Raw genomic sequence first — 57,671 nt, 5'->3', positions numbered from 1 at the left:
CCTGCATCGCGAAGTCCGCACCGAAGCGGATCACGCTCGCATCGGGCGCCAGTTGCAGGTCGCGCTCGACCTGAAAGCCGCGGAACTGGCCGGGAAACCGGACCGCGGTGCCTGCCAGCAGGTTGGCGGTATCGGCATCGGAGGTCTCGATCAGCTGCGCGTTGCGGAAGGCCTTGACCTTCGGCTGCCCGATCACGGTGATGAAGTCCAGGAAATTCAGCGGTGCGGGCAGACCGGGGAACATGAGTCCGTAGTGGACGGTGCGATGGCGCCCGCGCGGCGGATGGAACGGGGTGCTCGGGTCGAAGGGGGTGCCGCTCAGTGCGTGCGAGCCGGAGACGGTGCGTTGCAGGCCGTGGAGCAGGGGAGTCGTTATCGCCATGGTGGATCAGGGCCTTTCGCGGAAGGGACGAGCGCGGCACTCGTGCTGACCAAGTGGAAAATTACTTGTTGGTCAATTCCGATGTCAACCATCGATCCGGTGGGCGCGAAGATCTCGCACCCGCAATTGACCAGCGGTCTGGGCGCGGTAAATTTCCGATCAGCGGCTGTGGGTCAACGCGGTGGCGGAAGGGAGACGGTGATGGGCACTGCCGGGACGAAAGGTGTGCCGCGAGCCGAGCGGGAACAACAGCTCCTCGACATCGCAGGCGAGCAGATCAGCCACGCGGGCTACGCCGGGCTGTCCCCCGGTGCCGTCGCGGCCGCGGTCGGAGTGTCGAAACCCCTGGTATTCCACTACTTTCACAGCAAGGAAGGCCTGTACGCCGCGTGCGTCGAGCGGGCGGCCGACACCGTGTGCGGGGCCATCGAGTCGGTGTTCGACGGGTCGCCCGGAATCGCGATGGCCGAACGCACACTCGAGGTCGTCATCGGTGTCCTCGCCCGGCGACCGCACGATTGGAACGTGCTGCTCGACACCTCGCATCCGGTGCACGGCGTCGCCGCCGACGCCGCGCACCAGGCCCGGCGGCGCATCGCCGATCAGGCCCAGCGCGGCGCCGCCGCCTTGCTCGCGGAGCGTGGAATCACCGACGCCGCCGACCTGTCCGCGCTCACCGACGTCTGGATGGGCGTGGTGACGGCCATGGTGAACTGGTGGCTGCGACACCCGGACGAAAGCGCGGACGCGATGATCGCCCGCTGCCGACGGCTCATGGGTGCGCTGTTCTGGAGCGGACCGGCCGACGGCCAGTCACCGGCGTAACCGGGAAAACGCCGCCTTCAGAGCGCGCCTGCCAGGTCGTCGAGCAGGCGCCGCTTGGACCTGGCGCCGACGACGGTCCGCACCGGGATGCCGTCGCGGAACAGCATCAGGGTCGGCATCGACAGCACGGCGTAGTCCGCCGTGGTCCGCGGATTGGCGTCCACGTCGATCTTGACGATCGCCATCCGGCCCGCTTCCTCGTTGGCCAGCTCGTCCAGCACCGGCTCGATCATCTTGCACGGTGGGCACCACGCGGCGGTGAACTCGACGAGCACCGGCAGGCCGGCATCGAGCACCTCGCGCGCGAATGTCACATCGGTCACGGTGGCGACGGTCTTGGTCATGGTCTCTCCTCGGTGGCCGGGGCCGGAAAATCGCCCCGATGACGCGACGGTAGGGATTGACCTCGACGTCAAGGCAAGTCGTGCGGAGCTATTGAGTCGGTTGTCCAGGAGTCCGGCCGACGAGCAGCGGCGATAGCGCTGACCGGCCCGACGATGCCAACTTCCATCTATACGTGCCGGTAACCCTCGGACGCTGTTCACATATACGGAGTAGAGGTGCACACTGCCCTTGAACCGGAGTTCGAATTCGCACCCGTCCCGGGCAACGTCCTAGGTAATGGAAAGGAGTCGGCGAGTGTTCAGCCGCATCGCCATCGTCAACAGGGGAGAGGCCGCAATGCGGCTCATCCATGCCGTCCGTGATCTGGCAGCGGCGACCGGGCTACCGATCGAAACGGTCGCCCTCTACACCGACGTCGACCGCAACGCCACGTTCGTCCGGTCGGCCGATATCGCCTACGACCTCGGTCCGGCCTCGGCGCGCCCGTACCTGGATCTCAAGGTGCTCGAGAAGGCACTGGTCGCCACCAAGGCCGACGCGGCCTGGGTCGGCTGGGGCTTCGTCGCCGAGGACCCGGCCTTCGCCGAACTGTGCGAGCACATCGGCGTCACCTTCATCGGCCCGAGCGCGGACGCCATGCGCAAGCTGGGCGACAAGATCGGCGCCAAGCTGCTGGCCGAAGAGGTCGGCGTACCCGTCGCGCCGTGGAGCCGGGGCGGGGTCGACACGGTCGAGGACGCCATCACGGCAGCCACCGAGATCGGCTACCCGCTGATGCTGAAGGCGACCGCGGGCGGCGGCGGCCGCGGTATCCGCATGATCACCAACGAAGCCGAACTCGTCGACGCCTATGAGCGCACCCGCCAGGAGGCCGCGCGGGCCTTCGGCAGCGGCGTCGTGTTCCTGGAGCGCCTGGTCACCGGCGCCCGCCACGTCGAGGTGCAGGTGATCGCCGACGGTCAGGGCACCGCGTGGGCGCTCGGCGTCCGCGACTGCTCGGTGCAGCGCCGCAACCAGAAGGTCATCGAGGAGTCGGCCTCACCGGTCCTGAGCCCCGAGCAGGCCGCCGAACTGAAGGCCTCGGCCGAGCGCCTTGCCGTCGCGGTCGGCTACCGCGGCGCGGCGACCGTCGAGTTCCTGTACCACCCGGGTGAGCAGCTCTTCGCGTTCCTCGAGGTCAACACCCGTCTGCAGGTCGAGCACCCGATCACCGAGTGCACCACCGGTTTCGACCTCGTCCAGGCCCAGCTGTCGGTGGCCTCCGGTGGCAAGCTCGAGGGCGAACCGCCCGCCGAGCGCGGCCACGCCATCGAGGCGCGGCTCAACGCCGAGGACCCCGACCGCGACTTCGCGCCCGCACCGGGCCGCATCGTGCGCCTCGACCTGCCCGCCGGCCCCGGCATCCGCGTCGACACCGGCGTCAGCGAGGGCGACACCATCCCCGCCGACTTCGACTCGATGATCGCCAAGATCATCGCCTACGGCCGCGACCGCGACGAGGCGCTGGGCAGGCTGCGCCGCGCGATGGCGCAGACCAGGGTCGTCATCGAAGGCGGCGCGACGAACAAGAGCTTCGTCCTGGACCTGCTCGACCAGCCCGAGGTGATCGACGCCAGCGCCGACACCGGCTGGATCGACCGGGTGCGCAGCGAGGGCCGCCTCGTCACGCATCGCCACTCCGCCATCGCGCTGGCCGCCGCCGCGATCGACGCCTACGAGGACGACGAGCGGGTCGAGCGGCACCGGCTGATCTCGACCGCCTCCGGTGGTCGTCCGCAGGTGCAGCACGAGAGCGGGCGCCCGCTCGATCTCAAACTGCGCGGCGCGAGCTACCGGGTCCGCGTCGCCCGCATCGGCGCGCACCGCTTCCGCGTCGGCATCGAGGCAGGGACCGAGCTGGTCACCGCCGACGTCGACCTCGAGCGGTTCGATCTGCACACCGGCCAGATCGTCGTCAACGGCAGCCGCTACCGCCTGGTCACCGGCACCCACGGGCCGACCCATGTGATCGACGTCGACGGCGTGACCCACCGGATCAGCCGCGACGAGGGCGGCGTCGTCCGCTCGCCCGCGCCCGCGCTGGTCGTCGGCACCCCGGTCGAGGTCGGCGCCGAGGTCGAGGCAGGCGCCGCGGTGCTCGTGCTGGAGAGCATGAAGATGGAGACGGTGCTGCGCGCGCCGTTCCGCGCCCGGCTGAAGGAGTGCGCGGTCTCGGTCGGCACCCAGGTCGAGACCGGCGCGCCGCTGCTGCGCCTGGAACCGCTCGCCGACGAGGACGACGAGGCCGCCGAGACCGAAACGGCAGGCACCGTCGAGCTCGATCTGCCCAGCGAGCCCGCGCCGCGGCAGACGCACGAGCGGCTCGCCCGCGGCCTGCAGGACCTGCGGAGTCTGCTCCTCGGCTTCGACGTGGATCCGCACGACGACCGCCGCGTGCTCGACGACTACCTCACGGCCCGCCGCGAATCCGTCGCCGCCAACCACCGGCCGCTGGCCGAGGAGCTCGAACTCGTCGAGGTGTTCGCCGATCTCGCCGCGCTGAGCCACAACCGCTCGGCCGACGACGAACCCGGCCAGAGCCACGTGCACAGCGACCGCGAGTACTTCCACACCTACCTGCAGAGCCTCGATGCCGATCGGGCCGGTCTGCCGGAGCCATACCGCGCCAAGCTCGCGCAGGCACTCGGCCAGTACGGCGTCACCGAGCTGGACCGCACGCCCGACCTGGAATCCGCGGTCTTCCGGATCTTCCTCGCCCAGCAGCGCCCCGCCGACACCGTCGAGGTCATCACGACGCTGCTGCGGGAGTGGCTGCGCGAGCCGATGCCCGATCAGGTGCTGCGCGAACCCGTCGGCCTGACCCTGGAACGCCTTGTCGTGGCCACCCAGGTGCGTTTCCCGGTGATCGCCGACCTGTGCCGCGGCCTGGTGTACGGCTGGTACGGCCAGCCGCTCCTGCGCCGCAACCGTGCCCGTGTCTACACCAATGTCCGCAGGCACCTGACGCATCTGGACGCGCACCCGGATACGGCCGATCGCGCCGAGCGCATCGCCGACATGGTGCGCAGCACCGAGCCGCTGGTGCGGCTGCTCGGCCAGCGGCTCGAGCGCGACAAGCCCGACCACACCCCAATGCTCGAGGTGCTGACCCGCCGCTACTACGGCAACAAGGGCGTCACCGGCGTCCACACCGAGCACGTCGGTGGCTGCGCCTTCGTCGTCGCCGAGCGTGACGGCGCGAGCCTGGCCTCGGCCGCGGTGAGTTTCGACGCGCTCGGCACCGCGCTGAGCGGGCTCGGCGAGCTGGCGAGCGGGGCGGCCTCGGTCGACGCCGACATCTACCTCAGCTGGGTAGCCCAGCCCGAGGACTCCGACGCGATGGCGGCGGCGCTGCAGGAAGTCCTCGCCGCGCACCAGCTGCCCCCGCAGGTGCACCGGATCACGGCCACGGTCGCGGGCAGCAACGGCGCGGTCATGCACCACCACTTCACCTTCCGCCCCTCGGCCACCGGAATGGCCGAGGAGCGGCTGATCCGCGGCCTGCACCCCTACATCGCGCAGCGGATGCAGATGGAGCGGCTGCGCAAGTTCGACCTCACCCGGCTGCCGTCCTCGGACGACGAGGAGGTCTACCTGTTCCGGTGCGTGGCGAAGGGCAATCCGTCCGACGACCGCCTCATCGCCTTCGCCCAGGTCCGCGACCTGGCCGCGCTGCGCGACCAGGACGGCAGGCTGCTCGCGCTGCCCACGGCCGAGGCCACCATCGCCACGTGTGTCGACTCGATCCGCCGCGCCCAGTCCCGGCGGCCGTCGGCCAAGCGCCTCAACACCAACCGCATCGTGATGTACATCTGGCCGCCGATGGATGTCACGAGGGACGAACTGCGGACCATCGGCGGGCACGTGCTGCCGACGGCGGCGGGCGCCGGGCTGGAGGAGATCCTGCTCATCGCGCGGCAGCGCGACGCGAAGACCGGTGAGCTGACGAAGGTCGGTGTGCGCATCTCCTTCGACGCCACCGGTGGCTCCGAGGTGACGGTCGGCGACCTGTCCGACGAGCCGGTCGAGCCCGTCGACGAGTACCGGCAGAAGGTGCTGCGGGCCGCGGCGCGCAACACCGTGTACCCGTACGAATTGACCGGTGTACTGGGCAGTTTCGCCGAGTACGACCTCGACGCCGACCATGCGCTGGTACCCGTCGACCGGCCGAAGGGCCGCAACAAAGCGGCCATCGTCGCCGGTGTCGTCACCACGCCGACCACCCAGCATCCCGAGGGCGTCACCCGGGTGCTGCTGCTCGGCGACCCCACCAAGTCGCTCGGCGCGCTGTCGGAACCCGAGTGCCGCCGGGTGATCGCGGCGCTCGATCTCGCCGAACGCCTGCAGGTTCCGCTCGAGTGGTACGCGCTGTCCTCCGGCGCCCGGATCTCGATGGAATCGGGCACCGAGAACATGGACTGGGTCGCCGCCGCGCTCAAGCGCATCGTCGAGTTCACCCAGGACGGCGGCGAGATCAACATCGTGGTCGCCGGCATCAACGTCGGCGCGCAGCCGTACTGGAATGCCGAGGCCACCATGCTGATGCACACCAAGGGCGTGCTGGTGATGACGCCGGAGTCGGCGATGGTGCTCACCGGCAAGCAGTCGCTGGACTTCTCCGGTGGCGTGTCGGCCGAGGACAACTTCGGCATCGGTGGCTACGACCGAGTGATGGGCCCCAACGGCCAGGCGCAGTACTGGGCGCCGAACTTGGCCGCCGCCCGCGACGTGCTGATGGCGCATTACGACCACACCTATGTCGCCCCGGGCGAGCAGGCGCCGCGCCGGTCGCAGACGGTCGACCCGATCGACCGCGACATCTCCGGCTTCCCGCACGTGCTCGCCGACAGCAGCTTCGCCACCGTCGGCGAGATCTTCTCCGCCGCCGCCAACCCGGATCGCAAGAAGCCCTTCGACATCCGGACCGTGATGCGGGCGCTGGCCGACCAGGACCACCCGGTGCTGGAGCGCTGGGCGGGAATGGCCGACGCCGAGACCGCGGTGGTGCAGGACGCGCATCTGGGCGGAATCCCGGTGTGCCTGTTGGGCATCGAGTCGCGCAATGTGCCGCGGCGCGGTTACCCGTCGACCGACGGACCCGACACCTACACCGCGGGCACGCTGTTCCCGCAGTCGTCTAAGAAGGCGGCCAGGGCGATCAACGCGGCCAGCGGCAACCGGCCGCTGGTGGTGCTGGCGAACCTGTCCGGCTTCGACGGTTCCCCGGAGTCGATGCGCAAGCTGCAGCTCGAGTACGGCGCCGAGATCGGCCGCGCCATCGTGAACTTCCAGGGCCCCATCGTGTTCTGCGTGATCTCGCGCTATCACGGCGGTGCGTTCGTGGTGTTCTCCAAGGCGCTGAACCCGAACATGACCGTACTCGCGCTGGAAGGCTCGTTCGCGTCGGTCCTCGGTGGCGCTCCGGCCGCCGCGGTGGTGTTCGCCGGCGAGGTCAACTCCCGGACCGCGGCCGACCCGCGCGTGCGCGACCTGGAAACCCAGGCCGCCAACGCGTTCGGCACCGACCGCGCGACGCTGACCGCGGAACTCGACGAGGTCCGCTCCTCGGTCCGGGCGGAGAAGCTGGGCGATGTGGCCGCGGAGTTCGACCGTGTCCACAACATCCAGCGCGCCGTCGAGGTCGGTTCGGTCGACGCCATCGTCAGCGTCGCCGAACTGCGCCCCCGGATCATCGACGCCATCGAGACCCGTCTGCCTCGGTAACCGTCGAAACTGGTGAAGTGCGCCGCCCACCCCGGGTAATCCGGGGTGGGCGGCCGCATTTCGGATCGAGCTAGCAGTCCCCGGCGCGGACCCGCAGGTCGCGGGCGAGGTGGTCGCGCTGTTCGACGACCAGGCGGCGCAGTGCGCCCGGTGCGTCGGCGTGGTCGGCGAGCCAGGCGTCGACGGGATCGAGTGACTCGCCCGCGGGGAACAACCCGTCGACGATGCGGCGGGCGATCTCGATGCTGCGCTGTTCCCAGACCGTCCGCAGCGCCGCGAAGTACTCGTCGTCGTAGCGGGCGATCAGATCGCGGCGTCCACCCGCACGGAAACCGGTGATCACAGCGTCGAGGTGGTCGTTGGTCAACGTGGTGTCACCCAGTGCCGAGGCCCATGCCGCGGCCTTCACCTCCGCGTCGGGTCGTGCCGCCAGTGCCCGCCGGTGCGCGGTGCGGCCCGACGCCGTGTCGTCGCCGGCGAGTTCGGCATCCAGGTCGGCGGCGGTCGCCGCACCGGTCGCGGACAGCGCGGTCCACAGCGCCCAGCGCAGATCGGGATCGAGGGGAAGTCCCTTCGGCGCGGGAGTATCGCCGAGGAGGATCGCGCGGATGTCCGCGGCGCGGCGGTCGTCGAAGGTGGCTGCGGTGGCCGTCGCCCGTGCCCAGGCCAGTTGCGCGCCCGAACCGGGTTCCGACGAATGCAGTGTCGCCCAGCAGGATTCGAGCCATTCGCCGCGCCATCCGCGCCATCCGTCCCTGGCGTCCTCCGGCAGATAGTGATTGACGGCGAAGGACGCGTTCGACAGCACCGCGGTCAGCAGCGCCATGTTCGTTTCGGCGGGCGCGAAATCGCGGGCCATCGTCAGATAGCGCCCGACCTCGAGCTCACCGTCGCGCGTGGCATTCCACAGCGCCGACCAGATCAAGCCGCGCGCCAGCGGATCGGTGACCCGGTCCAGCGAACGTTCCACGGTGGCAAGGGAATCCGCGTCGAGGCGGACCTTCGCGTAGGTGAGGTCCCCGTCGTTGAGCAGGCGCAGCGGAGCGGGCGCGAGCGCGACCGGCGTCCGTTCCTCGACGAGGTCGAGCTCCACGCGCTCGCGCACGACGAGGTCGCCCGCGGCATCGAAGTCGTAGAGCCCGACGGCCAGCCGGTGCGGCCGCGGGTCGGTCTGCACGATCTCGCCGCCGTCGAGCGTCAGCGTGGACATCCCGGAGGTCTGCAGCCAGGCCCGCGCCCATCCAGCCAGGTCACGCCCCGAATCCGCGGACAACTCGGTCAGCAGATCCGCCAGCGTGGTGTTGCCGAACGCGTGCGTCCGGAAATACCGGCGCACCCCCGTGAAGAACTCCTCCCGGCCGACATAGGCGACCAACTGCTTGAGGACGCTGGCGCCCTTGGCGTAGGTGATGCCGTCGAAATTGAGCTTGGCGGCCTCGAGGTCGGGGATGTCGGCGACGATCGGGTGCGTCGTCGGCAGCTGGTCCTGTAGATAGGCCCATGCCTTGCGGCGGTTCGCGAACGCCACCCAGGCGTCGGTCCACTCGGTGGCCTCGACACTGGCCAGCGCGCCCATGAAGTCGGCGAAGGACTCCTTGAGCCACAGATCGTCCCACCACACCATGGTGACCAGATCGCCGAACCACATGTGGGCCATCTCGTGCAGGATCGTGTTCGCCCTGCCCTCGTACTGCGCGGAAGTGGCCGCGCCACGGAACACATACGCCTCGGTGAAGGTGACCAGGCCGGGGTTCTCCATCGCGCCCAGGTTGTATTCGGGGACGAACACCTGGTCGTACTTGCCCCAGGGATACGGGTAGTCGAAATGCTCGGCGAAGAAATCCAGCCCCTGCTTCGTCACCTCGAAGACGGTGTCCGCGTCCAGATATCCGGCCAGCGAGACACGGCACAGGACACCGAGCGGAATGGTGAGTTCGCCTCGCGTCCAGGAGGATTCGACACGATGGTACGGGCCCGCCGCCACCGCGGTGATGTAGCTGGAGATCGGCAGCGTCGGGGAGAACTCGACCTTCCGCCGCGCACCGTCGTCCTCGACCGTCGCGGCGGGCCGATTCGACACGACTTCCCAGCCGGACGGCGCGGTCACCACAAAGGTGAACGGCGCCTTCATGTTCGGCTGCTCGAAGCACGCGAAGACCCGGCGCGCGTCGGCGGGTTCGTACTGGGTGTAGAGGTAGGTCGCGCCGTCGACCGGATCGAGGAATCGGTGCAGCCCCTCACCCGAGCGGCTGTACTCGCCGGTGGACCGCACGACGACCACGTTCGTCGCAGACAGACCGCCGACCGTGAGGCGGGCGCCGTCGTATTCGACGTCCACCTGCTGCCCGTTCACGGTCACCGACTCGACCGAGAGCCCGAGGAAGTCGAGCCACGTCCGGTCGGTGGTGGCGTCGAAGGTGACGGTCGTCGTGGTGGCGAACCCGGCCCGATCCTGATCTCGGGCGCCCGAGAGGTCGAGTTCGACGCGGTAGTCGTGGACGGTGACCGCCGCTGATCGCGCGGCGGTCTCGGAACGGGTCAGGTTCGCGGTAGGCACGGCTCGATCCTGCCAGCCGCAGCAGCCCGCCGCGGCCCCGTCGAGCCGACGCGGCTCAGGCGCGCACTATCGTGCGACGCGCACCCCGCGCGACAGGAGCACGCCGAGGACGACCATGCCGAGTCCGAGGCCGAAGTGCAACCAGTTGTCGGCGGTATTGACCGGCACGAAATTGGCGTCACTGTTCTGGTCGACGATCATCCCGTACACCCACAGGACCAGATAGACCACCCCGCCGCCGATCAGATACGTCCGTGACTGTGCGGCACCGGCCGCGGCGAGCAGACCGGCGACCCCGAAGATCAGGTGCACGACATTGTGCAGCACCGAGACCGTGAAGATGCCGAACAACTGGGCCTGGGAGTGGTGGCCCGCCCATTCGAGACTGCTGTAATCGGTGGTCACGCCGGGAATGAATCCGAGGACGCCCACCAGCAGGAAGACCGCACCCACGACCAGGGCGGCGAGCTGAACCGGCGTCCGCGCGGCCATCGTGTTACCGATGGGAGTGGACATGGCGTTGTCCTTTCGTTGCGGTGGGCGGGCCGCACGGCGACTCGCACCATTCGGACACCATGCGCGTGCCCGGTCGGCGCCGGGGCAAACCGGACTCAGTACTGCGGATCCATCCGGCACCGGCTCGCGGACTGCGAGGTCGGGACGTGGCCCTCGCCCTGATCGAAACGCCACCCCGCGATCGGCCCCGCCGCCCGCCAGCGCAGGCCCGCGCCGTCCGCCATCACCTCGTACATGGCGTCGCTACCACTGACCAACTGCTCACCCACGCAGTAGTCGGTGTACTCGGTGCCCGGCTGGATCGCCCCCGCGCTGAACCGCCCGGTGGGATCGGCCGCCGCGCCGGGATTGGCGACGGTGCTGGGCCGATTCACCGATGCTCCGCGATTCCAGCGCGCGTCTCCGACCCCTGCGCTGCCGCAGGTGAATGTCCAGCCGCCGGCCACGACCGTGGTTCCCTGCGAATAGGGCGCCCCGGCCCACAGACAGGTGCTGCCGGTATCCGCGGACGCTGCCCCCGCCGACAGTCCGAACACTCCCGCGACCGTCACCGCCGATGCCAGGATGCCAGCACACCAATGCCGGGAGCGTCCGCCGCGCACTGAAACTGACTGATAGTCAATGCTTTTCATGCTGCAATGGTGGTGCTGCCACGGCTCCGGCACATCCGGTCCCGACCCGGAACTCCGGTTCAGGGATTCCCCTCGGTCAGCCCTGACCGGGTGCCGCGAAGTGCCCCTGGCATCGGCTGTCGATCATCGCGGTATGCCGCTGTCGAGCAACATCGTCACGCGGTGTGTACCGCATCGGTGGGCAGGCGTACCAGGCCGAGGCGATCGCATCGCCGGAGCAACGGCGTGAGGATGCCGTCGGCCTCGGCCGTGCGGCCCGCCTGCCGCAGCGCGCTCCCGAGCAGGAATCCCGCGCGCATCGCGGCCATCGGCCTGCGCTCGGCGTCGATGCCGGCGACCAGGATTTCGGCCCGTTCGATCGCGAGCCGGTGCCATTCGGCGCCGGGCTCGGCCAGCAGCAGCCGGATCGCGGAGTCCTCGTCGAGTTCGTCGACGGCGGTGACGATGCCGTCGTCGCGACGGATCCGGCGCGGTCGCAGGATCGCCGCGGTCAGGCTGGGATCCAGTCCGAAGCCGAGCCGCACTCGTTCGTTGCGCATCCGGGCGGCCAGGCGGGGCAGATCCAGACGTTCGGCGTGCGCGGTCCCCTCGTCGAGGAGTTCGAGCGCCCCGTCGCGATCGCCGCGCAGCATGCGCACCCGCGCGCCGACGGCGTAGGTCGCCAGCATGAAGTCGACACCGCCACCGCCCTCGTCGGACAGCCCCCTGCTCTGGCTGAGCAGATCGGCAGCGGCATCGAGATCACCGGTCTCATACCGCAATTCACCGAGCATGGCGCAGGCGAGGCGGGTCGCGTGGGAGGCGGGACCCATCGTGTCGCAGGCGGTGTCGAGCGCGCCGGTGAACAGGTCATCCGCGGCCGCGATGTCGAGTTGCTCCCTGGCCGCCAGCCCGGCGAAGCAGCGCCCATACACGGACAGGAAGGGGCCGGTCGCCTCGTGATAGGGCGCCGCCCACAGCTGCCACCGCCGCGCCTCGGCGAAGTCGAAACGCTGGATCGCCGCGTAGGTGGCGATATTGGCCGCCACGCCCGGAATGCGCGGCGTGAAAGCATCGGGCCGCGTCAGCGCCTCACCGATCAGGCCGTCCAGGTCCGAGACCCTGTCGGCGAACATCTCGCGGACACTGATCGCGGCGTCGGCCTCGGTGCGCAGCTCGGTGCGTTCGGGTTCGGCGGGCGCGGCCGCGGCCAGCGCGGTCTCGAAGCGGGCGAGCGCGGTCGTGGTGGCCGCGGGTCTGCGCAAGACCAGATCGACCCAGACTCCGAACAGCTGGATTTGAGGCCTGTCCCGGCACACACCGGCGGGCAGTTTGGCCAGGATGCCTTGCAGCATCACGATTCTCGATCGTTCCAGCAGGTACCCGGCGCCCTGTTCGACGAGATCGGCCGCCCGATCCGGATCGTCCGCGGCCAGCGCGTGCTCGACCGCCTCGTTGAGCAGATGGTGACGGGCGAACCAGTCCGCCGCCCGCAGGCGCAGCGGCGCGATATCCGCAGGCCGGTCCTGGGACAGCCTGCGGCACAGGTATCCGGCGAACAACTGGTGGTAGTGATACCAGTTCCGGTCCGGGCCGTCGGGCAGCAGGAACAGACCGCGGTCGGCGATGTCGGCGAGCAGGTCGGCGGCATCGGCACGCCCGGTCAGCGCGGTAGCGAGGCCGCCGCAGATGCGCTCGCAGATCGAGGTCGTCATGAGGAAGTCGAGGATGTCCGGATCCAGCCCGTCGAGCACGTTCTCGGCGAGGAAGTCGCCGATGTCGGGGTGGACGGCGAGGCTGTCGAGCAGGTGCGCCGGATCCTCGCCCGCCCGCAGCGACAGCACGGTCAGCTGCAACGCCGCGACCCAGCCGTCGGTGGCGTGGGCGAGCGCGGCGATCTCGTCGGCCGTCATGTGCACCCCGCCCGCTTCGGCGAGAAACGCCCGCACCTCGTCGGGATCGAAACGCAAAGTGGCGGCGTCGATCTCGGTGAGCTCGCCGTGGATACGCAACCTGCTCAGCGGGAGCGCGAGCCGCGTGGTGCTCGTGACGACCAGCGGCAGATGGTGACAGCCGTGCTCGAGCAGGAACCGGACCGCCGCCACCGACGCGGGGCTGGAGACCCGCTGCCAGTCGTCGAGCACCAAGGTCACGCGCTGATCGCCGCTGTGTAAGCCGTCGACGAGCGCGGTGAGCACGGCGCGGGTCGGGTCGTCGGGGTCGGCCTCCAGCAGCCGGTCGAGGTTCTCGGCGAGTTCCGGGACGATGGGCCGGATCGCCTCGACGAGGTGGGTGAGGAACCAGGCGACATTGTCGTCGTCCTCGTCGACGGTCAGCCACGCCACCGCGGCGCCGTGCTCGATCAGCTCGTCGTGCCACTGCGCGGCCAGCGTGGTCTTGCCGAATCCGCTGGGGGCGTGGATGACGGTGAGCCTGGTGCGTTCGCTCGTGCGCAGGTGCTCGAGCAGCCGTTTCCTGGCGAGGGTTGCCCTGGCGGGGGTCGGTGGACGGTACTTCGTGGCGGGCGTCGGTGGGGCGGTGGTCCGTTCGTGCGGCCGCGGTGGGGGCGGGACGGGCGCCGCGGCCGGACGCTGGGTGCTCGGGACGCGCAGCACGTCGACCGGTGCGCCGGTACTGCGCTGGGCCGCAACAAGTTCCGCGCCGAGCGCCGCGGCGCTCTCCGGCCGATCACCGGGTTCGGTGGCCATCGTGTGCTCGATGACGGCACGCACCTCGTCGGGCACATCCTGCTCGGTGAGATCGGGACTCGGCTGCGCGGACACCCGCAGGAACTGCGAGAGCACCTGCTCGCCGACCCGCCGCTCGTAGGCGACATGCCCGGTGAGCGCGCAGAACAGCGTGGCGCCCAGCCCGTACACATCGGCGGCGACGGTCGCGGGCGCACCACGCAGCACCTCCGGCGCGGCGAACGCGGGGGAGCCGGTGACGACGCCGGTCGTCGTGCGGAACCCGCCCTGGATCCTGGCGATCCCGAAATCGGTGAGCTCCGGTTCGTTGTAGTCGCTGAGCAGGATGTTCGACGGTTTCACGTCACGATGCAGAATCCCCGACCGGTGCGCCGTCTCGAGCGCGCCCGCCATCTTGACCCCGAGCCGCAGGATCGCCGACCAGTCGAGCGGGCCGACGGTGTGGATGCGCTGCTCGAGCGAGCCGCGCGCGTGATACGGCATCACCAGATAGGGGTGTCCGCCGTGCGTGGTGCCCGCCTGGAAGACCGCGACGATGTTCGGATGACCGGACAGCCTGCCCATCGCCTGCTGTTCGCGCACGAACCGTTGCAGTCCGTCGGGATCGAGCTCGGCGGTCAGCACCTTCACCGCGACGACGCGGTCCAGATCGGGCTGTGTGCAGCGATACACGACGCCGAAGCCGCCGCGGCCGATCTCCTCGGCCTCTTCGAAGCCCTCGGCGGCCAGCTCCGCCACGATGCCCGAAGCGGAGCTGCGCTGTGTCGGCTGCATGTCGGCCATGTCGGCTCGATTCGGTCATCACCCGGCGGTGCGCTGCTGCGATCGCCACTACCGAGGATATAACTCCGCGGACACGTGCACCTCCTGCCACCAGTCGACGACGCGGTCGACCACAGGGCCGGGATTCCTGACCCACCGGATGTGGTCGTTGCTCGCGCCCGCGGGGACATCGGCGGTGCGGTAGTCCCACCGGGTGACCCGCCCCGGAGCGAAGAGATCACGCGCGAAGGCGTCGATGGCGCGGCGGGGTGAGAGGGCATCGTCCTCGAGCGAAATCACCAGTGCCGGAGTGGCGATCGCTTCCGGCGCGGGGTACGGCGTGCGGCCGGTCAACACCATCTTGGCCCACTCGCGCATCATCGTGCGTGCCCCGGGCGCACCGAACGCCGGCTTGGGCAGATGGCCGAAGACCGAAGTCAGCATGGGCACGAGCAAGGCCATGACGGCGACCGGCAGGCCGAAGTTCGGGAAGTGGCGGTGGTAGGGCAGTGAACCGCCGACGGTGACCAGCCCGTCGGCGCCGGGGTGGGTGAGCTCATGACCCGCCGCGAGCTGGGCACCGAGGCTGTGGCCGAGAACGATGACCGGCCGGCCGGGTGTCTGTTCGCGGGCTTCGGCGACAGCCTGCGCGATGCCATCGATTTCGTCCTGGTAGGACCAGTCGTTGCCACGAGAAGCGCGGGCCTCTCCCTTCTCGAATCCGCGTCGCGGCAGCGAGCGAGCGCTCCATCCGCGATCGGTGAACGCCGCGACGAGCGGCGCGTAGAAACGGGAGCCGATCGCCATGGCGGGTGCGATCAAGACGATGGGCGAATCCGCCGAGGGGTCGCTCGACCTGGTCACTGGTGCTCCTTCGATGCTGACTCGGTGCCTGGCATTCATTGACCGTTGGCAACACCAAGGCTAATGTAAGCGGCGAAAACATCTGGCAGCGGGTCCGTCATCTCGCCGTCCTGTCGAGCTAGTCGGCGTGCGCATCCGCCTCGAGTGCGACTGCATCAGGAGGAATGAATGGTGACGAAGGTTCTGATGGTGATCTCGGCCGCGGACCGCTGGACTCTGAAAGGCGGCACCGTGCATCCGTCCGGTTTCTGGGCCGAGGAAGTCGCGTTTCCGCATCGGGCGTTCACCAGAGCCGGTTGGGAAATCGTCATCGCCACCCCGGGCGGAAAGGCACCGACGCTCGATCGGCTCAGTCTCGGCATCGCCGGCGGAATGCCGGGAAAGCGCCGGGAGGTGGAGCGCTACCTGGACAGTATTCAGGATGAGCTCGCCACGCCGGTGGCGCTCGATACCGTCGACGCCGACGCGTTCGACGTCGTCTTCTACCCCGGTGGCCACGGTCCGATGGAAGATCTGGCCTACGACAAGACCTCCGGCGCGCTGCTGGCTGATCGGCTGGCCTCCGGGAGGCCACTCGCGCTGTTGTGTCACGCTCCCGCGGCGATCACAGCGGCGACCGGGCCCGATGGAAAGAACCCGTTCGCGGGCCGCCGGATGACCGGGCTGTCCAATCGCGAGGAGTTGCTCAACCGCTTCGCCTGGAAAGCGCCGTGGCTGCTCGAGGACAGGCTCAAAGAGCTGGGCGTCGACTATTCCAAGAGTGTGATCCCGTTGCGGCCGCACGTCGTGGTCGACGGAAACCTCTACACCGGGCAGAACCCGCAATCGTCGGAAGAGCTGGCCGATCGGCTCATCGCCGACGTCGGCGCCGCTCGGCCGTTGAAGTGACGATGCTCGCGAGCATCACACCCATCGAGTGTTGACACTGCTTACATTCACGGTTAGCGTCGCAATTGCTTACGAAATGCGAGCAAGGGAGCTGCGCCGATGTCAACGACTCACCAGAGCACGGTCGAGGTAGATCTGGGTGGCCATCTGGTCACCGTTCCGAAGGGCGGCCTGTATGACCGCTTCCGTATGAACACCGATGTCGACGAGATCTCTCGCGATCCCCGGGTCAGCGGTGTCGATTTCTTCCGGACGCTGCCCAAGACCAAAGTCGATTCACCGATCGGGGAGACCTACACCCCGAATTTCTATTACCGCATGTCGAGCGCCCGGCTCACGATGCTCGCCCGATCGCGCGCGATCCGCTCTCGCCTGCCGGGCGAGCTGGCGCCGCTGGAGGTGGCGCCGGGGATCGGGCTGGTCTCGGTGATGTTCTTCCGCTACGACGTGTGCGACATCGACTTCTACACCGAAGCGGCGGTCGGTATCGCCGTCCGCCCTGCCCGGCACGGCAAACTCGGCTTCGTCGACCTGCTCGCCGGCCTCGGCAACGACCACCTCGAGTCGTATGTGCTGTCGCTGCCGGTGAGTTCCGATATCGCCCAGGTGCGCGGGCACGACGGCTACGGATTCCCCAAGTGGGTCACCGAACTCGACGTCGATATCGACGCCACGCGAACCACCGCCCGGGTCGCCGACGACAGTGGCGAGACGGACCTGTCGCTGTCGGTGGCGACGCCGACCCAGACCGGATATCGCAGCGGCGACCGTGTTTCGACCCTCACCTCCTACACCTCGATCAAAGGCGGCTGGCATTCGACGCTGAGCCAGACCAACATCCTGTCGGCGGGTAGCGCACTGTTTCCCCGCGGTGTCGATCTGCGGACGGGGCGTGGCCGCCTGTCCGAGGATCTGCGATCACTCTCACCGTTCAAGAACGTCCGCCTCGATGTGACGACGGAAGGTCAACTCGCACTGCACATGCCGGTTCCGACCTCGGTTCCGAGCCGAAAATAGCGAAGGAGAGCGCGATGACGGAGATCAAGCCGGTTCTCGAGCCCGAAGCGGCGGAGTTCGCGAAAGCCACCGATGTCCCGCCGTTCCTGTTCCAGATGCCGCCTGCCGAAGGGCGCAAGGTGGTCGACGAAGTCCAGGCGAGCGACGAGGGTAAACCCGCGATCGACGAAGAGTGGATCACCGTCGTCGGCGGGCCGACCGGCTCGGTGAAAGTCCGCATCGTCAAACCCGCCGGGTCCACCGGCACCCTTCCCGTCATCTTCTATATCCACGGCGCCGGTTGGGTTTTCGGTAATGCGCACACCCACGACCGGTTGGTCCGCGAACTGGCGGTCGGCGCCGACGCGGCCGTCGTGTTCCCCGAATACGACCTGTCGCCCGAGGCGAAATATCCGACCGCGATCGAACAGAACTACGCGGCCGCGCAATGGGTCGTCGCGCACGGTGCCGAAAAGGGCCTGGACGCTTCCCGTTTCGCGGCGGTGGGTGACTCGGTGGGCGGCAATATGACCGCGGTTCTCACCTTGATGGCCAAGGATCGTGGTGATGTCCACATCGCGCAGCAGGTGCTGTTCTATCCGGTGACGGACGCCGATTTCGATACCGCGTCCTATCGTCAGTTCGCCGAACACTATTTCCTCGCCCGCGAGGGCATGAAGTGGTTCTGGGACCAGTACACCGACAACGACGCGCAGCGTGAGGAGATCTACGCCGCCCCGCTGCGCGCTTCCGTCGACCAGTTACGTGGTCTGCCACCGGCATTGGTGATCACCGGGGAAGCCGACGTGCTGCGTGACGAGGGCGAAGCCTACGCGGCCAAGCTCCGCGCGGCGGGTGTGCCGGTGACCCAGGTGCGCTTCGGCGGGATCATCCACGACTTCGTGATGATCAACGCGATGCGCTCGACCCAGGCGGCGAACGCCGCCATCAAGCTGGCGCGCGACACCCTGCGCGCGGCGCTGCACTGAATCCGGCGGGCCGCTGATCGCCCGCCTCTCTCGTCGAACATCTTGGAGCCCATCATGTCTCTGGACCACGCCACCCGGCCCGCCGCTGTCCACGGCGCCGGCCTCCCGCCGTCGCTGAGCCCCGCGCTGCTGCGACGACTGGCCGCCCGTGTCGCGGCCGGTCCGGACGCCGCGCAGGTCACGACCACGATCCCGTTCACGGGGGATCCGCTGGCCGCGCTGCCGGTGTCGACACCGGCCGATGTCGAGGCGGCGTTCGCCCGCGCCCGCGCCGCCCAGGCCACCTGGGCGGCAACGCCGGTATCCACGCGCAAGGCGATCCTGCTGCGTTTCCACGACCTGGTGCTAGAGCGGCAGAACGAAGCCCTTGACCTGATGCAGGCCGAGAACGGCAAGGCCCGCCGCGATGCCTTCCTCGAGGTCACCGACATCGCGATCGCGACCAGGTACTACGCGCGCAGCGCCGCCAAGCTGCTCGCGCCGAAACGCCGCCGCGGCGCCATCCCCGTGCTGACCCACACCACCGAACTGCATCACCCCAAGGGTGTCGTCGCGGTCATCTCACCGTGGAACTATCCACTGAGTATGGGTGCGGGAGACGCGATTCCGGCCCTGCTGGCCGGGAACGCGGTCGTGCAGAAACCCGACACCCAGACCGCGCTGACCGCGCTGTGGGCCTTGGATCTGATGCACGAAGCCGGTCTGCCGGACGGGGTGTGGCAGATGGTGGTCGGCCGTGGCAGCTCCATCGGCACGCCGCTGATGGACAACGCCGACTACATGATGTTCACCGGTTCTACGGCCAGCGGCCGCCAGATCGCCCGTGACGCCGGTGAACGCCTGATCGGCGCCTCGCTCGAGCTCGGTGGCAAGAATCCGATGATCGTCCTCGACGACGCCGATATCGAGCGCACCGCCGCCGGCGCGGTCTCGGCGTGCTTTTCCTCGACCGGGCAGCTGTGCGTGTCCATCGAGCGGATGTATGTGGCCGAGTCGATTCGCGAGGAGTTCGTCGCCGCGTTCGTCGACCGGACCAAGGCGCTGAGGATCGGGGCGGCCTACGACTACAGCACCGACGTCGGCTGCCTGACCAACCAGTCCCAGCTCGACACCGTCACCGCGCACGTCGAGGACGCGGTCGCCAAGGGTGCGACGGTCCTGGCCGGTGGCCGAGCCCGCCCTGATCTCGGGCCGCTGTTCTACGAGCCGACCATCCTCACCGGTGTCACCCCGGACATGACGCTCTACGACCACGAGACCTTCGGCCCCGTCGTGTCGATCTACTCCTTCGGAGATGTCGACGAGGCGGTCGAGCGGGCCAACGCCACCGCCTACGGTCTCAACGCCAGCGTCTGGACCCGCAACGGCGCCGAGGGTCGTGCGGTCGCGGCCCGGGTGCGCGCGGGCACGGTCAATGTCAACGACGCCTACGCCGCGGCCTGGGGCAGTGTCGATTCGCCGATGGGTGGGATGGGCGATTCCGGGCTGGGCCGCCGTCACGGTGCCGACGGCATGCTGAAGTACACCGAAGCGCAAACGGTGGCGCATCAGCGAGTGCTGGGATTCGGCGCGCCGACCGGTTTCTCCGAGAGCGCGTGGGCGAGCACCCTCACCGTCGTGCTGAAGGGAATGAAGCGGCTCGGCGCGCGCTGAAGGTCCGACAGGGTGACGGTGGTCTCGAATGATTGCCGGGGCTCCGACAGCGAGTAATGTTATTGATGCTTACATTATCGCCGAGCGAAAGGGATTTCTATGTTCGCGGTGACGCTAGACGGCTACGGCGGTCCGGAAGTCATGAGATGGGCGCAGGTGGACGACCTGCCCGCACCCGCTGAAGGAGAGGTGGCGGTAGATGTCGTTGCCGCGGGGGTCAACCGCGCCGACATCATGCAGCGGCAGGGTTTCTATCCGCCGCCCCCTGGCGCCAGTGACATCCTCGGCCTCGAGGTTTCCGGCATCGTCGCCGCCGTCGGTCCCGGCGTGCAGGGATGGCAGCCCGGCGACGCGGTGTGCGCGCTGCTGTCCGGTGGTGGCTACGCCGAACGCGTCAACGTCCCGGCCACCCAGTTGCTGCCCGTCCCCGACGGGGTGAGCCTGACCGCCGCCGCGGCGCTGCCCGAAGCGGCCGCCACGGTCTGGTCGAACGTCGTCATGACCGGCGGGCTCCGCGACGGGCAGACCCTGCTGGTCCACGGCGGCGGCAGCGGCATCGGCACGCACGCGATCCAGGTCGGCCGCGCGCTGGGTGCCCGCGTGGCGGTCACCGCCGGATCGCAGTACAAGCTGGACCGCTGCGCGGAACTCGGTGCGAACACCCTGATCAACTACCGCGACGACGATTTCGTGCAGATCGTGACCGCGGAATACGGCGGCGCCGATGTCATCCTCGACATCATGGGCGCCGGCTACCTCCAGCGGAATGTGCAAGCACTCGCCGAAAACGGCGATCTCACGATCATCGGCCTGCAGGACGGCGCCGCCGCCGAACTCGACCTCGGGCTCATGCTGTTCAAACGGGCTTCGGTCCATGTGACGAACCTGCGCCGCCGACCGCGCGGCGGACCGGGCTCCAAGGCCGAGATCATCGCCGAACTGCGGCAGAAGCTGTGGCCGCTGATCGCCGAAGGCGCTGTCGCACCGGTGGTTTCCGCGGAAATCCCCATTGCCGACGTCGCCGCAGCGCATCCGCTGCTCGACTCCGGCGAGACCGTGGGCAAAGTGCTGCTCACCATCCGCGAGCCCTGAGCCGACGCGCTAGGCGGGCGGCCCCGACAGCTCGAGTACCGCGAAAACGGTACTGCGGACCCGCTCGTCGATGTCCTCGGCGTCGAACTTGCCGTGCAGGTAGAGGAAAGCCAGGCCGTGGACCAGCGCCCACATCGCCGTCGCCAGCGAATCCTCGTCCGACTCGGGAAACACCTGCCGCACAATCGATCTGACGTATTCGTGGATCGCGGTGGTCGCGGCGACTCGTTCCGGACTGGTCGGATCGCACGGATCGGAGAACATCACCCGGAACAGCGCGGGCCGTGCCAGTGCGAACCGGACGTAGGCGGCGGCGATCGCGGCGAGGTCGTCGGCGGTGCTCGGCGCCGGGCTCGCGGCCACCAGGTGTTCGGCAAGATCGCGATAGCCCACGGCGGCGACCGCCGACAGCAGGGCATCGCGATCGGCGAAATGACGGTACGGCGCGGCCGTCGACACCCCGGCGCGGCGCGCGGCCGCCCGGAGCGAGAGGTCTGCCGCACCGTCCTCTTCGAGGAGCTCCACGGCCGCGCGCACCAGCGCGCTCGGGAGATCGCCGTGGTGATACGACGTGTTCGACAGTGCCATGGAACAAATTTAGCAAGTGTTGACAGTGCTTACATATATCTCTACTGTTAGCTCTCGCACGCGAATGTAAGCAGTGTCAATATGTGTGCCGGAAAGGAGTCACCGATGTCGAGCGATTCGGAGTCGGTCGGATTGTTCTCGCCCCTGCGGCTGCGATCCGGTCAGGTCCTGCAGAACAGGATCGCCAAGGCGGCGATGGAAGAGGGTATGGCGGGTGCCGCCCAGCTGCCCGACGACCGCCTGGTCGCCCTGTATCGGCGCTGGGGAGCGGGCGGAGCAGGCCTGCTGATCACCGGCAACGTGATGGTGCACGCCGAAGCGCTGACCGGGCCCGGCGGCATCGTCCTCGATGCGGACGCGCCGCTGGAACCGTTCACGGCGTGGGCGCGGGCGGGCAAGGCCGCCGGTGCGGCCATCTGGATGCAGATCAGCCACCCCGGGCGGCAGGTGCAGGCGCGCATGCCCGGTGTCGTCTGGGGGCCTTCGGATATCGCGGTCGAGCTCGGCCGTCACTCCAAGCGGTTCGGTCAGCCGGTGGCGATGACCCCGTGGCAGATCCACGAGACCATCGGTCGTTTCGTCACCACGGCACAGCGCGCTGAAGAGGCGGGTTTCGACGGTGTGGAAATCCATGCCGCGCACGGGTATCTGCTGTCGCAGTTCCTGTCGCCGCTGGTGAACAACCGCACCGACGAGTGGGGTGGGTCGCTCGAGAACCGCGCGCGGCTGCTGATCGAGATCGTGCGTGGCATTCGCGGCGCGGTGGCGCCTGATTTCGCTGTCGCGGTGAAACTGAATTCCGCGGATTTCCAGCGCGGCGGTTTCGATGCCGACGACGCGCACACGGTGATCGAGATGCTCGCCTCACTCGGCGTCGACCTCGTCGAAGTGTCCGGCGGCAGCTACGAGAGCCCGGCCATGTCCGGCCGCCCCACCGACGGCCGCACCGCCGCGCGGGAAGCGTACTTCCTGGAACTGGCCGCGGAACTGGCCAAGACCAGCGCTCTGCCACTCATGCTGACCGGTGGCATCTCGCGCCGCGAGACCGCCGAACGCGTCCTGGACAACAATGTCGAACTGATCGGCATGGCCACCGCGCTGGCGGTCACTCCCGATCTGCCGCACCGCTGGCGGGACAGGCTCGAAGCGACCAGGACCATGAAGCCGGTGACCTGGACGGACAAGGCGCTGGCCTCGGCGACCGAGATGGCGATGGTCCGCTACCAGATGCGGCGTATGGCGACCGGCTCCCATCCCGCGCTCACTGTCAGCCCGACCTTGGCGATGCTCGCCGATCAGCGTGTGCAGAATCGTGCGCTGCGCCGCTACTCGCGCTGGCTCGCCGCCAAGCAGCGGAACCAGTCGACGGCGCCGTCGCGTGCGTCGGTGCGCTGATTCCAGCGCGTGTCGCGTGGGGTGAGCCGGATGATCGGGACGGTCCGGCCCGCTCGACCCGCCTCCTGGCGGTAGGGGATGTAGGCCGGGAAAACCCGGTCGGCGATGGTCCAGAGTCGTCGGCGCTCAGCTTTGTCGTCTACCACGGTCGCCCGCATCGGTGCTCCGCCGAAGACGACATCGGGATCGGCGAGAAGGTTGTAGTACCACCCGGGGTTGGCCGCGCTGCCCGCGTTGGACGCCACGATGACGAAGTGATCGCCGTCCATGAAATAGATGATGGCGTTGCGTCGCCGGGCTTTTGTCCTGGCTCCCTCGGTCTCCAGCACCGCGGTCGGGAAGATGAGCGTCGTCGCGAGGCGGCCGCGGGTAAGGCGCAGGAGCAGCGGATCCAGCTTCCACGCGATGTGACGGGAGATCAGCCTCGGCAGGCGGCCGGCGGCGAAGGCCGAGTAGGTCCGGGTGAACAAGCCCGGCCTGCTGGTCGGGTCGACCGGTCTCGAACGAAAAGTGTGTGTTCCGGTGGTACCGGCGACGAAGATCTTCATAGCGTTCCCCCGCTCCGCATTGAACTACTACAGAAGATAGTAGTTCAATGCGGCCGGTGCGGACGGGTTTTGTGTGTGACAACCACCGATGAGTTTCGAGCGCGCAGGAGGTCTACACGGTTATGAGAAGACTGAGCTACGGGATCGGTGTGTCCCTGGACGGCTACATCAACGACCGCGACGGCACCATCGACTGGACCGACCCGGACGAGGAACTGCACCAGTTCCACAACGACAGGTACAGCGCGATCGAGGTCTCGCTGCACGGCCGTCGGCTGTACGAACTGATGGCCGAACACTGGCCGCACGTGCCCGAGAACGCGTCGCCCATCGAGCGCGAGTTCAGCAGGCTCTGGATGGACAAACCCAAGGTCGTCTTCTCCAGGACACTCACCGAGGTCCACTGGAACAGCACCCTGGTCAGCGAGAACGCGGTCGAGGAGGTCCGCAAGCTCAAAGCGGGCGGCGATGGCCTCATCGAGGTCGGCGGCGCGAGCCTCGCGGCCTCCCTGATGCCCCACGGCCTCATCGACGAGTACCAGCTGTTCGTCTGTCCCGTGGTACTCGGCGGCGGCACCCCGATGTTCCCCGCACTGGACCAGCGCATCGGTCTCCGGCTGGTCGAGACGAGGCACTTCAAGACCGCAGTGATGCTGCGCTACGTCGCCGACTGATATTCCGTATGGATGTCACCGCCGAACAATTTCCAGTAGAAGGCGTTCATCTTCGCGGCGGCAGGTGAGTGCCGGGCCAGAATCGCGGCCACCTCCGGCGACACGTCGCCTGGGATACGACCAGCGGCGCACTGAATTACGTACTCGTTGCGAGCGACGGGACCGCCGCTGGTCGGCATCGGCACTCCGCAGACATCGGTCACCAGCCAGTTGACCAGCCGCATGGCGGCATAGTCGGCGTCATGAGTGGCGTGACCTTCGGCGAAGTCGCGCTCGGCGCTCGACAGCTCGAAATGCGGCGAGGTGGCCAGCCCGAAGTCGCTGAGATAGATCCGCTCGCCGTCGCTGCGCAGATTGCCGAAGTGCCCGTCCATATGCAGCAGCTCCCGATCGGCCAGAAACGTCACGATCTCCGACAACTGCTCCGCGACGATGGCAGCCTTGCCCGCCGGGTCCCCGCGCAGCCAGTCCGCCATCGAGTGCGGAATGTACTCGCAGAACAACACGAGGCTCGACGATGCGGCGGCCAGCGCTTCGAGCCGGGCGCGAACCGCCGGGCAGCCGCCCTGAGCGGCAACCACCGCATCGATATCGGCGTGTTCGTCGGCGATCGGCGACCGGCCGGGCAGAACCCGCCAGTGGTAGAGCATGGGGAACGCCGGTGTCTCGCCGGCCAGAACGCCGTCGGTGACAACGATATTCGCGGCGAGCTCGCGCCATGCGTTGAAGCCGGGACCACCGATCCCGTACTGACAGAACACCGGCAGGTCGAACAGATTCGCGGTCGAGCCCCGATTGGCGAGCTCCCGATCGGTCAGCGGAACGCGCTTGGCGAACACCGACACCCCGTCGACGTCGACGACTGCCGAGCCCCCACCCACTCCCACGCTCTCGGCCCGGCCCGTATCCACGAGCTCCGCGAGCTCGAAGTCGCTGTGGGAAGCCAGGAAAGCCGAGAGTCTCTGGTGACGAACGCTCCTGGCAGCTGTCACCACACGATTCTGCCACCGACCGGGCGGATGACTCAGCGCGGATAGGGACCGCACGCTCGATCCCTGCTGTCTCGAGGCCGGCCAGGTGAACACTAGACCCGAGCGGTCGCCGAGAAGGCTGTGCAACAACAGGTCCGGCAACGCGCGATGCCATTGTCGAGGTCCCCGCTACGGCTGGAAGACGCATCAGCGCCAAGGGGCCAGATCCCGCCGAATCCCATCGGTTTGCAGGTGGGAGGTGTCGGCGAGGCTGACCAGAGTTCGGTTGCGCCAATGGTTGTCGAGCCGCAGGTGGGTGATTGCGCCTGGTGTGGTCGCGAACGACGCGAATCCGATCGCGTCGACAGGGATCTGCATCCAGGTGGTGACGACGAATGTCAGCGCGTATCCGTGGGTGACTACGACATGATCGTGGATGGTGTCGGCCATGACCTCACGGAGGCATGATCCGACCCGGGTCGCGACTTCGCGTCGGGTCTCGGCGCCGGGAATGGGGCCGCGATGGTCGAGTCGGTTGTTGTCGGGTGCCGGAATTTGCCGCTGCGCGAGCCAGGCGTTCGGTTTGCCCTCGGCCGCACCAAAGCTGATCTCCCGAAGTCGCGGGGTGGCGTCGACGGGGATGTCGAGCGTGGTGGCGATGATCTCTGCGGTTTCGGTGCAGCGGGCGAGGTCGGACGTGGTGATGCGCATCGGTCGGAACGGATCGCGGCGGCGTTGCAATTCCCCGGCGACCAGATGTGCGTCGCGTCGCCCGTGTGGGGTGAGGTGCGAGTTGTGCCATCCGCCGACGAGGTCGTGCTGGGTATGTTCCGCGTGTGGGTGGCACACCACGTAGATGTCCTGCACGAACCCTCCTCGTTTCCCGATCGGGCGACCTACTTTGCCGGCCCCTTGTTTCTGCGGATGATCCCGCGGCAGCGCCACTCGAGGAGGACTACGGCGAGGCCGAAGAAGCGGAAGGCGGGGTTGGTGGTCTGGCGGTGGTAGTAGCGGTAGTAGATCTGCTGGCAGATCACGGCGAGGCGGAACAGGCCGAAGACCTCGTAGAAGGCCCATTCGCGATCGGTGAGGCCGGTTTCTGTTCGGCGGCAGTAGTATTCGACCACCTCGTCGCGGGTGAGCATGCCGGGGGTGTGGGTGGGCTGGCGGCGGAAGAATCTGAAGGCGGCGTTGTCGTCGGCCTGGACCCAGTAGGCGAGGGCGCCGCCGAGGTCCATCAGTGGGTCGCCGATGGTGGCCATCTCCCAGTCGAGCAGGCCGATGGGCCGGGTCGGGTCGGCGCGGTCGAGGACGATGTTGTCGAAGCGGAAGTCGTTGTGGATCAACACTGCTGCGCGGTCGGGCGGCTGGTTGGCGGCCAGCCAGGTCATGACGGATTCGAAGGATCCGACGTTGCGGGTTCGGGCCCGGCGGTAGCGGTCGGACCAACCGGAGACCTGCCGGGCGACGTAGCCGGGGCCCTTCGACAGCCAATCCAGCCCGGCGGCAGCGGGATCGATGGTGTGCAGGTCGATCAGGACGTCGAGGACATTGGTGCACAGGGTGCGCACCTGCGGGTGTGTCAGGGCGAGGCCGGGCGGGAGTTCCTTGCGGGGAATGAGGCCGTCGAGCCGTTCCATCAGGTAGAAGGGCGCACCGAGCACGCTGTCGTCCTCGCACAGCGCCACCGTCGGCGGTGCGTAGTCGAACACCGGGCCGAGGGCGGTCTGCACGCGGAATTCGCGAGCCATGTCGTGCGCGCCGTCGGCCCGGTGTCCGCCGGGCGGCCTGCGCAGGATGAGGTCGCGGTCCGGGTACTGCAACAGGTAGGTCAGATTCGAAGCGCCACCGGAGAATTGGCGCACCAACGGGTTCTCCGCGAGTGACTCCTCGCCCAGCTCGGCGCTGAGCCACGCCGTCAGGGCCGCGACGTCGAAGGCGTCCTCGGCGCGCACGTCCCGTGCGTCGGAGACGGTGGGGGAGTGGGTCATGTCAGCTTCCTCACGATGGACAGGGGCAGTACCTTGATCGCGACCGCGAGCGGAACCCACGGCCACGCCGGGACATACGCGACGGCCTTGCGCGCTTCGATGGCGCGCACCATCGCCCCGACTCCGGTCTCGGTGTCGACCATGAACTTGGCGCGATCGGCCTGGTCCTGCGTCATCTCCGACCGGATGTAGCCCGGACAGATCAGCGAGATGTCCACGCCGGGAATCCGTTCCGACCGCAAGCCCTCGGCGAGCGCGGCCACACCGGCCTTGCTCGCGGCATACGTGGTCATGGACCGCCGCATGCCCCGCACCGCGGAGAACGAGGAGATGAGCACGAGGTGCCCATGGCCCTGCGCCCGGAACACCGCCAGCGCGTGCTCGCTCTGCGACAGTGCCCCGACGAAATTGGTGAGCGCGGTCCGCCGGTTGGCTGCGTGCCCGCCGGTGCCCAGCGCGGCGCCGTGGCCGATGCCCGCATTGACCACAACCCGGTCGAGCGTGCCGAATTCGGCCCGGAACTTCTCGAACGTCGTCTGCACAGCGGCGTCGTCGGTGACATCGAGTGCCGCGGTGTGCACGACGATCCCGGGATGGGCCGCAACGAGTTCGGCGCGCAGCGCATCGAGCCGGTCCACCCGCCGGGCACACAGCCCGAGATCGTGACCGCGAGCGGCGAATTGGCGCGCCATCTCCGCGCCGAGCCCGGAACTGGCGCCGGTGATGACGATGGTGCTCATTCGGTGATCTCCTTGTCCTCCGCGGTACGGCGGCCCATACCCATCAACTGCCGGTCGTAGAGCGGGCGCAGCAGCCGTTTCGTCCAGAACGCCCGGCGCCCGGCGCGATCGGTGAGCACCAGGAAGCGACGCGCGTCGATCCCGGCCAGTGCCACCGCGGCGATATCGTCGGCATCCAGCGCCGCGCCGTCGATCAGACTCCGAGCGACCTTGGTCATCAGCGGATCGGCATCGCTCAGTGACGCCGCCAGATTGGTGCGGAAGAACGACGGGCACACCACCGAGACATCGATGCCGTGCGGGGCGAGCTCGTAGCGCAAGCTTTCGCTGAGTGCCACAACAGCGGCTTTGGCCGCCGAGTAGGACGCCATCGCAGGCGGATGCACGAGCCCGGCCAGTGACGCGGTGTTGACCAGATGACCCGAGCGCTGTGCCTTGAACATCGGCGTGAACGTCCGGCAGCCGGCGGCGACGCCGAGGACATTGATGTTCATGACCCGCGCCCACTCGTCCTGGGGGACACGGTCGATCCGACCACCGGCGGCGATGCCCGCGTTGTTGACGAGGATGTCCAGCCCGCCCAAGCTCGCCTGCACGGTGGTGCGGGCCCGCACCCAGTCGTCCTCGGAGGTCACATCCAGCCGGAGATACGACGCACCCGCCGGGACCACGGCGTCCTCGGCCAGATCGGTGACCACGACGCGGTCACCCCGCCCGGCGAACCGCCGCGCCAGTGCCGCACCGAGACCGGACGCGCCACCGGTGATCAGAACCCTGGCCATGGTCACCGCCCCCGCGTGTACTTGGCGAGCTCGAGCCGGCCGACGACATCCAGATGCACCTCGTCGGGCCCGTCGGCCAAGCGCACCGCCCGCGCGGTCGTCCACGCCGCCGACAACGGCACGTCATCGGAAAGGCCCGCACCACCGTGGATCTGCATGGCGAAATCGATGACCTCCTGCGCCATCATCGGCACGTGCGCCTTGATCTGGCTGATCTCGCTCAGCGCGCCGAACGCGCCGACGGTGTCGAGCTTCCACGCCGCATTGAGCACCAGCAGTCGTGCCGCGTCGATCGCGATGCGCGCCTTGGCGATTCGCTCCCGGTTGCCACCCAGCCGGGCCAGCGGCCTGCCGAACGCCGTGCGCTCCACCCCGCGCGCACACGCCGCCGCGAGCGCGGACTCGGCCAGCCCGATCAGCCGCATGCAGTGATGGACGCGGCCGGGACCGAGGCGCCCCTGCGCGATCTCGAACGCGCGACCAGGCCCCAGCACGATGTTCCCGGCGGGCACCCGCACATCGGTGAACGACACCTCGCCGTGCCCGAACGGCTCGTCGTAGCGGCCCATCGCGGGCAGCATCCGCTCGATCCGCACACCGGGGGTGTCGACGGGGACGAGCACCATCGTGTGCCTGCGATGCTTCTCGGCATCGGGATAGGTGAGACCCATGAAGATGATGACCGCGCAGTCGCGATGACCGATACCGGTGGTCCACCACTTGCGGCCGTTGATCACCACGTCCTCACCGTCGAGCACCGCGGTCGCCGCCATGTTGGTCGCGTCGGAGGACGCGACATCGGGTTCGGTCATGCCGAATGCCGAACGGATGGTGCCGTCGAGCAGCGGTTCCAGCCATCGCTCACGCTGAGCCGGATCGCCGAACTGGAGCAGCACCTCCATGTTCCCGGAATCCGGTGCGTGGCAATTGAAGACATGTGGCGCCAGGAACGAGCGTCCCGTCTCCTCGGCGATCGGCGCGTAGTCGACATTGGTCAGGCCGGTGCCGCCGTCGGTGCCGAACCGCGCGGCGTACTCGCCCGCGTGCGCCGCGGGCAGGAACAGATTCCACAATCCCGCCGCGCGCGCCTTCGTCCGCAGCTCGGTGAGCACGGGCAGCGGATTCCACGGGTCCGCACCGGAATCGCGCAGGGCGGCGATGCTGCGGTGGTATTCCGCCTCGATCGGGGCGATCTCCTCGGTGATGAAACCACGGACTCGATCGACGAGATCCGTGGCGCGAGCGCTGGGGGCGAAGTCCATATCTTCTGCTTTCGGTGAAGGGGAGCGGGGCACTCAGGCCGGAATGTGCACCAACACCCATCGTGCCTCCCGGAACCGCTCTGCCCTGTGCAGATGCAATTGTCGATGCCGGCAAGCAGCATTGAAATAGGCGCGGAGACCGAGTTTGATGTGCATATGCACATCGGCAGGCCAGTGCCGGCCCTCCCGCTGGGACCACACCGGCGCAAGGTCGCGGCCCAGATCGCGGCAATGATCGCGGAGGTCGACCCCGAACTGAACGAGATCGCGGCGGACCTGACCCGGCTGTACCGCGAGCACATCCCGGTCTACGACCAGGTCGACGCGAGCTCGATCGAGAACAACACCCGAGCGGTGCTGCGCATCGTCGTCGCCCAACTCGGCGACTCGCACGCCGAGCACGCGGGCTTCGACGAGCTGACCACGCTCGCCAGAACCTGGGCCGACCAGCAGATACCCCTCGACCTCGTGGCGCATAGCCTGCAGATCGGCGCGCGCAGGATCTTCGAACTGATCCGCCGCCGCGCCGCGGCCCGTGACATCCCCGCCGCCGAGATCGACGAAATGCAGGACCTCACCTGGGAATGGGCGACCGCGTCCGCCACCGCCGTGCACGTGGTGGCGCAGGAGCGGGCCGTGGCCGGGGCCGCCCGCCGCGCCGATTTCCTGCGCAGCCTCGTCGACGGCACCCTCTCGCCCGCCGTGCTGCTCGTCGACGCCCGCGACCACCGCCTCGACCCGGAGCATCGCTACCGGATCGCCTGCGCCGCGTGGAACGAGACCGCCGTCACCGCCGACCTGCTCGCCGCCCTGCGGGCTCGTGGGTCGACGACGACACTGCCGGTCGTGGATACGGTGGTCGACCAGCATCTGGTCGCGCTGCTGCCACGCACCCCGGATTCACTCCCGGACGACAGCGTGGTCGCCCTGGGATCGGCTGTGCCGCTCGGCGATGCCGCGGCCTCGTACCGCCAGGCGCGGCGCGCACTGGATCTGGCTGTGCGCCATGGGCGCCGCGGATCGGTCGACCTGGGATCCCTCGGCCCGCTACCGCTGCTCGGGGCGGCCGAGGACGTCGCGCAGCTGCTCGAGGAGAAACACCTCGAGCCGCTGCGCCGCCACGGTGGTGCAGCGGGGGAGATCCTCGGAACCGTCGAGACCTATCTCGACTGCGATCGGCGCGTCGACGACACCGCGGCCGCGCTGTACCTGCACCGCAACACCGTTCGCAACCGGCTCACCCGCTTCGCCGAGCTCACCGGCCTCGATCTCGACCGCACCGACGATCTCGTCGTCGCGTGGTGGCTGCTGCATCGCGAGCAGTCGCCACCACGCTGACCACTTCGATCAGGGCTTGCGGGCGACCGCGCCGTACGCCGAGATCGGACGGACCTCGCCCACCTCGGTCCCCTCCGCCTGCCACTGGGTGATGGACGTGAAGCCGGGCTCCACCAGCTCCAATCCGTCGAACACGGCGCGGATCTGGGCCTGCGGCCGCGGGATGTACGGTGTGCCGCCGGTGCCGGTGTAGTTCTCGCACAGCGTCACGTAGGCCTGGCTGTCGTCGGTGCCGTCCCACATGATCAGGTGGCTGCCCGACGGCACCGCCCCGATGACGGTCCGGACGATCCGCAGCAGGTCGTCGTAGGTCCTGGCGTGACCGAGCACGCCCATGAACATCACCGCGATCGGCTCGTTGAAGTTCAGGACGTTGCGCGCGTCGGCGATGATCTGCTCGGGGTCGTGGAAATCGGCATCGATGTAGGTGGTGACGCCCTCGGGGGTGGTACTGGTCAGCAGCGCCCGCGCATGGGTGAGCACCAGCGGATCGTTGTCCACGTACACCACGCGGGCATCGGGCGTGACGCCCTGGGCGACCTCGTGGGTGTTCTGCATCGTCGGCAGCCCGGTGCCGATGTCGAGGAACTGCCGGATGCCACGCTCGCGCGCCAGGAACCGGACGGCCCTGATCAGGAACTGCCGCGACTGCACGGCCATGGTGGAGATGTCCGGGTCGACGGCCAGGCCCGCGTCACCGGCGATCTTGTCGATCTCGTAGTGGTCCTTGCCGCCCATCCAGTAGTTCCAGATCCGCGCCGAATGCGGAATGTCGGTCCGGATCACCGGGGTGTGCACGTCGGCCATGCGCCTCGCTCCTCTGCAAGTGTGACAGCGGTGCCCATCCCGGGGAAGGAACCGTCGGCGGGACAGCACCTGATCTGTTGCGACAGTACAAGATTCACGCCACCACTGGGTGGTGGATCGGGCAGGCGCCGAATGGTGGCCGCACGCTCACGAATTCGCGGTCCCTCCAGGCCTGGTCAGGTGGGTAGATCGCCCGGCCGAAGGTCGACGGGATGGGCCGCGGTGAGGCTGTTGTACAGCACGCTGAGGTCGAGCGAATCGACCGCGCCCCGCTTGGGCTGCGGACCGCGATCGACCTGGCGGTGCAAGGCTTCCATCTTCTCGTCGAGCTGGGTGGCCACCTCGGCCGCCTGGGCCAGGTCGCTGCGCAGGTTCGGGGGGACCTCGCCGCGGTACTTGTAGTAGATCTTGTGCTCGAGGCTGGCCCAGAAGTCCATCGCGATGGTGCGGATCTGGATCTCCACCGGGATCCGTTCGGTGCGATCGGAGCGGAACACCGGGATCGACACGATCAGGTGCAGGCTCTGATACCCGTTCGGCTTGCGGTTGGTGATGTAGTCGCGCTCCTCCAGGACGGTGATGTCCTCCTGGCCGACCAGCATGGCCCTGATGGTGTCGATATCGGAGATGAAGCTGCAGACCACCCGGACACCGGCGATATCGAGCACGTTCTCCCGGATAGCGGCGAGATTCATCGCGTAGTTCTTGCGCCGGACCTTCTCCAGCACGCTCTCGGGCGACTTCAGCCGCGACCGCACATGTTCGATGGGGTTGTACTCGTGCGCGTTGTTGAAGTCCTCACGCAAGATATCGATCTTGGTGGTGACCTCGTCGATCGCGAACTTGTAGCCGAGCATGAAGTCGACGAACTGTTCCCGCAGCACCCGGAGATCGTCGATCCCGACCCGCTCCCCGTTGCGGGGCGAGCCGTTGTCGATGGTGAGCTGATCCGGTTGCCAAGGTTTCATCGAGTCCATTGTGCCTGTTCCGCCGCGAGCGCCGCCGCCGCACCAGGTAGAGCCCGTTTACGATGGTCCGATGTTCGCTGCTGTCCTGTCGTTCACCCTCGCTGCGATCGTGCTCGTGCTACTGCCGGGACCGGACACGCTGGTCGTGGTGCGCAGCCTCGTCCGGGGCGGGCGCAGCGCTGGGATTCGCACCGCCGCGGGCGTGCTGTGCGGGCTGGCTTCCTGACGCGCCGGACGATCAGCCGGCGCGCTCGTCCGTTCGCGCCACGCGATCGCGCTCTGCGACGACCGGCCGCCGGTGCAGTTCGAGCCAGTAGATGACGACCACGACGGCGTATCCGGCCAGCAGCGAGCACAGAGCGAGCACACAGAGTCCGACCAACACCGCCGATGCCGTGCCGATCACCACTTCCTCCCGGCAGACCGGCGCTGGTCCTTCCGAAGCCGGTCTGCCCGTGCCCGCCTGGCCGCATCCGCCAGATCGGCGATGTCGAAGGCCAGTGAACGCCCTTCCCGCAGCAATTCGCGGCCGGAGGCGGTCGCCACCCGCCCGATCTCCCCTTGGCGAGCGACCACCGCGGCCCGCACTTCCCGCGCGAACTCGCCGATCGCCTGCCGATCGTCCGCGGTCTTCTCGACCAAGGCGTCTACCATCGCCGACACCAGCAACCTCATCGTCGCCACCCCGCTGTACTGTTGAGTGAACAATTGTGCACTGACGTCGTCAACGTTATCCGGTAACGACGGTACCGACAACCTCCGCTTGCTGCGAGACGGTCGAATTTCCCTCTGCGGGGTGATGAAATCCTGTGGGGATGGTCGCGCGCAGGGTCAAGAGCAAGGCGGGGCGTTGGGGTGATCGCAACGTCGAGCGTCAACGGGTGGTGATGGACGCGTTGATCGCCTTGTTCGACCAGGCCGATCCCGGCGTCGGCCGCCTGCGCAAGTTCGTCCTGTCGCTGCTCTTCGCGCCGACCATGCGCATCGTCTGCGACCTCATCGCGGTCCCGACCCGCCGCTTCCGCGCCGACTGCGATATTCCCAGGTCTGTTGTCCGCGAGGTCTTCTGGAAGAGCGAGCACTCCCGCGACGGCCTGCGCGCCGGCTTCGCCGATGTCCGCATGCTCGCCACCGACCTCGGTCTGCTCAACCCCGCCTCGCGCGTGCTGTGGAAGATCTGCCGCATCGACGGCGACGCCTCGCGCTATCGCAGCGAGCCCGCTCGCACCACGGGTTCCCGTATCCGCTGACCCGTCGTGCCACCGGGCAACACTGAGATGAATAGGAAGATTCGTATCAAACCTTTCGTTCGGTCGATGGTCAGTTCTTTCTCGTCGTGATGGCCCGTGCGGCCGTGTCGGCGATCTGCTCGTCGGTGAGGCTGCTGTCGCGCAGTAGCGCATGCGACAAGACGATGCGCACGATGACCTCGGCGGCTTGGCGTGGGGGAAGGGCCAAGGTCTTGTCGTCGCGGGCCGCGATGAGCGGCTCCGCGAACGCGGCGACGGTCTCGACCAGGTTGTGTTCCGACTGGCCGTGCGTGGCGATAGTGAGCAGCCAGGCGGGTTCGTGGGTCCGCAGGTAGTCGAATGCCGCGTGTTCGCGCAGGTATCGGATCGCGAAAAGAGTTGCTGAGCGGGCGATTTCGGTGGCGGGTGCGAACAGGTCGATCGTGCTGTACGCGGTGGCGACCATGCGTCCGATCTCGTGGCGACCCACCGCGGAGACGAGCGCCTTCTTGTCTCCGAGTTCACGGTATGCCGTGGCTCGCGATACCCCCGCGCGTTCGGCCACCGTCGTCAGGGTCAAGCCGTCGAGACCGGATTCGGCGATCAAGCTGACGGCGGCGTCCAGCAGCTCTTCCGAGGAGCGGGTCGATGAGGTCATGGCTCTTTGTACTCCGGCGGGGTGGGCAGGCGCCTTGCGCGCCGGTCACTGGTGAGACTAATTTATCAATTAGTCTCAGGATGGAGAGCGCAGTGACTGGACATAGAGACATGCGCGCGGGCCGGTCCCACGCCGTGGTGCTGGGCGCGAGCATGGCGGGACTGCTGGCCGCACGCGTGTTGAGCGAGAGCTTCGCGAAGGTCACCGTGATCGAGCGGGACGATCTGTCGAGCCCGGGGGATCGGCGCGGAGTACCGCAGGGCCGTCATGTGCACGCGTTGCTGGCGCGGGGAACGCGGATCTTCGAGGAGCTGTTCCCGGGGTTGACGCAGGACCTGCTGGCCGAGGGGGCGGTCGAGTGTCGCGCGCTGAGCGAGATGCGGATGTCTCTCGGCGGGCACACACTGCGTCAGTCCGACAGCGGGTACACGGTCTTACAGGCGAGCCGTCCGTTCCTGGAATGGCGAGTGCGCGAACGCGTTCGTGATCTGCCGAATGTGGACGTGCTCGACGGTCGCACCGTGGAGGCACTGTGCTACGACCGTGCGGCTGAGCGGGTGCGTGGCGTTCGGGTCGCCGGGGTGGGTGAGATCGAGGCTGATCTGATCGTCAGCTGTCTGGGCAGACACGGTCCGGTCAACGACTGGCTGGCCGATCTCGGCTACGATCGGCCCGCCGAGGAGGGCGTGCGGATCGACATGATGTACGCGAGTCGATACGTGCGGCTGCCCGCGGGTGCGGTGCGCGGCGACAAGGAGATCATCGTCTCCAACCAGCAGCCCGCACGGGGCCTGGCGCTGTTCGCGGTGGAGGACGGCAAACACATCCTCACGCTGATCGGTTACGGAAATGACCACCCACCAGCGGATTCCGATGGCTTCTGGCGGTTCGCGTCCTCGGTGGCCCCGCCGGATGTGCGTCAGGCACTGGTAGAAGCCGAATCACTCACCGACATCGCCACGTACCGCTACCTCGCCAATCAGCGTCGCCGCTACGAGCGACTCGCGCGGTTTCCCGACGGGCTGCTGGTCTTCGGTGACGCGGTCTGCAGCTTCAGCCCGGCCTTCGGCCAAGGCATGACGGTGTCGGCGCTGCAGGCCGTGCGGCTCCGGGCCATCCTGGCAGGCGGCGATCACGACCTACCCCGCCGCTACTTCCGCGCGGCCGCCACCGCGATCGACGATGCCTGGCGGATCACCAAACTTTTCGACCTGGCCATGCCGCATGTGGACGCGAGCGGTCAGGTTCTGACGCGGAGCGCGGGATCCCTGGTCGGGCTCGGCCTGGCCGCCGGGGCTCGGGATGCTCGGGTCGGGCGGGCGATCGCGCGCATCGCCGGACTCCTGGACCGCCCGACGGCGGTGCTCCGCCCACAACTGCTGGCGCACACGGCGACTGCGCTCGGACGTGTCGGCATCGATCAGGTCCGGCAGGCCACTGCGCGGTCCGCCGGCAGAACATCCGCGTTCGATCCACTTCCGCACGGGCCCGCGATGGGTTTCCACCGTCTGGCGGTGCGCTCGGTCACCCGCGATACGCGCGACAGCGCGATCGTCGAGTTCGACGTCCCGGCCGAACTCGCCGACCGGTTCCGATACGCCGCAGGTCAGCACATCGTCGTACGCGGTACCCGCCACGGCGAAGCGATCCGGCGTAGTTACTCGCTGTGCGACCCGGCGGGATCCGGGCGCCTGCGTATCGCGGTGAAACGCCAGGACGGGGGAGCGTTCTCCAGCTATGTACTCGACCATCGGATCGTCGGCTCCGCACTGTATGTCTCCGAGCCGACCGGGATGTTCACTCCCGGAATGGATTCCACGGCCCGGTGCGCCTACGCCGCGGTTGCGGCGGGCAGCGGGATCACGCCGATCGTCTCCATCATCGGAACCGTTCTGGAATCCGAGCCGCACAGCACGTTCACCTTGTACTACGGCAGCCGTGGCCTGGACGATGTCATGCTGGACGGCCCGTTGCGTGCACTCGTCGACCGCTTTCCCGGGCGCCTCCGGGTGACGCACCATCTCTCGCGGCATGGCGAGCGTGCACTGCCCGAGCCTGTCTCCGGGGTGACCTATCGGCGTGGCCGGATCGATCCGGCCACCATCACGGATGACGTCGAGCGCTGGTTCCTGTGTGGCCCAAGGGAGCTCGTGTCTCGCACGGTCGCGTCGTTGACCGAGCGCGGGCTGGACCGTTCGCGGATCCTCCTCGAATTGTTCGACACCGACACCGTCAATTCACCACCACCGGCGACGGACGCCCCCACCAGTCGCGTCACCCTCACCGGACACGGCAGGCCCATGGAATTCGACATGCCACGAGATCGGTCCATCCTCGAAGCAGCGCTCGGACAGCGCGAAGACCTCCCGTACTCCTGCCTCGGTGGCTCCTGCGGAACATGCCGCGCCGCAGTCGAATCGGGTGAGGTCGCCATGGACCCCGATCCGCTACTGGCGATCACCGACCACGAGACCGCGTTCGGCTATGTGCTGGCCTGCCGCACCCGTCCCGTCTCCGACAACGTCGTACTCCGTTTCGAGTGAGTGTCGGTACCCCGACGCGAATCTTGGATAATGCTGTGGTGGCTGTGACGCGGCGGATTTCGGGCGGTGATCGTCTGGACCTCGTCTTCGTCCGCTCGAGCTCCCGGCGTGCGGTGCGGGCATTTCTGGACGAGCTGCCCGCGCCCACATCGTCCAGGTGAACGGGTAGGCGCGGGTGGCGCACGTCAGAGGAAACGGGCGATGAGGTCCTTCATGACCTCGTTGGCGCCGGCGTAGATGCGGGAGATACGGCCGTCGGCCCACATCCGGGCGATCGGGTACTCCTCCATGTAGCCGTAGCCGCCGTGTAGCTGGACGCACCGGTCGATCACCTGGGACTGCTGATCGGTGGTCCAGTACTTGACCATCGCCGCGGTCTTGACGTCCAGCGCGCCGCGCAGGTGCTTGTCGACGGCGGAGTCGACGAACGTGCGCACCACCTCGGCGATCGTCGCGCACTCGGCCAGCTCGAACCTGGTGTTCTGCATGGCGAACAGGGGCTTGCCGAAAGCGTTGCGCTGCTTGACATACGCCAGCGTCTCGTCGACGGCCGCCTCGATCGCGGCCGCGGCCGCGACGCCGCAGATCAGCCGCTCCTGGGGCAGCTGCTGCATGAGCTGGATGAAGCCCTCGCCCTCGGCGCCGAGAAGGTTCGCCTGCGGTACACGCAAGCCGTCGAAGAACAGCTCGGTGGTGTCCTGGCCCTTCTGGCCGATCTTCTTGAGCAGCCTGCCGCGCTCGAAGCCGGGAGTGTCGTCGGAAACCTCGGCGACCACCAGCGAGACGCCCTTGGCGCCCTGGGTCGGATCGGTCTTGACCGCGATGATCAGCAGATCGCAGTTGCGGCCGTTGGAGATGAACGTCTTGGCGCCGGTGATCAGGTAGTCGTCGCCGTCCTTGACCGCCTTGGTCGCGATGTTCTGCAGGTCGGAGCCGGTGCCGGGCTCGGTCATGGCGATGGCGCCGATCCACTCGCCCGAGGCCAGCTTGGGCAGCCAGCGCTTCTTGTTCTCCGCCGAGGCGTAGGCCAGGATGTAGTGGGGCACGATGCCGGTGTGCACGCCGAGCTGCATGGCCGAATCGCCGCCCTTGACCTGCTCGGTGAACAGCACGGCCTCGTGGGCGAAGGTGCCGCCGCCACCGCCGTACTCCTCGGGGATCGACATGCACAGCAGGCCGAGTTCGCCGGCCTTGCGGTAGGCCTCCCGGCTCGGGAAGCCCTGCGCGGCGAACTCCTCGCGGTGCGGCGCGACGGTGTTCGCGAAGAAGTTGCGAGCCAGTTCGGCCAGGCCTTGCAGCTCCGACTCGGCGTCGGTGCCGCGGTCGGTATCGGCGGTGCTCATCGGGGTTCCTCTCCCAGTTGTCGATGGACTGCGCACCAGAGTGAGCAGTTGTTGGCATTCTGTCAATAGTTCGGCAATGTGTTGACAAGGTGCCAATAGTGCTGCCATGGTATCAATTGATAGGACATCCAACTATTGGATCACCTTTCAACTGCGCCTCCCGGTGCACCGACCCCACGACAAGGACTGGCATGGTTCGCGAACTCACCCACTTCATCGACGGACAGCACGTCAAGGGCGCTTCGGGCGCGTTCGGTGACGTGTTCGATCCGAACACCGGGCAGGTGCAGGCCAGGGTTCCGTTGGCGAGTACCGCCGAGGTCGAGGCGGTGATCGCCAACGCGGCCGCCGCGCAGCCGGTGTGGGCGGCGTTCAACCCGCAGAAGCGCGCCAGGGTCCTGATGAAGTTCCTGACCCTGGTCAACGACGAGATCGACAGCCTGGCGGCGCTGTTGTCCTCCGAGCACGGCAAGACCATCGCCGACGCCAAGGGCGACATCCAGCGCGGCCTCGAGGTGATCGAGTTCGCCGTCGGTATCCCGCACCTGCTCAAGGGCGAGTACACCGAGAGCGCGGGCACCGGCATCGACGTGTACTCGATGCGGCAGCCGCTCGGCGTCGTCGCCGGCATCACCCCGTTCAACTTCCCGGCCATGATCCCGCTGTGGAAGGCCGGTCCGGCGCTGGCGTGCGGCAACGCGTTCGTGCTCAAGCCGTCCGAGCGTGACCCGTCGGTGCCGCTGCGCCTGGCCGAGCTGTTCCTCGAGGCGGGTCTGCCGCCGGGGGTGTTCAACGTGGTCAACGGCGGTAAGGAAGCCGTCGACACGATCCTGCACGACCCGCGGATCAAGGCCGTCGGCTTCGTCGGCTCGACCCCGATCGCGCAGTACATCTACGAGACCGCGACCGCCAACGGCAAGCGCGCCCAGTGCTTCGGCGGCGCCAAGAACCACGCCATCGTCATGCCCGACGCCGACCTCGACGATGTCGCCGACCAGCTGATCGGCGCGGGCTACGGTTCCGCGGGCGAGCGCTGCATGGCGATCTCGGTGGCCGTGCCGGTGGGGGAGGAGACCGCCGATCGGCTGGTCGCCAAGCTGACCGAGCGGGTGCACAAGCTCAATGTCGGCCGGTCCGACGATCCGGGCGCCGATTTCGGTCCGCTGGTCGGGCGTGACGGTGTGGATCGGGTGAACAACTACGTGCAGATCGGTATCGACGAGGGCGCCGAGCTCGTCGTCGACGGCCGCGGGCTGGTCGTCGAGGGTGCCGAGGACGGCTACTTCGTCGGCGCGAGCCTGTTCGACAAGGTCACCGCCGACATGCGCATCTACCAGGAGGAGATCTTCGGCCCCGTCGTGACCGTCGTCCGCGCCGACGACTACGAGGAGGGCCTGCGCCTGGCCAACGAGCACGAATACGGCAACGGCGTCGCCATCTTCACCCGCGACGGCGACACCGCCCGCGACTTCGCCGCGCGTGTGCAGGTCGGCATGGTCGGCATCAATGTGCCCATCCCGGTGCCGATCGCCTACTACACCTTCGGCGGCTGGAAGCGTTCGGGCTTCGGCGATCTCAACCAGCACGGCCCGGATTCGATCCGCTTCTACACCAAGACCAAGACGGTGACCCAGCGCTGGCCTGCCGGGCTGAAGGAGTCCAACGCCTTCGTCATCCCGACGATGGACTGACCGGCCGTGTTCACACTCAACGACGACGAGCGCGCGATCGGTGAGACCGCGCGCCAGTTCGCCGACGAATTCCTCGCGCCGAACGCGCTGGAATGGGATGAGCGCAAACACTTCCCGGTAGACGTGCTCCGCAAGGCAGGCCCGGTCGGCTTGGGCGGCATCTATGTGCGCGAGGACGTCGGCGGTTCGCAGCTGCGCAGGCTCGACGCCGTGCGGATCTTCGAAGAGCTGGCCACCGGGTGTCCCGCGGTGGCGGCCTACATCTCGATCCACAACATGGCGACCTGGATGATCGACGCCTTCGGCACCGAAGAACAGCGTCACCGCTGGGTGCCCGGGATGGCCTCGATGGAACTGCTCGGCAGCTACGCGCTCACCGAGCCGGGTGTCGGTTCCGACGCGGCGGCCTTGAGTACCAAGGCTGTTCGGGACGGGGACGACTACATCCTCACCGGCGCCAAGCAGTTCATCTCCGGTGCGGGCGCCAACGATGTGTACGTGATGATGGTGCGCACCGGTCAGGAAGGCGCGCGCGGCATCTCGGCCCTGATCGTCCCGGCCGACACACCCGGCCTGACCGTGGGACCGAACGAGCGCAAGATGGGCTGGAACGCACAGCCGACACGCCAGGTGATCCTGGAGGACGCGCGCGTACCGGTGGCCAACCGGCTCGGCGCCGAGGGCGACGGATTCGCGATCGCGATGAACGGGCTCAACGGCGGCAGGCTCAATATCGCGGCCTGCTCGGTCGGCGGCGCGCAGGCCGCACTGGACAAGACCGTGCCGTATCTGGCCGAACGGCACGCCTTCGGCAAGCCGCTGGCGCGCAACGAGGCCCTGCAGTTCGACCTGGCCGACATGCGCACCGAGCTGGAAGCGGCACGGACCCTGCTGTGGCGGGCCGCGGCCGCGCTCGACGCCGGGGCACCGGACAAGGTCGAACTGTGCGCGATGGCCAAGCGTTTCGCCACCGACGCCGGCTTCGAGGTCGCCAACAAGGCGCTGCAATTGCACGGCGGCTACGGCTACCTACACGAGTACGGCCTGGAGAAGATCGTCCGCGACCTGCGGGTCCATCAGATCCTCGAGGGCACCAACGAAATCATGCGGGTGGTCGTCGCCCGCACGCTGACAGGAGCGGCATGACCGACGAACCCGAAGTGCTGATCACCGTCGAAGACGGTCTCGGCCTCGTCACCCTGAACCGGCCCAAGGCCATCAACGCGCTGAATCATCCGATGGCACTGGCCATCACCGATGCGCTGCGTGCGTGGGCAGACGACACCGCGGTGCGCGCGGTCGTCGTCACCGGCGCGGGCGAGCGCGGATTGTGCGCGGGCGGTGACATCGTCGCCATCCACGCCGACGCGAAAGGCGGTACGGCGGGCGCCGATTCGCCGACCGGGGTGTTCTGGCACGACGAGTACATCCTCAACGCACTCATCGGCCGCTACCCCAAGCCGTACGTGGTGATCATGGACGGCATCGTGATGGGCGGCGGAGTCGGTTTGTCCGGGCACGGCAGCCACCGCATCGTCACCGAACGCTCCCGGGTCGGGATGCCCGAGGTCGGTATCGGTTTCGTGCCCGACGTCGGCGGCACCTACCTGCTCTCGCGGGCACCGGGCGAGCTCGGCACCCACGTCGCGCTGACCACCACGCGGATGAGCGCGGGCGACGCGATCGCAGCTGGATTCGCCGACCACTACGTGCCGTCCGCCGCACTCCCGGCACTGCTCGACGCGCTGCGGACCACCGACGTCGACGCGGCGATCGCGGCGGTCGCCGAGCAGGCGCCACCCTCAGAGCTGCTCGCGCAGCAGAGCTGGATCGATGCCTGCTACAGCGCAGGCACCGTCGAGGAGATCGCGGCCCGCTTGCAGACCGCCGACTCCCCGGAGGCGACCAAGGCGGCCGACGATCTGCTGGCGAAATCGCCAGTCGCGCTGAAGGTCACGTTGCGGTCGTTGCGGGCCGCGCGGGAGCTGCCGAGCCTCGAGGCGGTGCTGGACCAGGAGTACCGGGTCTCGATCGCCGCGCTCGGCTCGCACGATCTGGTCGAGGGGATCCGCGCCCAGGTCATCGACAAGGACCGCACTCCGCGGTGGGAGCCCGCGACCCTGGCCGAGGTCACCGACGCGCAGGTGGCGGCGTACTTCGCCGAGCTGGGCGACAAGGAACTCGGCGCGACGACACAGGAGGCACAGCGATGACCAAGAAGATCGGTTTCCTCGGGCTCGGCCATATGGGCGCGCCCATGGCGGCGAATCTGGTGCGGGCGGGCTATGACGTGCTCGCCTTCGACCCGGTCCCCGCCGCGCAGGAGCAGGCGCGCACCGACGGCGCGACGGTGGTGGCCACCGCCGCCGAAGCCGCCGTCGACCGTGACGTGGTGATCACCATGCTGCCCAACGGCAAGCTCGTCCTCGACGTGTACGCCGAGCTCCTGCCCGCCGCCGCACCGGGCACGCTGTTCATCGACTGTTCCACCATCGACGTCGCCGACGCGAAAGCCGCTGCCGCCCAGGCGGTCGCGGCCGGTCACCGGCCGCTGGATGCCCCGGTCTCCGGTGGTGTGGCAGGTGCGACGGCGGGCACTCTCACCTTCATGGTCGGCGGCGCGGCCGCCGACTTCGCCGACGTGAGCGACGTGCTCGGGGTGATGGGCGGCAAGGTCGTGCACTGCGGTGACGCCGGTGTCGGCCAGGCCGCCAAGATCTGCAACAACATGCTGCTCGGGATCTCCATGATCGGGTTGTCCGAGGCGCTGGTGCTCGGTGAGCAGCTCGGCCTGAGCCACCAGTCGTTCTTCGACGTGGTTTCCACCGCCTCCGGCCAAAGCTGGGCGCTGACCAGCTACTGCCCGGTCCCCGGGCCGGTGCCCGCGAGCCCGGCCAACAACGACTACCAGCCCGGCTTCGCCACCGCCCTGATGTCGAAGGACCTCACCCTGGCCGCGAACGCGTTGCGCGCCAACGGCATCGACGGACAGCTCGGCGCACTGGCCGCCGCGATCTACGAGCGGTTCAACCAGACCGACGCGGGTCGCGACTTCTCCGCGATCGTCACCGACATCCGGGACCGCTCCGGGGAGGGAACCGAGTGACCGACTTCGACACAATCCTGGTCGAACGCAAGAACCGGGTCGGCTGGATCACCCTCAACCGGCCGAAAGCCCTCAACGCGCTCAACACCCAGGTCCTCGACGACATGGTCGCCGCCCTGGACGAGCTCGAGCGTGACGACGAGATCGGCGCGGTCGTGATCACCGGCTCCGCCAGGGCTTTCGCGGCGGGCGCCGACATCAAGGAGATGCAGCCCAAGTCGTACATGGACATGTTCATGGACGACTTCTTCGCCCGCTGGGACCGGCTCGCGCAGTTCCGCAAGCCGACCGTCGCCGCGGTCGCGGGGTACGCCCTCGGCGGTGGCTGCGAGCTCGCCATGCTCTGCGACATCCTGATCGCCGCCGACACCGCGCAATTCGGTCAGCCCGAGATCAAACTCGGCGTGATCCCCGGCATCGGCGGCTCCCAGCGGCTGACGCGCGCGGTCGGCAAGGCCAAGGCGATGGACCTGGTGCTGACCGGGCGCACCATGGGCGCCGAGGAAGCCGAACGGGCGGGTCTCGTCTCGCGCGTCGTCCCCGCCGACGACCTGCTCGACGTCGCCGCCGAGGTCGCCGAGACCATCGCGGCCAAGTCGCTGCCGGTCACCATGATCGCCAAGGAAGCGGTGAACCGGTCCTTCGAGACCACCCTCGCCGAGGGAATCCGCTTCGAGCGCCGCGTCTTCCACTCGCTGTTCGCGATCGAGGACCAGAAGGAAGGCATGAACGCCTTCGTCGACAAGCGGCCCCCGCACTTCACCCATCGCTGACCTGTCACCCGACACAGTTTCGAGGAACCATGACCGAGGCATACATCTACGACGCGATCCGCACCCCGCGCGGACGCGGCAAGAAGAACGGCGCCCTGCACGGCGTCAAACCGCTCGACCTGGTGGTCGGGCTCATCGAGGAGCTGAAGGTCCGCCATCCCGGGCTCGACCCGGCGGCCATCGATGACATCGTCCTCGGCGTGGTCTCCCCGGTCGGCGACCAGGGTGCCGACATCGCCAAGACCGCCGCGCTCGCCGCCGGACTGCCCGACACGGTCGCCGGCGTGCAGCTCAACCGGTTCTGCGGTTCGGGCCTCGAGGCGGTCAACACCGCGGCGCAGAAGGTGCGCTCGGGGTGGGAGCAACTGGTGATCGCCGGTGGCGTGGAATCGATGTCGCGCGTCCCGCTCGGCTCCGACGGTGGTGCGTGGGCGATGGACCCGGTCACCAACTACCAGACCTACTTCGTGCCGCAGGGCATCGGCGCCGACCTGATCGCCACCATCGAGGGCTTCACCCGCGAGGATGTCGACGCGTTCGCGGTGCGGTCGCAGGAGCGGGCCGCGGCGGCCTGGTCGGGTGGCTACTTCGCCAAATCCGTTGTTCCGGTGAAGGATATCAACGGTGCCGTGCTGCTCGACCACGACGAATTCATGCGTCCCGGCACCACGGTCGACAGCCTGGCCGGGCTGACGCCGTCGTTCGCGGCGATGGGCGAGATGGGTGGTTTCGACGCGGTCGCCCTGCAGCGTTACCACCACGTCGAGAAGATCAACCACGTCCATCACGCCGGGAACTCCTCGGGCATCGTCGACGGTTCGGCGCTGGTGCTCATCGGTAGCGAATCCGCTGGTGCCGCAGCCGGTCTCACGCCGCGAGCCCGGGTCGTGGCGTCCGCGGTGAGTGGCAGCGACTCCACGATCATGCTGACCGGGCCGGTTCCGGCGACGGAGAAGGTGCTGGCGCTGGCCGGGCTCACGGTCGACGACATCGACCTGTTCGAGCTCAACGAGGCGTTCGCGTCGGTGGTGCTCAACTACCAGAAGAAGCTGGCCATCCCGGACGAGAAGCTCAATGTCAACGGCGGCGCGATCGCCATGGGTCATCCGCTGGGCGCCACCGGCGCCATGATCACCGGAACCATGGTCGACGAGCTCGAGCGCAGGGGAGCGCGGCGCGCGCTGATCACGCTGTGCATCGGCGGCGGCATGGGCATCGCCACCATCATCGAGCGCGTCTGAGCGCCGGACCCGGATACAGAGGAAAGACCATGACAGAGAACATGATCGGCTGGAACCTCGGCGCCGACCGGGTGCTCGTCCTGACGATGGATGACCCGAGCCAGTCGACCAACACGATGACCGAGGCGTTCGCGCGCGACCTCACCGCGACCGTCGATCGGCTCGAGGCGGAGAAGGACAGCTTCGACGGTGTCATCCTCACCTCGGGCAAGGACACGTTCTTCGCCGGTGGTGACCTGAACCTGCTGATGAACGCCACCTCCGAGACCGCGCCCGAGATCGCGCTCGGCCTCGACACCTACAAGGCCGCGTTCCGACGCCTCGAGCAGCTGGGCAAACCGGTGGTCGCCGCGATCAACGGCACCGCGCTCGGTGGCGGCTTCGAGGTCGCCTTGGCCACCCATCACCGCATCGCGCTCGACGCCAAGGGCAGTCTGCTCGGCCTGCCCGAGGTCACCTTCGGCCTGCTTCCCGGCGCCGGTGGTGTCACCCGCACTGTGCGACTGCTCAGCATCACCAACGCGGTGCTCAACGTCGTCGGCCAGGGCCAGCGGATGAAACCCGCGAAGGCCTTGCAGGTCGGGATCATTCACGAGGTCGCGGCCACCCGCGAGGAGATGTTCGACAAGGCTCGTGCCTGGATCGCGGCCAACCCCGAAGCGGCGCAGCCGTGGGATGTGAAGGGCTACAAGATCCCCGGCGGCACCCCGTCGAGCCCGGCGCTGGCGGCCAATCTGCCCGCCTTCCCGGCCAATGTCCGCAAGCAGCTCAAGGGCGCGCCGATGCCGGCACCGATCGCGGTGCTGGCCACGGCGGTGGAAGGCGCGCAGGTCGACATCGACACCGCCTTCGCCATCGAGACCCGCTACTGCACGAACCTGATCTGCGGCCAGGTCTCGACCAACATGATCAAGTCCCTGTTCTTCGATCTGGGGACGATCAACAAGGGCGGCAGCCGCCCGGAAGGCTTCCCCGTGCGCACGCCGGAGAAGGTCCTCGTGCTCGGCGCGGGCATGATGGGCGCGGGCATCGCCTATGTGCAGGCCCGCGCCGGCATGCAGGTCGTACTGAAAGACGTCACGATCGAAGCGGCCGAGCGCGGTAAGGACTACTCGCGCAAGCTGCTCGACAAGGCGCTGCGCAAGGGCGCGATCACCCAGGACAAGTACGACGAGATCCTCGGCCGCATCCACGCGACCGCCGACCCGGCCGATGCCGCCGGCTGCGACTTCGTCGTCGAGGCGGTGTTCGAGGATCCAGGCCTGAAGAAGAAGGTGTTCGGCGAGATCGAGCACCTGGTGAACCCGGATGCCCTGCTCGGGTCCAACACCTCCACGCTGCCGATCACCGATCTCGCCGATGGTGTGCAGCGGCAGCAGGACTTCATCGGTCTGCACTTCTTCTCGCCGGTGGACAAGATGCCGCTGGTCGAGATCGTCGTGGGCGAGCAGACCAGCGACGAAGCGATCGCCCGCGCCATCGACTACACCCTGGCTATCAAGAAGACCCCGATCGTGGTGAACGACAGCCGTGGGTTCTTCACCAGCCGGGTCATCGGCCAATTCATGGACGAGGCGATCGCGCTGGTCGCCGAGGGCGTACACCCTGCCTCGGTCGAGCAGGCCGCCACGCAGGCCGGGTACCCGGTGGGCGCGCTGGCGCTGGCCGACGAGATCAATATGAAGCTGGCCCAGAAGATCCGGCGCAGCCTGAAGGACAACCTGCTCGCCGAGGGCCGTCGCTGGACCGACTCGAAGGCGTACCCGCTCGTCGACGCGATGGTCGACGACTTCGACCGGCCCGGCCGGCTCGAAGGCCGCGGCTTCTACGAGTACGACGCCGACGGCAAGAAGCTGGGCCTGTGGCCGGGGCTGACGGAGAAGTACACCCGCGAAGATCACGGCATCCCGTTCACCGATATGCAGGAACGGATGCTGTTCGCCGAATCACTCGACACCGTGCGGTGTTTCGACGAGAACGTGCTGCGCACCGTGCCGGACGCGAACATCGGCTCCATCTTCGGCATCGGTTTCCCGGCGTGGACCGGTGGCGTCGTCCAGTACATCAACCAGTACGCGGGCGGGCTCGCCGGATTCGTCGCGCGGGCCGACGAACTGCGCGCCGCCTACGGTGACCGGTTCGAGGTCCCGGAGTCGTTGCGGGCCAAGGCCGCCGCCGGAGAAACACTGGGCTGAGTGTCATGACGACGGACACGACTCCCCGGCACCCGGTGCTGCCGGGCGCCGGGGCGGGGATCATCTCCGCGCGCGGCGTGCGCGGCGACGGCAGGCGAGCGCACCGCAGGCGCGCCGTCGTCGTCGCCGCGCGAGACGTGTTCGTCGCCGGCGGCTATCACGGCGCGCGGATGGAAGAGATCAGCGCCCGCGCCGGGATCAGCAAGCCGGTGCTGTACGACCATTTCACGAACAAGCTGGACCTGTATCTGGCTGTGCTGCAACAGTATCTGGACCGCATGGTCGTCGGCGTGCGCGCCGCTGTCGCCGACGGCGCCACCCCGCGGTCCCAGGTTCGCGGCGCGGTATCGGTGTATTTCGACTTCGTCGACGAGGACCCGGGCGGTCACGTGCTGGTCTTCGAATCGCCGGTCCCCAGCGAACCGAGTATCGAATGGCGGGTGCGCAGCGCCATGCGTGCCTGCGCCGACCTCGTCGCCGCCGAACTCCGCGCGGCCGGTGTCGCCGCCGCACCCGCCGACATGTACGCCTGGAGCATGGTCGGCACCAGCCACCTGGCCGCGCGCCACTGGCTCGACGCCGGACGCCCGATTCCCAAGCAGGACGCCGTCGACGTCACGGCTGCCCTGTGCTGGAACGGGCTGTCCGGCTGCGCGCGCAGGTCCGACCACTGAAAACACCCCGTCGCCACCGACAGAACGGACGAAGACGCCCATGCCGACCTACGCCCTGCACGAATCCGACGATCACTTCCTCGCCACCGCCCCGAACCGCTATGTCCACGTCGTCGAGATCGCCGCGCCGCCGAGCGCGGTATGGGCCGCACTGACCGCCGACGACGCCTTGGTGTCCTGGTCATCGGCCGTCACCGGCATGCGCTGGACCTCGCCGCCCCCGTTCGGCGTCGGCGCCACGCGGGTCGTCACCCTCGCCGGTGTCGCCGGACTGACCGAACGCTTCTACCGCTGGGACGACGAACGCCGGATGACCTTCACCGTCGATTCCGCCACCATCCCCGGATTGCGCCGGTTCGCCGAGGACATCCACCTCACGCCCTCCACCACGGGCACCCGGCTGACGTGGACGTTCGCCGTCGAAGGCGGTCCAGCGCTGCGGCCGCTGCTGCGCCTGGCCGGTCCGGTGACCAGCCGGCTCACCGCCTCCATCGCCCGGGGCATCGTGGGATCGGTCGACGCTCCGGTGCGGTGACGACGACGTTCGCCGCGCGGAGTCCGTTCCGCTCGCGGTGAATCCAATGCTGGTCGCTGTGCACCCGGGCTGGTTTCGTTTCCGTATGTCCATCGATGACACAGCCCAGGGCACCGCGGTGCGGGTGGCCGAGCTCGGTGCCCACATCGGCGCCCGGATCGACGGGGTGCGGCTCGGCGGTGGCCTGGACGCCCGGTCCGTCGCGGCGATCCGGGCCGCGCTCGCCGAGCACAAGGTGATCTTCTTCCGCGACCAGCACCACCTCACCGAGGACGGGCAATACGAGTTCGCGCGGCTGCTCGGCGAACCCACCACCCCGCATCCGACCGTCACCTCGGCCGGCGCGAAGAGCCTGGCCATCGACTCCCACCAGACCCGCTCGAACGTGTGGCACACCGATGTCACCTTCGTCGACCGCGTCCCGAAGGCCTCGATCCTGCGCGCCGTCGCGCTGCCCAGCTACGGTGGCTCGACCACCTGGGCATCGACCGTCGCCGCGTACAACGCACTGCCCGAACCACTCCGGCTGCTGGCCGAGAGCTTGCGCGCACGGCACACGAACCGCTACGACTACGCCGCCGACGTCGAGGACAGCCCGGACGACATCGACCGGGCCTACCGCCGCGAGTTCGAGTCCACGTATTTCGAAACCGAGCACCCGGTGGTGGAAGTGCACCCCGAGACCGGCGAACGTGCCCTGCTGCTCGGCTGCTTCGTCAAGGAGATCGTCGGCCTGTCGCGCGCCGAGTCGCGGGCGCTGTTCCGGCTGTTCCAAGATCGGGTGACCCGCCTGGAACACACCACGCGCTGGGACTGGTCGCTGGGCGATGTCGCCATCTGGGACAACAGGGCCACCCAGCACTACGCGGTCGACGACTACGACGGCAGCGAGCATCGCAGGCTCACCCGCATCACGCTGGCCGGAAAGGTCCCCGTCGGGGTCGACGGCAGGTCGAGCACCGTCATCGCGGGCGACGCCGAGCCCTACGCGGCGGTCCCGCTGACGCGGGCGGCCTAGGAACGACCGCTCGCGCATCCCTGGACGAGCACGCCGTATCGATTACCCTTCGACGGCGCAGACGTCCGGTCATCACGCGCGAACGGGTACCCACTGGCCCAGCCTGACGATGGGAATGCCGTGAACTTGTGGAGCTATGTCCAGGGGCGGGGAGAGGTACTGACTTTCCTCACCTATCAGCACGCGTCGCTGGCATTTCAGACGGTGCTGGTCGGAACGGTCGTCGCCATCCTCACCGCGGTGGCCGTATACCGGCTGCCGCTGGCGTCCGCGCTCACCCTGACCTCGAGCCGGGTCGCGCTGACGATTCCCTCGCTGGCGCTGCTGGCGCTGCTGCTCGTCCCGTTCGGGCTCGGCGTCGTCCCGTCGTTCATCATGCTGGCGTTCTTCGCGGCGCTGCCGGTGATCGGCAACGCCATCGTCGGACTGCGGTCGGTGCCCGCGTCGGTGGTGGAATCCGCGCGCGGGATCGGGTTGTCGCGGTGGCGCATCCTGCTGACCGTCGAATTGCCGATCGCCTGGCCGGTGATTCTCACCGGGATCAGGGTGTCGACCCAGATGATCGTCGGTGTCGCCGCGATCGTCGCCTATGTCCTCGGCCCCGGGCTCGGCTCGCTGATCTTCAACGGCCTGTCCCGGCTCGGCGGCGCCAATTCCCTCGAAATGGCGCTCACCGGAACCATTCTCATCGTCGCCGTCGCGTTGGTGTTCGACGCGCTTCTCGTCCTGCTCGGACGCCTCACGATCGCCAAGGGACTGTCATGACCGATCTTCGCAATGTCACCGGTGCGTCCATCACCTTGGACTCGGTGGTCAAGCGCTACAAGGGCCAGGACAAGCCCGCGGTCGAACGGCTCGACCTGGAGATCGACGCGGGTCACATCGTCGCGTTCGTCGGCCCGTCCGGTTGCGGCAAGACGACGACGCTGAAGATGATCAACCGGCTGATCGAGCCGACCGAAGGCCGGATCTTCATCGGTGGCCGCGACGTCACCCGGGAGGATCCCGACAAGCTGCGGCAATCGATCGGGTATGTCATCCAGTCCGGCGGCTTGTTCCCGCACTGGTCGGTTGCCAAGAACATCGGCGCCATTCCGCGGGTCCTCGGCTGGGACAAGAAGCGGATCGCCGAACGCACCGAATACCTGCTGGATCTGGTCGGCCTCGACCCCGGTACCTTCGCCGACCGGCTGCCCAAGGACATGTCGGGTGGCCAGCAGCAGCGCGTCGGCGTCGCGCGCGCCCTCGCGGCGGACCCGCCGGTGCTGCTGATGGACGAACCGTTCGGCGCGGTCGATCCGATCACCCGGGTTCGGCTGCAGGACAGCTTGATCGCGATCCAGCACGAGCTCGGCAAGACCATCGTGATCGTCACCCACGACTTCGAGGAAGCCACGAAGCTCGGTGACAAGGTGCTCATCCTGTCCGAGGGAGGGCACGTCGAGCAGTACGCGCGCCCGGAGGAGATCCTCACCGATCCGGCCACGCCCTTCGTGGAGGAATTCGTCGGGTCCGGAGCGAAATTGGCGTATCTGACAGTGTCGCGGGTGCGGGATGTCGAAGTCGACCCGGTGACCACCGCGCGGATCGGGGAATCGTCACCGGTGGTGATCGGGCGCGCGACAGCGGCCGGACACACCTGGGTCGTCGTGGTGGACGAGTCGGGACGGCCACGGTCGTGGCCCTCGCTGACGGAAGTGGCGAGCAAGCCGGAGGTCTCCGACTATCTGGACCGGCGCCTGCCCGTCGTCGCGCAGTCCTCGACGCTCAACGACGCGCTCGACGCCATGCTCGCGGCCAGCCAGGGTGCCACCCTCGTCACCGACGGCCGCGGCGCCGTCGTCGGCTCGCTGAGCATCGGTTCGGTGACCGACGTGATCCAGACCAAGCTCGCCGAGGGCAACGGTGTCGCCGAGGAGCCCTCCTACGAAACCTATGTCGACGGCTCCGATCCCACGCCGACGCCGGTCGTCGCCGCCGACGAACCCGGACCGGCGTGAATCGCCTGCGCCGGATCCCGATCGACGTGTGGTTCGAACCGCTCGTCATCGTGGTGATCGGGATCGGCTACCTGCTCTGGTATCGGGCCTCGACCTTCACCGCGACCGAGCAAGCCTCGCTCGGCTGGGCGAATCTGCAGACCACGATCCTCGAACACATCCGGCTCACCGTCGTCGCCACGCTGATCGTGGTCGTCGTCGCGATCCCGCTCGGCATCGCGCTCACGCGGCCCGCCTTGCAGCGGCTCGAGCCGATCGCGGTCAATATCGCCAATATCGGGCAGGCCGCGCCCGCGGTCGGTCTGCTGGTGCTGTTCACCTTCTGGCTCGGTACCGGATTCCGTACGGCCGTCGTCGGTCTCGTCGTCTACGCGATCCTGCCCATCCTGCAGAACACGATCGTCGGGCTGCGGCAGGTGGATCACCGCACGATCGAGGCGGCCCGCGGCATCGGCTTCTCGGCCACCAGGACCCTGGTCCAGGTCGAGTTGCCGCTCGCGGTGCCGGTGATCCTCAACGGTGTGCGGACCGCGCTGGTCATCCTGGTCGGCACCGCCACGCTGAGCACGTTCATCGGCGCGACCAGCCTCGGCACCCTGATCACCACCGGTGTCACCCTGTTCCTGCCCAAGCTGCTCATCTCCGGTGCCGTGCTCGTCGGGCTGCTGGCGTTGATCATCGACTGGCTCGGCAGGCTCGTCGAACTTGCCGCGACTCCGCGAGGTATCTCATGAGACGAGTACGGCTGGTCACGCTGATGTCCGCGCTCGCGGCGACACTGCTCGCCGGGTGCGGTCTGGTGAGCTCGTCGGGGACCTACCACGACGCGAGTCTGCCCGGCGGTGAACGGCCGCTGGACGGCGCGCGGCTCGTCGTCACGTCGAAGAGCTTCACCGAGGGCGTCCTGCTCGGCAAGATCACCGCGACCTATCTGGCGGCGGCGGGCGCGTCGGTCACCGATCTGACCGGCGCACCGGGTTCGGCCTCCTCACGCCAGGCCCAGCTCAACGGCGACGCCGATGTGCTGTGGGAATACACCGGCACCGGCTGGGTCAACTACCACAACGAGACCGAGACGATCGCCGACCCACAGGAACTCTGGCAGCGCGTCCATGACATCGAAAAGCGCGACTACGACCTCGAATGGCTCGCCCCCGCCAACTTCAACGACACCTACGCCTTCGCCGCGTCGACACCGACCGCCGACCGGCTCGGCGTGCGATCGCTGTCGGACGTGGCCGCCTTGCCCGTCGCCGACCGAACCTTCTGCGTCGACGACGAATTCTTCAGCCGCTCCGACGGTTTCATTCCGATGCTGGCGAAATACGGTATCCCCTACAACGATCCGAACGGCGTCCCCGCAGGCAACGTCACCAGAATGGACGCCGGCGTCGTCTACACCGCGACCGCCAAGAGCGACCCTTGTCATTTCGGCATGGTCTACACCACCGACGGCCGGGTCAAGAACCTGAACCTGCGCGTCCTCGACGACGACAAGAAGTTCTTCCTGCCCTACAGCGGCACAGCCGTAGTCCGCGGCGCCGTCATCGAGGCCAACCCCCAGTTGCGCCCCCTGCTCGGCACCATCTCCGAACGCCTCACCGACGACCTCATGCGGGAACTCAACGGCCGCGTCGACATCGACGGCGAAGATCCCGCCGACGTCGCCTACGACTGGCTGAAAAGCGAAAACCTGATCGAATAGGCGGGATGCCGCGCGGGCGCTGCCTGCCGATCCGGAGGGCGAATTCAGGTCACCTCGGTCGGTGGCGAGCCGTCGGTCCGGCGGTAGAACTCGATCTGGTCGGCGACGACGCGTCGGCGCAACTCCGGGTCGGTGTAGAAGGTGAAATGTGTGCCGGGGTAGATCCGCAGCTCGCCACGCGGCGCGCGATCGGCCAGTGCGCGGCACTTCTCCAGCGGTGTCTCCTGATCGTCGGCGGCGACGCAGACCAGGAGCGGGCAGGACAGGCGGGCGGCGGACTCGGCCGGGCGGTAGCGCATCATCTGCAGGAGTGCGCGCGGTGCGATGCTGTTGCGCCACAATGTTTCGCCGCTTCCGGTCAGTGTCCGGATGTGTTCCTCGGCCTCGGGTGTCGCGGTGACGGCCAGGTCACCGGGACTGCCGACCATCGGGATGTAGTACGGCCGCATCCCGAGTGTGCCGCGCACGGTATCCCAGGCGATCGCGCCGAGCAGCTTCAGTGTGTCACCGGTCGAACGGTCCGCCACGCGGTCGGGAAACCCGTTGAACGGGATCTGCGCGACGACGGCCGCGATGCGGGGATCCGTTGCGGCGACGGTGATCACGTGCGCCCCGCCCAGCGAGTTCCCCCACAGGAAGATCCGGTCGGGGTCGATGCGCTCGTGGCCGCGGGCGAAGGCGACCGCGGCGCGGATGTCGTCGAGTTGACCGGTGATGTCGGGCACCTGGCGCGGGTCGCCGTCGCTCTCGCCGAAGCCGCGGTAGTCGAAGACCAGTGCCGCCGAGCCCGCGGCGGCGAACTTCTCGGCGTAGTCGAAGAGCCGGTCCATCGTTCCGCTGAAGCCGTGACACAGCACCACACACGGCACCGGTCCTGAGTCGGCGGGCAGGTAGAGGTTACCGGCACACCGGACACCGGCTGCCAGGAAGGACACTGTGGTTCGCATACAGATCAACCCCGCGGCAATAGACTTACTGTCGGTAAGCACACTAGCGAAAAGACTGACCATTGGTAAGTGATTCGACGACATCGGAGCGGATCTTGGCCGCGGCACGCGTCCTGTTCGCCGCCCGCGGCTACCGGGCCACCTCGATGCAGGCCGTCGCCGACGAGGTCGGCATCACCAAAGCCGCCCTCTACTACCACTTCGACGCCAAAGACGAGATCCTGCGCCGGCTCACGGTGCCGCTGCTGGACGAGCTCGAAGCGACGCTGGCCGCCGCCGAAGCCCGCGCCGATCCCGACGAGGTGCGATGGCGTGCGATCGAAGGCTACGTCGATGTCCACCTGCGTCACCGGCACACGCTGACGATGCTCGTCAAAGACATGACGTTGCTGGTGCAGGCGCCGGTAGCCGACCGATTCCGGGCCGCGATCGCCTTGGCCAACGACCTGGTCGCAGGCCCGGACGACAGTATCGAGAACAGGGTGCGGGCCTGCCAGGTGGTCGCCGGTCTGGCCGACCCGGTGGTGCTGTTCCGGGACGTACCGACCGACACGCTCCGCCGGTTGATCCTGGACGGTGCGCGGGCGCTGCTCGGGGAGCCCGCGCGGCCTCGGCCCCGCGCCCGCGCCAGGGGCCGCAACGGTGGACGGCCCGCCGCGCTCACCGCGGAGCAGGTCGAACAGGCGCGTTCGCTCTATCTCGCGGGCGGTGCCGCCGAGGAGATCGCCGACCGATTCGGTGTCTCCCGTGCAACGATCTACCGTCATCTCAAAAACTAGTGATAATGAGAATTGATTTCGCGACAGCGGGCAACGCTGTGAACCACGTCATGTCGCGTCACGTCGGGTGCCGCTCGCTCGTCCTGGGAGTAGTCATTCCGTCGAGAAGAAGGCACCGACATGAGTATTCGAACGCTGTCCGCACGGCTCGCGCTGGTCACCGCCGCGGTCCTCGCCGCTGTCGCCACGCCGGTGGCCCATGCCGAGGAGGCTGACGGCTCGCCCTATCTGAGCCGGATCGGTTCCCACTACGCCGAGACCGATCTCGCCCGATTCCATTACACGCGAACCGGGACCGGCTCACCCGTCGTGCTGATCGCCGGCGGCGGATTGTGGGGCTATTCGTGGCGAGACGTCATTCCGGCACTGGCCGCCGAGCACACGGTGTATGCCGTCGACCTGCCCAGTCAGGGCTACACCGACGTGCATCGCGAGGACTTCGCCTACGACCTGCCCGCGATGTCGGACGCCATCGCGGCATTCCTCGACGGCGTCGGACTCGAGCGGGCGGCGATCGCCGGGCACTCGTGGGGTGGCGCCTGGAGTCTGTACTTCGCACAACAGCATCCGGATCGAGTCGAGCGACTGGTTCTTCTCGATTCGCCCGGCATCGACGCCGAAAAGGCGCCTGTCACACCGTTGTTCACCACTCCGCTGCTCGGTGAGCTTGCCACGAATCTCACCACTCGCGACCTCTACGCCGACAACATCCGTGGCACCTTTCAGCACCGGCACCTGGTCACCGACGAAGTGATCGACGAGCTGTACGCACCGTTCTCCCGACCGGCCAACCGCGCCGGATTCCTGTCGCTGTGGCGCAATCTGGACTACCGGCTCACCGACACCGGGCTCGCCGACGTCGCCGCGCCGACCCTCGTCCTGTGGGGCGAGGGGGACAGCTGGCTCCCCGCATCCCAGGCTCACCAGCTGGCCACGCGGATCCCGGACGCCACGGCAACCGTTGTGCCCGGCTGCGGGCACACCGTCCATGAGGACTGCCCAGCGCAGGTCACCCCGGTGCTGACAGCGTTCCTGCGCTGAGACTACCGGCTAAGACGAGACGTACCGTTCCGTTGTGCGATAGGATCTGTGCCCATGGCCAGAACCACGCCGGACCGCACCCGCCGCAGCGAGCGCTCCCGGATCGCGATCCTCGACGCCGCCCGCGAACTCATCGGCGAGGTCGAGTACGCGAAGCTGACGATCGAGGCCATCGCGACGCGGGCTGGGGTGGGGAAGCAGACGATCTACCGGTGGTGGCCGTCCAAGGGTGCCGTGGTCTTCGACGCCCTGCTGAGCGCGAGTGAGAACCCGGAGGGCGGCGGCATCGAGTTGCCGGACACCGGCGACCTCGGTGCCGACCTGAGGACGGTGCTGCGCGCGACCGCCGCCGAGTTCGCCGATCCCGCGTTCGCCGCCCCCTTGCGGGCGCTGACCACCGAGATCGTCAACGACCCCGACCTCGCGGCTGTCTATCGGGAGCGCATGGCGGAACCGATGCGTGCGGCCAAGCGGCGGCGGCTGCGGAGTGCGCAGCGCGCGGGCCAGCTCCGTGCCGACGCCGACCTGGATCTCGTCGTCGACATGCTCTACGGGCCGCTCACCCAACGATGGTTGCAGCGTTCCGGCCGCATCGACGCCGAGTTCGCCGATGCCCTGGCCGATGCGGTCCTGCGCGCCTTCGCCCCCGCCTGAACCCCGCGCTGCCCGAGCTGGCAGCCCCCATGCGCCGAGCGGCCCACCGGCACGCGACGGATGCGAACTATCGGGGGGAATTGTCGAATGGAGCGGCTGTCTCGGAGCATCGGCAGGAGTTCCCGCGCGCAATGCTCCCAAACCCCGTTCGCCGGAGGAATTGCCCGTGCGGACCTTCGCCGAGACGGAATTGTCCGAATATACCGACGCGTCCGACTCCGCCCACTGACTGGTTACGTGATGATCCGGGTCGGAGTCATGTCGAATGCGGCTGCGCCGCTGGAATCGACGCCACGCAGGCCGCTGTCGGATGTCATCGAGGACGACGGTGGGTACGCGATGGCGTGACCCCTCCAGAGGCTCAATCTTGTGGATATCTCCGATGATTCGGTGAATGGTCCAGAGGAAGGTCAAAACCCGTGCCGAGTAAGGGTTCTCACGGCCACGGCTGTGATCTGATCGAGATGTCCCCGAGATGGGGATTTTTCGTAGCACACAACGAGGAACCGTATGAACCCCAGAAT

At 68.2% G+C, this 57,671-nt stretch carries 51 protein-coding genes and 1 pseudogene (1 of these 52 running past the window's edge); 30 read left to right on the top strand and 22 right to left on the bottom strand.

Translation table 11 applies throughout. The annotated features are described in order from the left end of the window. Positions 1-382, bottom strand: partial view of a DUF6670 family protein gene (locus ACFWF2_RS03150; protein WP_379304062.1) — the 5' end (the start) only. 635 nt of this gene lie to the left of the window's left edge; the window shows 382 of its 1,017 coding nt (coding positions 1-382); it begins with the start codon at positions 380-382; the stop codon falls past the left edge of the window. Positions 383-583: 201 nt separating this feature from the next. Here ACFWF2_RS03150 and ACFWF2_RS03145 point away from each other — a divergent pair, with 201 nt between their 5' ends. After that, positions 584-1,207 carry a TetR/AcrR family transcriptional regulator gene (locus ACFWF2_RS03145; protein WP_379304060.1) on the top strand — a complete coding sequence of 208 codons (624 nt, stop codon included), beginning with the start codon at positions 584-586 and terminating at the stop codon, positions 1,205-1,207. A 17-nt stretch (positions 1,208-1,224) separates the two neighbouring features. Here ACFWF2_RS03145 and trxA read toward each other — a convergent pair whose 3' ends face one another. Next, entirely contained in the window at positions 1,225-1,551 is a 327-nt protein-coding gene (gene trxA, locus ACFWF2_RS03140; RefSeq protein ID WP_379304058.1) for a thioredoxin, read from the bottom strand. Between the two features lie 295 nt (positions 1,552-1,846). Here trxA and ACFWF2_RS03135 point away from each other — a divergent pair, with 295 nt between their 5' ends. Next, positions 1,847-7,315: a carboxyl transferase domain-containing protein gene (locus tag ACFWF2_RS03135; protein ID WP_379304056.1), complete on the top strand. Its 5,469-nt coding sequence runs from the start codon at positions 1,847-1,849 to the stop codon at positions 7,313-7,315. Positions 7,316-7,385: 70 nt separating this feature from the next. Here the strand turns inward: ACFWF2_RS03135 and pepN are convergent, their stop codons facing one another. The 5 genes from pepN to ACFWF2_RS03110 form a co-directional block, all read right to left on the bottom strand. Beyond that, on the bottom strand, positions 7,386-9,872 hold the full coding sequence (pepN, locus tag ACFWF2_RS03130) for an aminopeptidase N (protein WP_379304054.1): 2,487 nt from the start codon (positions 9,870-9,872) through the stop codon (positions 7,386-7,388). A gap of 66 nt (positions 9,873-9,938) precedes the next feature. Further along, positions 9,939-10,388 carry a DUF4383 domain-containing protein gene (locus ACFWF2_RS03125; protein ID WP_379304052.1) on the bottom strand — a complete coding sequence of 150 codons (450 nt, stop codon included), beginning with the start codon at positions 10,386-10,388 and terminating at the stop codon, positions 9,939-9,941. Positions 10,389-10,483: 95 nt separating this feature from the next. Then, complete coding sequence (locus tag ACFWF2_RS03120; RefSeq protein ID WP_379304050.1) at positions 10,484-10,762, bottom strand: hypothetical protein; 279 nt, start codon at positions 10,760-10,762, stop codon at positions 10,484-10,486. A 413-nt stretch (positions 10,763-11,175) separates the two neighbouring features. Next, positions 11,176-14,490 carry a protein kinase gene (locus tag ACFWF2_RS03115; protein ID WP_379304048.1) on the bottom strand — a complete coding sequence of 1,105 codons (3,315 nt, stop codon included), beginning with the start codon at positions 14,488-14,490 and terminating at the stop codon, positions 11,176-11,178. 48 nt (positions 14,491-14,538) lie between these two features. After that, positions 14,539-15,333, bottom strand: a complete 795-nt coding sequence (locus ACFWF2_RS03110; RefSeq protein ID WP_379304046.1) for a serine aminopeptidase domain-containing protein — start codon at positions 15,331-15,333, stop codon at positions 14,539-14,541. A gap of 171 nt (positions 15,334-15,504) precedes the next feature. On the opposite strand from ACFWF2_RS03110, the gene ACFWF2_RS03105 reads away from it, so the two are divergent. The 5 genes from ACFWF2_RS03105 (at position 15,505) to ACFWF2_RS03085 (ending at position 20,951) form a co-directional block, all read left to right on the top strand. Beyond that, entirely contained in the window at positions 15,505-16,221 is a 717-nt protein-coding gene (locus ACFWF2_RS03105) for a type 1 glutamine amidotransferase domain-containing protein (protein ID WP_379304044.1), read from the top strand. 99 nt (positions 16,222-16,320) lie between these two features. Further along, positions 16,321-17,238 carry an acetoacetate decarboxylase family protein gene (locus ACFWF2_RS03100; RefSeq protein WP_379304042.1) on the top strand — a complete coding sequence of 306 codons (918 nt, stop codon included), beginning with the start codon at positions 16,321-16,323 and terminating at the stop codon, positions 17,236-17,238. A 14-nt stretch (positions 17,239-17,252) separates the two neighbouring features. Beyond that, complete coding sequence (locus ACFWF2_RS03095; protein WP_379304040.1) at positions 17,253-18,206, top strand: alpha/beta hydrolase; 954 nt, start codon at positions 17,253-17,255, stop codon at positions 18,204-18,206. A 54-nt stretch (positions 18,207-18,260) separates the two neighbouring features. Next, positions 18,261-19,859, top strand: a complete 1,599-nt coding sequence (locus ACFWF2_RS03090) for a succinic semialdehyde dehydrogenase (protein WP_379304038.1) — start codon at positions 18,261-18,263, stop codon at positions 19,857-19,859. Positions 19,860-19,958: 99 nt separating this feature from the next. Next, positions 19,959-20,951 carry an NAD(P)H-quinone oxidoreductase gene (locus tag ACFWF2_RS03085; RefSeq protein ID WP_379304036.1) on the top strand — a complete coding sequence of 331 codons (993 nt, stop codon included), beginning with the start codon at positions 19,959-19,961 and terminating at the stop codon, positions 20,949-20,951. Positions 20,952-20,960: 9 nt separating this feature from the next. On the opposite strand, the gene ACFWF2_RS03080 is transcribed toward ACFWF2_RS03085, so the two are convergent. Continuing rightward, a complete protein-coding gene (locus ACFWF2_RS03080) occupies positions 20,961-21,539 on the bottom strand; it encodes a TetR/AcrR family transcriptional regulator (RefSeq protein WP_379304034.1) in 579 nt (192 codons plus the stop codon). A 105-nt stretch (positions 21,540-21,644) separates the two neighbouring features. Between ACFWF2_RS03080 and ACFWF2_RS03075 the strand changes: the two genes are divergently transcribed. After that, positions 21,645-22,934: an NADH:flavin oxidoreductase/NADH oxidase family protein gene (locus ACFWF2_RS03075; RefSeq protein WP_379304032.1), complete on the top strand. Its 1,290-nt coding sequence runs from the start codon at positions 21,645-21,647 to the stop codon at positions 22,932-22,934. Here the strand turns inward: ACFWF2_RS03075 and ACFWF2_RS03070 are convergent. Continuing rightward, positions 22,865-23,482, bottom strand: coding sequence for a nitroreductase/quinone reductase family protein (locus ACFWF2_RS03070; protein WP_379304030.1), 618 nt, complete (start codon positions 23,480-23,482; stop codon positions 22,865-22,867). The genes ACFWF2_RS03075 and ACFWF2_RS03070 overlap by 70 nt on opposite strands. Positions 23,483-23,604: 122 nt before the next feature. Here ACFWF2_RS03070 and ACFWF2_RS03065 point away from each other — a divergent pair, with 122 nt between their 5' ends. Further along, on the top strand, positions 23,605-24,156 hold the full coding sequence (locus ACFWF2_RS03065) for a dihydrofolate reductase family protein (RefSeq protein WP_379304028.1): 552 nt from the start codon (positions 23,605-23,607) through the stop codon (positions 24,154-24,156). Here the strand turns inward: ACFWF2_RS03065 and ACFWF2_RS03060 are convergent. The 6 genes from ACFWF2_RS03060 to ACFWF2_RS03035 all read right to left on the bottom strand — a co-directional run bounded on the left by ACFWF2_RS03060 (position 24,141) and on the right by ACFWF2_RS03035 (position 29,902). Beyond that, entirely contained in the window at positions 24,141-25,067 is a 927-nt protein-coding gene (locus ACFWF2_RS03060; protein WP_379304026.1) for a serine/threonine protein phosphatase, read from the bottom strand. The genes ACFWF2_RS03065 and ACFWF2_RS03060 overlap by 16 nt on opposite strands. 267 nt (positions 25,068-25,334) lie before the next feature. Beyond that, positions 25,335-25,994, bottom strand: coding sequence for a histidine phosphatase family protein (locus ACFWF2_RS03055; protein WP_379304024.1), 660 nt, complete (start codon positions 25,992-25,994; stop codon positions 25,335-25,337). Positions 25,995-26,023: 29 nt separating this feature from the next. Beyond that, positions 26,024-27,118: a phosphotransferase family protein gene (locus tag ACFWF2_RS03050; RefSeq protein ID WP_379304022.1), complete on the bottom strand. Its 1,095-nt coding sequence runs from the start codon at positions 27,116-27,118 to the stop codon at positions 26,024-26,026. Continuing rightward, entirely contained in the window at positions 27,115-27,858 is a 744-nt protein-coding gene (locus ACFWF2_RS03045; RefSeq protein WP_379304020.1) for an SDR family oxidoreductase, read from the bottom strand. Before ACFWF2_RS03045 ends, ACFWF2_RS03050 begins: the two co-directional genes overlap by 4 nt. Then, positions 27,855-28,640: an SDR family NAD(P)-dependent oxidoreductase gene (locus ACFWF2_RS03040; protein WP_379304018.1), complete on the bottom strand. Its 786-nt coding sequence runs from the start codon at positions 28,638-28,640 to the stop codon at positions 27,855-27,857. Before ACFWF2_RS03040 ends, ACFWF2_RS03045 begins: the two co-directional genes overlap by 4 nt. Before the next feature lie 2 nt (positions 28,641-28,642). Next, entirely contained in the window at positions 28,643-29,902 is a 1,260-nt protein-coding gene (locus ACFWF2_RS03035) for an acyl-CoA dehydrogenase family protein (RefSeq protein ID WP_379304016.1), read from the bottom strand. Positions 29,903-30,058: 156 nt separating this feature from the next. Between ACFWF2_RS03035 and ACFWF2_RS03030 the strand changes: the two genes are divergently transcribed. Further along, a complete protein-coding gene (locus ACFWF2_RS03030) occupies positions 30,059-31,240 on the top strand; it encodes a PucR family transcriptional regulator (RefSeq protein WP_379304221.1) in 1,182 nt (393 codons plus the stop codon). A gap of 9 nt (positions 31,241-31,249) precedes the next feature. Here the strand turns inward: ACFWF2_RS03030 and ACFWF2_RS03025 are convergent, their stop codons facing one another. Then, positions 31,250-32,047 (bottom strand): SAM-dependent methyltransferase, encoded by a 798-nt coding sequence (locus tag ACFWF2_RS03025; protein WP_379304014.1) that lies wholly within the window; start codon positions 32,045-32,047, stop codon positions 31,250-31,252. Positions 32,048-32,223: 176 nt separating this feature from the next. Beyond that, on the bottom strand, positions 32,224-33,015 hold the full coding sequence (locus ACFWF2_RS03020) for a GTP pyrophosphokinase family protein (protein WP_379304012.1): 792 nt from the start codon (positions 33,013-33,015) through the stop codon (positions 32,224-32,226). Between the two features lie 70 nt (positions 33,016-33,085). Here ACFWF2_RS03020 and ACFWF2_RS03015 point away from each other — a divergent pair. Further along, positions 33,086-33,232, top strand: a pseudogene (locus ACFWF2_RS03015) (LysE family translocator); the annotation flags it as partial. Between the two features lie 21 nt (positions 33,233-33,253). Here ACFWF2_RS03015 and ACFWF2_RS03010 read toward each other — a convergent pair. Then, on the bottom strand, positions 33,254-33,421 hold the full coding sequence (locus tag ACFWF2_RS03010; RefSeq protein ID WP_379304010.1) for a hypothetical protein: 168 nt from the start codon (positions 33,419-33,421) through the stop codon (positions 33,254-33,256). Next, entirely contained in the window at positions 33,418-33,657 is a 240-nt protein-coding gene (locus ACFWF2_RS03005; RefSeq protein ID WP_379304008.1) for a hypothetical protein, read from the bottom strand. The genes ACFWF2_RS03010 and ACFWF2_RS03005 overlap by 4 nt, the downstream gene beginning before the upstream one ends. 173 nt (positions 33,658-33,830) lie before the next feature. On the opposite strand from ACFWF2_RS03005, the gene ACFWF2_RS03000 reads away from it, so the two are divergent. Continuing rightward, positions 33,831-34,265 (top strand): diiron oxygenase, encoded by a 435-nt coding sequence (locus ACFWF2_RS03000; protein WP_379304006.1) that lies wholly within the window; start codon positions 33,831-33,833, stop codon positions 34,263-34,265. Between the two features lie 70 nt (positions 34,266-34,335). On the opposite strand, the gene ACFWF2_RS02995 is transcribed toward ACFWF2_RS03000, so the two are convergent. Then, positions 34,336-34,902 (bottom strand): TetR/AcrR family transcriptional regulator, encoded by a 567-nt coding sequence (locus tag ACFWF2_RS02995; protein WP_379304004.1) that lies wholly within the window; start codon positions 34,900-34,902, stop codon positions 34,336-34,338. Between the two features lie 80 nt (positions 34,903-34,982). Here ACFWF2_RS02995 and ACFWF2_RS02990 point away from each other — a divergent pair, with 80 nt between their 5' ends. Next, complete coding sequence (locus ACFWF2_RS02990; RefSeq protein ID WP_379304002.1) at positions 34,983-37,445, top strand: 2Fe-2S iron-sulfur cluster-binding protein; 2,463 nt, start codon at positions 34,983-34,985, stop codon at positions 37,443-37,445. Positions 37,446-37,630: 185 nt separating this feature from the next. On the opposite strand, the gene ACFWF2_RS02985 is transcribed toward ACFWF2_RS02990, so the two are convergent. Further along, positions 37,631-38,788, bottom strand: a complete 1,158-nt coding sequence (locus ACFWF2_RS02985) for an acyl-CoA dehydrogenase family protein (protein WP_379304000.1) — start codon at positions 38,786-38,788, stop codon at positions 37,631-37,633. Positions 38,789-38,979: 191 nt separating this feature from the next. Here ACFWF2_RS02985 and ACFWF2_RS02980 point away from each other — a divergent pair, with 191 nt between their 5' ends. The 14 genes from ACFWF2_RS02980 (at position 38,980) to ACFWF2_RS02915 (ending at position 53,726) form a co-directional block, all read left to right on the top strand. Next, a complete protein-coding gene (locus tag ACFWF2_RS02980; RefSeq protein ID WP_379303998.1) occupies positions 38,980-40,479 on the top strand; it encodes a CoA-acylating methylmalonate-semialdehyde dehydrogenase in 1,500 nt (499 codons plus the stop codon). 6 nt (positions 40,480-40,485) lie between these two features. Next, positions 40,486-41,625, top strand: a complete 1,140-nt coding sequence (locus ACFWF2_RS02975) for an acyl-CoA dehydrogenase family protein (protein WP_379303996.1) — start codon at positions 40,486-40,488, stop codon at positions 41,623-41,625. After that, entirely contained in the window at positions 41,622-42,692 is a 1,071-nt protein-coding gene (locus ACFWF2_RS02970) for an enoyl-CoA hydratase/isomerase family protein (protein WP_379303994.1), read from the top strand. The genes ACFWF2_RS02975 and ACFWF2_RS02970 overlap by 4 nt, the downstream gene beginning before the upstream one ends. Then, positions 42,689-43,585 (top strand): 3-hydroxyisobutyrate dehydrogenase, encoded by an 897-nt coding sequence (gene mmsB, locus ACFWF2_RS02965; protein WP_379303992.1) that lies wholly within the window; start codon positions 42,689-42,691, stop codon positions 43,583-43,585. Before ACFWF2_RS02970 ends, mmsB begins: the two co-directional genes overlap by 4 nt. After that, on the top strand, positions 43,582-44,358 hold the full coding sequence (locus ACFWF2_RS02960; protein ID WP_379303990.1) for an enoyl-CoA hydratase: 777 nt from the start codon (positions 43,582-43,584) through the stop codon (positions 44,356-44,358). Before mmsB ends, ACFWF2_RS02960 begins: the two co-directional genes overlap by 4 nt. 29 nt (positions 44,359-44,387) lie before the next feature. Then, positions 44,388-45,599, top strand: coding sequence for an acetyl-CoA C-acetyltransferase (locus tag ACFWF2_RS02955; protein WP_379303988.1), 1,212 nt, complete (start codon positions 44,388-44,390; stop codon positions 45,597-45,599). Positions 45,600-45,628: 29 nt separating this feature from the next. After that, the gene (locus ACFWF2_RS02950) at positions 45,629-47,794 is read left to right on the top strand and encodes a 3-hydroxyacyl-CoA dehydrogenase NAD-binding domain-containing protein (RefSeq protein ID WP_379303986.1); all 2,166 of its coding nucleotides are present in this window, start codon (positions 45,629-45,631) and stop codon (positions 47,792-47,794) included. 5 nt (positions 47,795-47,799) lie between these two features. Further along, positions 47,800-48,468, top strand: coding sequence for a TetR/AcrR family transcriptional regulator (locus tag ACFWF2_RS02945; RefSeq protein ID WP_379303984.1), 669 nt, complete (start codon positions 47,800-47,802; stop codon positions 48,466-48,468). A 40-nt stretch (positions 48,469-48,508) separates the two neighbouring features. Continuing rightward, positions 48,509-49,003 carry an SRPBCC family protein gene (locus tag ACFWF2_RS02940; protein ID WP_379303982.1) on the top strand — a complete coding sequence of 165 codons (495 nt, stop codon included), beginning with the start codon at positions 48,509-48,511 and terminating at the stop codon, positions 49,001-49,003. A gap of 85 nt (positions 49,004-49,088) precedes the next feature. Further along, positions 49,089-50,021, top strand: coding sequence for a TauD/TfdA dioxygenase family protein (locus ACFWF2_RS02935; RefSeq protein ID WP_379303980.1), 933 nt, complete (start codon positions 49,089-49,091; stop codon positions 50,019-50,021). A 120-nt stretch (positions 50,022-50,141) separates the two neighbouring features. Continuing rightward, positions 50,142-50,786 (top strand): ABC transporter permease, encoded by a 645-nt coding sequence (locus ACFWF2_RS02930; RefSeq protein WP_379303978.1) that lies wholly within the window; start codon positions 50,142-50,144, stop codon positions 50,784-50,786. Continuing rightward, complete coding sequence (locus tag ACFWF2_RS02925; RefSeq protein ID WP_379303976.1) at positions 50,783-52,021, top strand: ATP-binding cassette domain-containing protein; 1,239 nt, start codon at positions 50,783-50,785, stop codon at positions 52,019-52,021. Before ACFWF2_RS02930 ends, ACFWF2_RS02925 begins: the two co-directional genes overlap by 4 nt. Beyond that, positions 52,018-52,755 (top strand): ABC transporter permease, encoded by a 738-nt coding sequence (locus ACFWF2_RS02920; RefSeq protein WP_379303974.1) that lies wholly within the window; start codon positions 52,018-52,020, stop codon positions 52,753-52,755. Before ACFWF2_RS02925 ends, ACFWF2_RS02920 begins: the two co-directional genes overlap by 4 nt. Further along, positions 52,752-53,726 (top strand): glycine betaine ABC transporter substrate-binding protein, encoded by a 975-nt coding sequence (locus ACFWF2_RS02915; protein WP_379303972.1) that lies wholly within the window; start codon positions 52,752-52,754, stop codon positions 53,724-53,726. Before ACFWF2_RS02920 ends, ACFWF2_RS02915 begins: the two co-directional genes overlap by 4 nt. 44 nt (positions 53,727-53,770) lie before the next feature. Here ACFWF2_RS02915 and ACFWF2_RS02910 read toward each other — a convergent pair whose 3' ends face one another. Next, positions 53,771-54,673 carry an alpha/beta hydrolase gene (locus ACFWF2_RS02910; protein WP_379303970.1) on the bottom strand — a complete coding sequence of 301 codons (903 nt, stop codon included), beginning with the start codon at positions 54,671-54,673 and terminating at the stop codon, positions 53,771-53,773. A gap of 95 nt (positions 54,674-54,768) precedes the next feature. Here ACFWF2_RS02910 and ACFWF2_RS02905 point away from each other — a divergent pair, with 95 nt between their 5' ends. The 3 genes from ACFWF2_RS02905 (at position 54,769) to ACFWF2_RS02895 (ending at position 57,147) form a co-directional block, all read left to right on the top strand. Further along, positions 54,769-55,452 carry a TetR family transcriptional regulator gene (locus tag ACFWF2_RS02905; protein ID WP_379303968.1) on the top strand — a complete coding sequence of 228 codons (684 nt, stop codon included), beginning with the start codon at positions 54,769-54,771 and terminating at the stop codon, positions 55,450-55,452. A gap of 120 nt (positions 55,453-55,572) precedes the next feature. Then, positions 55,573-56,493 (top strand): alpha/beta fold hydrolase, encoded by a 921-nt coding sequence (locus ACFWF2_RS02900; RefSeq protein WP_379303966.1) that lies wholly within the window; start codon positions 55,573-55,575, stop codon positions 56,491-56,493. Positions 56,494-56,547: 54 nt separating this feature from the next. Beyond that, entirely contained in the window at positions 56,548-57,147 is a 600-nt protein-coding gene (locus ACFWF2_RS02895) for a TetR/AcrR family transcriptional regulator (protein WP_379303964.1), read from the top strand. The last annotated feature ends 524 nt before the right edge of the window (positions 57,148-57,671 follow it).

Origin of the sequence: Nocardia sp. NPDC060259 (assembly GCF_042728775.1) — a bacterium.
In the GTDB taxonomy this organism is placed as follows: Bacteria; Actinomycetota; Actinomycetes; order Mycobacteriales; family Mycobacteriaceae; genus Nocardia.
The sequence above is the reverse complement of the archived record's forward strand: the minus strand, read 5'-3'. Positions and strand labels throughout refer to the sequence as shown.

Coding starts and splice junctions, on each gene's coding strand:
- ACFWF2_RS03145 (WP_379304060.1), top strand. CDS start 584: ATGGGCACTGCCGGGACGAAAGGTGTGCCGCGAGCCGAGCGGGAACAA.
- trxA (WP_379304058.1), bottom strand. CDS start 1,551: ATGACCAAGACCGTCGCCACCGTGACCGATGTGACATTCGCGCGCGAG.
- ACFWF2_RS03125 (WP_379304052.1), bottom strand. CDS start 10,388: ATGTCCACTCCCATCGGTAACACGATGGCCGCGCGGACGCCGGTTCAG.
- ACFWF2_RS03115 (WP_379304048.1), bottom strand. CDS start 14,490: ATGGCCGACATGCAGCCGACACAGCGCAGCTCCGCTTCGGGCATCGTG.
- ACFWF2_RS03100 (WP_379304042.1), top strand. CDS start 16,321: ATGTCAACGACTCACCAGAGCACGGTCGAGGTAGATCTGGGTGGCCAT.
- ACFWF2_RS03095 (WP_379304040.1), top strand. CDS start 17,253: ATGACGGAGATCAAGCCGGTTCTCGAGCCCGAAGCGGCGGAGTTCGCG.
- ACFWF2_RS03090 (WP_379304038.1), top strand. CDS start 18,261: ATGTCTCTGGACCACGCCACCCGGCCCGCCGCTGTCCACGGCGCCGGC.
- ACFWF2_RS03085 (WP_379304036.1), top strand. CDS start 19,959: ATGTTCGCGGTGACGCTAGACGGCTACGGCGGTCCGGAAGTCATGAGA.
- ACFWF2_RS03080 (WP_379304034.1), bottom strand. CDS start 21,539: ATGGCACTGTCGAACACGTCGTATCACCACGGCGATCTCCCGAGCGCG.
- ACFWF2_RS03075 (WP_379304032.1), top strand. CDS start 21,645: ATGTCGAGCGATTCGGAGTCGGTCGGATTGTTCTCGCCCCTGCGGCTG.
- ACFWF2_RS03070 (WP_379304030.1), bottom strand. CDS start 23,482: ATGAAGATCTTCGTCGCCGGTACCACCGGAACACACACTTTTCGTTCG.
- ACFWF2_RS03065 (WP_379304028.1), top strand. CDS start 23,605: ATGAGAAGACTGAGCTACGGGATCGGTGTGTCCCTGGACGGCTACATC.
- ACFWF2_RS03050 (WP_379304022.1), bottom strand. CDS start 27,118: ATGACCCACTCCCCCACCGTCTCCGACGCACGGGACGTGCGCGCCGAG.
- ACFWF2_RS03045 (WP_379304020.1), bottom strand. CDS start 27,858: ATGAGCACCATCGTCATCACCGGCGCCAGTTCCGGGCTCGGCGCGGAG.
- ACFWF2_RS03040 (WP_379304018.1), bottom strand. CDS start 28,640: ATGGCCAGGGTTCTGATCACCGGTGGCGCGTCCGGTCTCGGTGCGGCA.
- ACFWF2_RS03035 (WP_379304016.1), bottom strand. CDS start 29,902: ATGGACTTCGCCCCCAGCGCTCGCGCCACGGATCTCGTCGATCGAGTC.
- ACFWF2_RS03030 (WP_379304221.1), top strand. CDS start 30,059: ATGCACATCGGCAGGCCAGTGCCGGCCCTCCCGCTGGGACCACACCGG.
- ACFWF2_RS03025 (WP_379304014.1), bottom strand. CDS start 32,047: ATGGCCGACGTGCACACCCCGGTGATCCGGACCGACATTCCGCATTCG.
- ACFWF2_RS03020 (WP_379304012.1), bottom strand. CDS start 33,015: ATGAAACCTTGGCAACCGGATCAGCTCACCATCGACAACGGCTCGCCC.
- ACFWF2_RS03000 (WP_379304006.1), top strand. CDS start 33,831: ATGGTCGCGCGCAGGGTCAAGAGCAAGGCGGGGCGTTGGGGTGATCGC.
- ACFWF2_RS02995 (WP_379304004.1), bottom strand. CDS start 34,902: ATGACCTCATCGACCCGCTCCTCGGAAGAGCTGCTGGACGCCGCCGTC.
- ACFWF2_RS02990 (WP_379304002.1), top strand. CDS start 34,983: ATGGAGAGCGCAGTGACTGGACATAGAGACATGCGCGCGGGCCGGTCC.
- ACFWF2_RS02985 (WP_379304000.1), bottom strand. CDS start 38,788: ATGAGCACCGCCGATACCGACCGCGGCACCGACGCCGAGTCGGAGCTG.
- ACFWF2_RS02980 (WP_379303998.1), top strand. CDS start 38,980: ATGGTTCGCGAACTCACCCACTTCATCGACGGACAGCACGTCAAGGGC.
- ACFWF2_RS02970 (WP_379303994.1), top strand. CDS start 41,622: ATGACCGACGAACCCGAAGTGCTGATCACCGTCGAAGACGGTCTCGGC.
- mmsB (WP_379303992.1), top strand. CDS start 42,689: ATGACCAAGAAGATCGGTTTCCTCGGGCTCGGCCATATGGGCGCGCCC.
- ACFWF2_RS02955 (WP_379303988.1), top strand. CDS start 44,388: ATGACCGAGGCATACATCTACGACGCGATCCGCACCCCGCGCGGACGC.
- ACFWF2_RS02950 (WP_379303986.1), top strand. CDS start 45,629: ATGACAGAGAACATGATCGGCTGGAACCTCGGCGCCGACCGGGTGCTC.
- ACFWF2_RS02945 (WP_379303984.1), top strand. CDS start 47,800: ATGACGACGGACACGACTCCCCGGCACCCGGTGCTGCCGGGCGCCGGG.
- ACFWF2_RS02940 (WP_379303982.1), top strand. CDS start 48,509: ATGCCGACCTACGCCCTGCACGAATCCGACGATCACTTCCTCGCCACC.
- ACFWF2_RS02935 (WP_379303980.1), top strand. CDS start 49,089: ATGTCCATCGATGACACAGCCCAGGGCACCGCGGTGCGGGTGGCCGAG.
- ACFWF2_RS02925 (WP_379303976.1), top strand. CDS start 50,783: ATGACCGATCTTCGCAATGTCACCGGTGCGTCCATCACCTTGGACTCG.
- ACFWF2_RS02915 (WP_379303972.1), top strand. CDS start 52,752: ATGAGACGAGTACGGCTGGTCACGCTGATGTCCGCGCTCGCGGCGACA.
- ACFWF2_RS02910 (WP_379303970.1), bottom strand. CDS start 54,673: ATGCGAACCACAGTGTCCTTCCTGGCAGCCGGTGTCCGGTGTGCCGGT.
- ACFWF2_RS02900 (WP_379303966.1), top strand. CDS start 55,573: ATGAGTATTCGAACGCTGTCCGCACGGCTCGCGCTGGTCACCGCCGCG.
- ACFWF2_RS02895 (WP_379303964.1), top strand. CDS start 56,548: ATGGCCAGAACCACGCCGGACCGCACCCGCCGCAGCGAGCGCTCCCGG.